Annotated in this window: 47 protein-coding genes (2 of these 47 cut by a window edge); 21 read left to right on the top strand and 26 right to left on the bottom strand. The window is 67.2% G+C overall.

All coding sequences use genetic code 11. The features are described from left to right. From AC07UK_RS24925 to AC07UK_RS24940, 4 genes are all read right to left on the bottom strand, one after another. Positions 1-1,415 carry the 5' portion of an MFS transporter gene (locus AC07UK_RS24925; RefSeq protein ID WP_436220861.1) on the bottom strand. It extends 286 nt beyond the left edge of the window, so only the first 1,415 of its 1,701 coding nucleotides appear in the window; the start codon lies at positions 1,413-1,415; its stop codon lies off the left edge, out of view. A gap of 243 nt (positions 1,416-1,658) precedes the next feature. Beyond that, positions 1,659-1,994 (bottom strand): DUF4212 domain-containing protein, encoded by a 336-nt coding sequence (locus tag AC07UK_RS24930; protein ID WP_436220862.1) that lies wholly within the window; start codon positions 1,992-1,994, stop codon positions 1,659-1,661. A 6-nt stretch (positions 1,995-2,000) separates the two neighbouring features. Beyond that, positions 2,001-3,557 (bottom strand): sensor histidine kinase, encoded by a 1,557-nt coding sequence (locus AC07UK_RS24935; RefSeq protein ID WP_436220863.1) that lies wholly within the window; start codon positions 3,555-3,557, stop codon positions 2,001-2,003. 55 nt (positions 3,558-3,612) lie between these two features. After that, entirely contained in the window at positions 3,613-4,302 is a 690-nt protein-coding gene (locus AC07UK_RS24940; protein WP_114133957.1) for a response regulator, read from the bottom strand. Between the two features lie 226 nt (positions 4,303-4,528). Here AC07UK_RS24940 and recA point away from each other — a divergent pair, with 226 nt between their 5' ends. The 8 genes from recA (at position 4,529) to AC07UK_RS24980 (ending at position 13,069) form a co-directional block, all read left to right on the top strand. Further along, on the top strand, positions 4,529-5,593 hold the full coding sequence (gene recA / locus AC07UK_RS24945; RefSeq protein ID WP_010812222.1) for a recombinase RecA: 1,065 nt from the start codon (positions 4,529-4,531) through the stop codon (positions 5,591-5,593). 100 nt (positions 5,594-5,693) lie between these two features. Further along, positions 5,694-6,161: a recombination regulator RecX gene (recX, locus tag AC07UK_RS24950; RefSeq protein ID WP_494687739.1), complete on the top strand. Its 468-nt coding sequence runs from the start codon at positions 5,694-5,696 to the stop codon at positions 6,159-6,161. Positions 6,162-6,473: 312 nt separating this feature from the next. Continuing rightward, entirely contained in the window at positions 6,474-7,169 is a 696-nt protein-coding gene (locus tag AC07UK_RS24955; RefSeq protein WP_436220865.1) for a DUF2889 domain-containing protein, read from the top strand. An 89-nt stretch (positions 7,170-7,258) separates the two neighbouring features. Then, positions 7,259-8,425, top strand: coding sequence for an ADP-forming succinate--CoA ligase subunit beta (gene sucC / locus AC07UK_RS24960; RefSeq protein WP_058698369.1), 1,167 nt, complete (start codon positions 7,259-7,261; stop codon positions 8,423-8,425). A gap of 99 nt (positions 8,426-8,524) precedes the next feature. Next, a complete protein-coding gene (sucD, locus tag AC07UK_RS24965) occupies positions 8,525-9,406 on the top strand; it encodes a succinate--CoA ligase subunit alpha (protein WP_011614568.1) in 882 nt (293 codons plus the stop codon). 237 nt (positions 9,407-9,643) lie between these two features. Further along, positions 9,644-10,339 carry a TerC family protein gene (locus AC07UK_RS24970; protein WP_013955624.1) on the top strand — a complete coding sequence of 232 codons (696 nt, stop codon included), beginning with the start codon at positions 9,644-9,646 and terminating at the stop codon, positions 10,337-10,339. A 318-nt stretch (positions 10,340-10,657) separates the two neighbouring features. Beyond that, positions 10,658-11,170 (top strand): pilin, encoded by a 513-nt coding sequence (locus tag AC07UK_RS24975; protein WP_494687738.1) that lies wholly within the window; start codon positions 10,658-10,660, stop codon positions 11,168-11,170. 96 nt (positions 11,171-11,266) lie between these two features. After that, positions 11,267-13,069: a PglL family O-oligosaccharyltransferase gene (locus AC07UK_RS24980; RefSeq protein WP_494687737.1), complete on the top strand. Its 1,803-nt coding sequence runs from the start codon at positions 11,267-11,269 to the stop codon at positions 13,067-13,069. A gap of 1 nt (position 13,070) precedes the next feature. On the opposite strand, the gene AC07UK_RS24985 is transcribed toward AC07UK_RS24980, so the two are convergent. The 4 genes from AC07UK_RS24985 to hmpA all read right to left on the bottom strand — a co-directional run bounded on the left by AC07UK_RS24985 (position 13,071) and on the right by hmpA (position 17,032). Next, complete coding sequence (locus AC07UK_RS24985; RefSeq protein WP_316153067.1) at positions 13,071-13,586, bottom strand: hypothetical protein; 516 nt, start codon at positions 13,584-13,586, stop codon at positions 13,071-13,073. A gap of 14 nt (positions 13,587-13,600) precedes the next feature. Continuing rightward, on the bottom strand, positions 13,601-14,038 hold the full coding sequence (locus tag AC07UK_RS24990; protein WP_436220867.1) for a hypothetical protein: 438 nt from the start codon (positions 14,036-14,038) through the stop codon (positions 13,601-13,603). A 295-nt stretch (positions 14,039-14,333) separates the two neighbouring features. Then, positions 14,334-15,560, bottom strand: a complete 1,227-nt coding sequence (locus AC07UK_RS24995) for an IS110 family RNA-guided transposase (RefSeq protein WP_494693893.1) — start codon at positions 15,558-15,560, stop codon at positions 14,334-14,336. Between the two features lie 260 nt (positions 15,561-15,820). Continuing rightward, complete coding sequence (gene hmpA, locus AC07UK_RS25000; RefSeq protein WP_494688216.1) at positions 15,821-17,032, bottom strand: NO-inducible flavohemoprotein; 1,212 nt, start codon at positions 17,030-17,032, stop codon at positions 15,821-15,823. A gap of 352 nt (positions 17,033-17,384) precedes the next feature. Here hmpA and AC07UK_RS25005 point away from each other — a divergent pair, with 352 nt between their 5' ends. Further along, positions 17,385-17,618, top strand: coding sequence for a hypothetical protein (locus tag AC07UK_RS25005; protein ID WP_494688217.1), 234 nt, complete (start codon positions 17,385-17,387; stop codon positions 17,616-17,618). 31 nt (positions 17,619-17,649) lie between these two features. On the opposite strand, the gene AC07UK_RS25010 is transcribed toward AC07UK_RS25005, so the two are convergent. Beyond that, positions 17,650-18,192 carry a Cache 3/Cache 2 fusion domain-containing protein gene (locus tag AC07UK_RS25010; RefSeq protein WP_436220870.1) on the bottom strand — a complete coding sequence of 181 codons (543 nt, stop codon included), beginning with the start codon at positions 18,190-18,192 and terminating at the stop codon, positions 17,650-17,652. A 281-nt stretch (positions 18,193-18,473) separates the two neighbouring features. Next, a complete protein-coding gene (gene moaC, locus AC07UK_RS25015) occupies positions 18,474-18,959 on the bottom strand; it encodes a cyclic pyranopterin monophosphate synthase MoaC (RefSeq protein WP_494688218.1) in 486 nt (161 codons plus the stop codon). A 97-nt stretch (positions 18,960-19,056) separates the two neighbouring features. Between moaC and AC07UK_RS25020 the strand changes: the two genes are divergently transcribed. Continuing rightward, complete coding sequence (locus AC07UK_RS25020) at positions 19,057-20,895, top strand: beta-barrel assembly-enhancing protease (protein ID WP_436220882.1); 1,839 nt, start codon at positions 19,057-19,059, stop codon at positions 20,893-20,895. 80 nt (positions 20,896-20,975) lie between these two features. Here AC07UK_RS25020 and AC07UK_RS25025 read toward each other — a convergent pair whose 3' ends face one another. Next, complete coding sequence (locus AC07UK_RS25025; protein WP_494688219.1) at positions 20,976-22,013, bottom strand: helix-turn-helix domain-containing protein; 1,038 nt, start codon at positions 22,011-22,013, stop codon at positions 20,976-20,978. Positions 22,014-22,257: 244 nt separating this feature from the next. Between AC07UK_RS25025 and AC07UK_RS25030 the strand changes: the two genes are divergently transcribed. Both AC07UK_RS25030 and AC07UK_RS25035 read left to right on the top strand, forming a co-directional pair. Beyond that, a complete protein-coding gene (locus AC07UK_RS25030) occupies positions 22,258-23,280 on the top strand; it encodes a serine hydrolase (protein WP_494688220.1) in 1,023 nt (340 codons plus the stop codon). 18 nt (positions 23,281-23,298) lie between these two features. Next, the gene (locus AC07UK_RS25035; protein WP_494688221.1) at positions 23,299-29,502 is read left to right on the top strand and encodes an autotransporter outer membrane beta-barrel domain-containing protein; all 6,204 of its coding nucleotides are present in this window, start codon (positions 23,299-23,301) and stop codon (positions 29,500-29,502) included. A gap of 14 nt (positions 29,503-29,516) precedes the next feature. Here the strand turns inward: AC07UK_RS25035 and AC07UK_RS25040 are convergent, their stop codons facing one another. The 7 genes from AC07UK_RS25040 to ltrA all read right to left on the bottom strand — a co-directional run bounded on the left by AC07UK_RS25040 (position 29,517) and on the right by ltrA (position 35,947). Further along, positions 29,517-30,098, bottom strand: a complete 582-nt coding sequence (locus AC07UK_RS25040; protein WP_436220886.1) for a DUF2946 family protein — start codon at positions 30,096-30,098, stop codon at positions 29,517-29,519. Positions 30,099-30,145: 47 nt separating this feature from the next. Further along, on the bottom strand, positions 30,146-31,240 hold the full coding sequence (locus AC07UK_RS25045) for a YheT family hydrolase (RefSeq protein ID WP_494688222.1): 1,095 nt from the start codon (positions 31,238-31,240) through the stop codon (positions 30,146-30,148). Between the two features lie 61 nt (positions 31,241-31,301). Beyond that, positions 31,302-31,742, bottom strand: a complete 441-nt coding sequence (locus AC07UK_RS25050; RefSeq protein ID WP_436220888.1) for a YybH family protein — start codon at positions 31,740-31,742, stop codon at positions 31,302-31,304. A 31-nt stretch (positions 31,743-31,773) separates the two neighbouring features. Continuing rightward, on the bottom strand, positions 31,774-32,796 hold the full coding sequence (gene waaF / locus AC07UK_RS25055) for a lipopolysaccharide heptosyltransferase II (protein ID WP_013955638.1): 1,023 nt from the start codon (positions 32,794-32,796) through the stop codon (positions 31,774-31,776). Between the two features lie 112 nt (positions 32,797-32,908). Continuing rightward, positions 32,909-33,103: a zinc-finger domain-containing protein gene (locus tag AC07UK_RS25060; RefSeq protein WP_013955639.1), complete on the bottom strand. Its 195-nt coding sequence runs from the start codon at positions 33,101-33,103 to the stop codon at positions 32,909-32,911. 97 nt (positions 33,104-33,200) lie between these two features. Then, positions 33,201-34,121: a branched-chain amino acid transaminase gene (locus AC07UK_RS25065; protein WP_494688223.1), complete on the bottom strand. Its 921-nt coding sequence runs from the start codon at positions 34,119-34,121 to the stop codon at positions 33,201-33,203. Between the two features lie 125 nt (positions 34,122-34,246). After that, positions 34,247-35,947 (bottom strand): group II intron reverse transcriptase/maturase, encoded by a 1,701-nt coding sequence (gene ltrA / locus AC07UK_RS25070; RefSeq protein ID WP_494688224.1) that lies wholly within the window; start codon positions 35,945-35,947, stop codon positions 34,247-34,249. Between the two features lie 1,306 nt (positions 35,948-37,253). Between ltrA and AC07UK_RS25075 the strand changes: the two genes are divergently transcribed. Next, positions 37,254-40,250 (top strand): DEAD/DEAH box helicase, encoded by a 2,997-nt coding sequence (locus AC07UK_RS25075; RefSeq protein WP_494688225.1) that lies wholly within the window; start codon positions 37,254-37,256, stop codon positions 40,248-40,250. A 140-nt stretch (positions 40,251-40,390) separates the two neighbouring features. Beyond that, a complete protein-coding gene (locus tag AC07UK_RS25080; protein WP_436220891.1) occupies positions 40,391-41,410 on the top strand; it encodes a Bug family tripartite tricarboxylate transporter substrate binding protein in 1,020 nt (339 codons plus the stop codon). Positions 41,411-41,589: 179 nt separating this feature from the next. Here the strand turns inward: AC07UK_RS25080 and AC07UK_RS25085 are convergent, their stop codons facing one another. Both AC07UK_RS25085 and AC07UK_RS25090 read right to left on the bottom strand, forming a co-directional pair. Then, positions 41,590-42,732 carry a helix-turn-helix transcriptional regulator gene (locus tag AC07UK_RS25085; RefSeq protein ID WP_436220892.1) on the bottom strand — a complete coding sequence of 381 codons (1,143 nt, stop codon included), beginning with the start codon at positions 42,730-42,732 and terminating at the stop codon, positions 41,590-41,592. Between the two features lie 104 nt (positions 42,733-42,836). Continuing rightward, on the bottom strand, positions 42,837-43,943 hold the full coding sequence (locus AC07UK_RS25090; protein ID WP_436220893.1) for a helix-turn-helix transcriptional regulator: 1,107 nt from the start codon (positions 43,941-43,943) through the stop codon (positions 42,837-42,839). A 382-nt stretch (positions 43,944-44,325) separates the two neighbouring features. On the opposite strand from AC07UK_RS25090, the gene AC07UK_RS25095 reads away from it, so the two are divergent. The 7 genes from AC07UK_RS25095 to AC07UK_RS25125 all read left to right on the top strand — a co-directional run bounded on the left by AC07UK_RS25095 (position 44,326) and on the right by AC07UK_RS25125 (position 52,095). Then, the gene (locus tag AC07UK_RS25095; RefSeq protein WP_494688007.1) at positions 44,326-45,522 is read left to right on the top strand and encodes a phosphoglycerate kinase; all 1,197 of its coding nucleotides are present in this window, start codon (positions 44,326-44,328) and stop codon (positions 45,520-45,522) included. A 54-nt stretch (positions 45,523-45,576) separates the two neighbouring features. After that, complete coding sequence (pyk, locus tag AC07UK_RS25100) at positions 45,577-47,013, top strand: pyruvate kinase (protein ID WP_436220895.1); 1,437 nt, start codon at positions 45,577-45,579, stop codon at positions 47,011-47,013. A 168-nt stretch (positions 47,014-47,181) separates the two neighbouring features. After that, positions 47,182-48,246 carry a class II fructose-bisphosphate aldolase gene (fba, locus tag AC07UK_RS25105; protein WP_494688006.1) on the top strand — a complete coding sequence of 355 codons (1,065 nt, stop codon included), beginning with the start codon at positions 47,182-47,184 and terminating at the stop codon, positions 48,244-48,246. Positions 48,247-48,350: 104 nt separating this feature from the next. Continuing rightward, on the top strand, positions 48,351-49,259 hold the full coding sequence (locus AC07UK_RS25110; RefSeq protein ID WP_436220896.1) for a phosphoribosylaminoimidazolesuccinocarboxamide synthase: 909 nt from the start codon (positions 48,351-48,353) through the stop codon (positions 49,257-49,259). Positions 49,260-49,312: 53 nt separating this feature from the next. Further along, a complete protein-coding gene (purE, locus tag AC07UK_RS25115; RefSeq protein ID WP_010812195.1) occupies positions 49,313-49,810 on the top strand; it encodes a 5-(carboxyamino)imidazole ribonucleotide mutase in 498 nt (165 codons plus the stop codon). A 28-nt stretch (positions 49,811-49,838) separates the two neighbouring features. Continuing rightward, the gene (locus AC07UK_RS25120) at positions 49,839-51,083 is read left to right on the top strand and encodes a 5-(carboxyamino)imidazole ribonucleotide synthase (protein WP_494688005.1); all 1,245 of its coding nucleotides are present in this window, start codon (positions 49,839-49,841) and stop codon (positions 51,081-51,083) included. 22 nt (positions 51,084-51,105) lie between these two features. Next, on the top strand, positions 51,106-52,095 hold the full coding sequence (locus tag AC07UK_RS25125; protein WP_436220898.1) for an L-threonylcarbamoyladenylate synthase: 990 nt from the start codon (positions 51,106-51,108) through the stop codon (positions 52,093-52,095). Positions 52,096-52,102: 7 nt separating this feature from the next. Here AC07UK_RS25125 and AC07UK_RS25130 read toward each other — a convergent pair whose 3' ends face one another. The 6 genes from AC07UK_RS25130 to AC07UK_RS25155 form a co-directional block, all read right to left on the bottom strand. Continuing rightward, a complete protein-coding gene (locus tag AC07UK_RS25130; RefSeq protein ID WP_013955653.1) occupies positions 52,103-52,429 on the bottom strand; it encodes an AzlD domain-containing protein in 327 nt (108 codons plus the stop codon). Continuing rightward, entirely contained in the window at positions 52,426-53,253 is an 828-nt protein-coding gene (locus AC07UK_RS25135) for an AzlC family ABC transporter permease (protein WP_153955647.1), read from the bottom strand. The genes AC07UK_RS25130 and AC07UK_RS25135 overlap by 4 nt, the downstream gene beginning before the upstream one ends. 189 nt (positions 53,254-53,442) lie before the next feature. After that, the gene (gene dacB / locus AC07UK_RS25140) at positions 53,443-55,026 is read right to left on the bottom strand and encodes a D-alanyl-D-alanine carboxypeptidase/D-alanyl-D-alanine endopeptidase (RefSeq protein ID WP_436220900.1); all 1,584 of its coding nucleotides are present in this window, start codon (positions 55,024-55,026) and stop codon (positions 53,443-53,445) included. A 48-nt stretch (positions 55,027-55,074) separates the two neighbouring features. Beyond that, on the bottom strand, positions 55,075-55,662 hold the full coding sequence (locus tag AC07UK_RS25145) for a MarR family winged helix-turn-helix transcriptional regulator (RefSeq protein WP_436220901.1): 588 nt from the start codon (positions 55,660-55,662) through the stop codon (positions 55,075-55,077). Then, complete coding sequence (locus tag AC07UK_RS25150; RefSeq protein WP_436220902.1) at positions 55,659-56,810, bottom strand: ABC transporter substrate-binding protein; 1,152 nt, start codon at positions 56,808-56,810, stop codon at positions 55,659-55,661. The genes AC07UK_RS25145 and AC07UK_RS25150 overlap by 4 nt, the downstream gene beginning before the upstream one ends. 51 nt (positions 56,811-56,861) lie before the next feature. Beyond that, positions 56,862-57,487, bottom strand: partial view of a flavin-dependent oxidoreductase gene (locus AC07UK_RS25155; RefSeq protein WP_153955650.1) — the final stretch only. 628 nt of this gene lie beyond the right edge of the window; 626 of the gene's 1,254 nt are visible here — the last part of the coding sequence; the start codon falls outside the window, past its right edge; the stop codon is at positions 56,862-56,864.

Raw genomic sequence — 57,487 nt, forward strand, 5'->3', positions numbered from 1 at the left:
AGCAGCACCAGCACCATGATGGTGTTCATCTGTGCCGGGTCCGCCTTGGTCGGGTAGCCGGCGGCAGCCATGGAGTCCGCCACTTGCTTCTTGAAGCTGGCAATCTGCTTCTTGCTGGCGTCGTCGAAGCTGTGGCCGGCGGGGACCAGGCTGGCGTTGAAGGAGGGGATCTCCGTGCCGCCGATCTTTACCGTGGCGGTGGTGCCGGCGGGCGCGTCGACGACTTCATAGCTGGCCGATGCCTGGGCCAGGGTGCGCTTGACGATATCGCACGAGCTGCGGAAGTCGATTTCGCGGGCGATCGGGCTGCCCTGGAAGGAGCACTGCTTCGGATCGGCGGTGACGACGATCTGTGCGCTTTGCTGGGCGCGCTCGAGCGAGGGATTGGCGTAGTGGGTCAGGCCCTTGAAGATGGGGAAGTAGGTCAGCACTGCCAGCGCGCAACCGGCCATGATGATCCACTTGCGGCCGATCTTGTCGGACAGCGAACCGAAGAAGACGAAGAAGGGGGTGCCCAGCACCAGCGCGCCGGCGATCAGCAGGTTGGCGGTCTTGGCGTCGACCTTCAGCACCTGGGTGAGGAAGAACAGCGTGTAGAACTGGCCGGTGTACCACACCACCGCCTGCCCGGCGGTCAGGCCGACCAGCGCCAGGATCACGATCTTCAGGTTGCGCCACTGGCCGAAGGATTCGGTCAGCGGGGCCTTGGAGGTCTTGCCCTCTGCCTTCATGCGCTGGAACGCCGGGGATTCGCTCATCGACAGGCGGATATACACCGACACGCCCAGCAGCAGGATCGACACCAGGAACGGGATGCGCCAGCCCCAGGTCTCGAAGTTGGGCCCGGTCATTTCGCGGCACAGCAGGATCACGATCAGCGACAGGAACAGGCCCAGCGTGGCCGTGGTCTGGATCCACGAGGTATAGGCGCCGCGCTTGCCGTGCGGTGCGTGCTCGGCCACGTAGGTGGCGGCACCGCCGTACTCGCCGCCGAGCGCCAGGCCCTGCAGCATGCGCAGTGCGATCAGGATGATCGGCGCAGCCCAGCCGATGGTGGCATAGCCCGGCAGCAGGCCGACGATGAAGGTCGACAGGCCCATGATCAGGATCGTCACCAGGAAGGTGTACTTGCGTCCGATCATGTCGCCCAGGCGGCCGAACACCAGCGCGCCGAACGGCCGCACGATAAAGCCGGCGGCGAATGCGAGCAACGCGAAGATGAAGGCCGAGGTGGGATCCAGTCCGGCGAAGAACTGCTTGGCAATGATTGCCGCCAGCGAGCCGTAGAGATAAAAGTCGTACCACTCGAACACCGTGCCCAGCGATGAGGCAAAGATCACCTTGCGCTCTTCGGCTGTCATCGGTGCGTTCTGCGTGCCCCCTCCGGGCACTGCAACGTTTTGCACGTTTGCCATATCGTCTCCTCCGTCTGGAATGGATCTCGGGTGGGCGTGGCGCGGGAAAGACCGCGCGGCTGGCCGCTATGCCTGAGTTGCAGAGGATTGTGGGTGGCGAAACTTACTGCGTTCTGACAGAACCGGGCACGGAATCGTCAAAGAATGTCGGGGTATACGCTAGCCGTGGGCGGGGGTTTGAATGCTGCGCTGCGGGGGGTGATGTGCTTGTGTGGCGCAATGGCGCGCTTTGCAGGGGTGCGGCTATGCAGCATCGGCGCCCGTGCCGCGCGAGGCGCCCTGCGAAGGCGCCGGGGCGGGCGCGGCCAGGCTGTCGGTGTCGGCTTCGCCGTCGGCGCGGTTCATGCGCCAGGCGTAGAGCGCGGCCATCAGCACGTACACCACCAGCGCGCCTTGCGCGCCGACCCAGAACGAGAACGGCCAGCCGAAGAAGTCGAAGCGCAGGTCGCGCGCAAACCATGCCACCACGAAGGTGACGGTGAACCAGATCGCGAGCAGTCCGCAGATCCAGCGCAAGTTGCGCCGCCAGGCCTGGCGCTGGCGGGCTTCGGCACTATCGGGGGCGGGGCTGTCGTTCATGCGGGTTCATGCGGGCGGGAGGTAGTCGGGCCGGCGCAGCGTCACGCGGAAATGCGCGCCGGCCAGCCGTGGCGATTGCTGGTAGACATGGTCGGAAATCTGGACGTCGCCGCCGTGCTGCTGCACGATCTCGCGCACGATGGCCAGGCCCAGGCCGCTGCCTTCGGTATTGGTACCGAGCACGCGGTAGAAGCGCTCCATCACGCGCTCGCGCTCGGCCGGCGCAATGCCCGGGCCGGTGTCTTCCACATCCAGGTAGGCGAACGGCTCGAAGGCATCGGCGCTGACGCGCACCGTGGCATGCCCGCCGCGCGGCGTGTAGCGGATGGCGTTGTCGAGCAGGTTGTTCAGCATCTCGGTCAGCATCAGGCGGTTGCCCTGCACCATCACCGGATGGTCGTCCGCATCCAGTCCCAGGTCGATGTCGCGCGCCCAGGCCTGCGGCAGCCAGTCCTTGACCACCTCGCGCGCGAGCGCCGCCAGGTCCAGCGCCGCCATGCCGCCGGTGCCCGCCAGGTTTTCCATGCGCGCCAGCGACAGCAGTTGCGTGACCAGGTGCGCGGTGCGCTCAGAGCTGCCGGCGATCTGCGCCAGCGAGCGCCGCAGCTCTTCCGGCGACTGCTCGCGCTGCGCCAGCTCGGCCTGCATGCGCAGGCCCGCCAGCGGTGTCTTCATCTGGTGCGCGGCATCGGCGATAAAGCGCTTCTGGGTCTGCACCGACTGGTCCAGGCGCGCCAGCAGGTCGTTGAACGAACCCACCAGCGGCGTGATTTCCTGCGGTGCGGCGCGTTCGTCGATCGGGCTGGTATCGCCGGGGTTGCGCGCGCGGATGCGCTGCTGGATCGCGGTCAGCGGCGCCAGCCCGCGCGACAGCCCGAACCACACCAGCACCACCGCCAGCGGCAGGATCACGAACTGCGGCAGGATCACGCCCTTGATGATCTCGTTGGCCAGGCGCGCGCGCTTGTCCAGGGTCTCGGCCACCTGCACCAGCACCGGCTGGGTGCCGCTGACCTGCTTCAGGTCGATATAGGTGTAGGCCACGCGCACGTCGTTGCCGGCCACGCGGTCATCGCGCAGGGACACCAGGCCCGCATGGCCCTGGTCTTCCTCGGACGGCAGCGGCAGGTCGTGGTCGCCGGCGATGTATTCGCCGCGCTTGCCGACCACCTGGTAGTAGATGTTGTCGGTCTCGTCGGCGCGCAGGATCTCGCGCGCCGACAGCGGCAGCTGCAGCGTGATGCGCCCGTTGACCTCGCGCACCTGCTGCGACAGCACGATGGCGCTGGCTTCCAGCGCGCGGTCGAAGGGCCCGTTGGCGATCGACTTGGCCACCAGGTAGGTCACCGCGATGCTCATCGGCCAGAGCAGCAGCAGCGGCGCCAGCATCCAGTCGAGGATCTCGCCGAACAATGAGCGCGGCGACGGATGCGCGGTGCTTTCCTCCAGGTGCGGCAGTGCGTCGGCCAGGTCCTGGTCGGCGGCGTCCGGGGCCGGGGCGGCGGAAGGAGGGGGTGGCGCGGCGCGGGGCGCGCGCCGCCAGGGCAGTCGCAGCAGGCTCATCTCGGCGGTTTGCGCTCAGGTCGGTCGCTTGGCCTGCGGTGGCGTCGGGCGGGGATCAGTGGGGCGCGGCGACCGCCGGCTGGAATTTCTCCAGGCAGTAGCCAAGCCCGCGCACGGTGGCGATGCGGATGCCGCCGACTTCGATCTTCTTGCGCAGCCGGTGCACGTAGACCTCGATGGCGTTGTTGCTGACTTCCTCGCCCCACTCGCACAGGTGGTCCACCAACTGCTCTTTCGATACCAGGCGGCCGCTGCGTGTCAGCAGGATCTCCAGCAGCCCGATCTCGCGCGCGGACAGGTCCAGCATCTGGTCGTTGAGATAGGCGATGCGCCCGACCTGGTCGTAGGCCAGCGGCCCGTGCCGCATCAGCGTGGCGCCGCCGCCGGCGCCGCGCCGCACCAGCGCGCGCACGCGCGCTTCCAGTTCGGACAGGGCAAAGGGCTTGGCCATATAGTCGTCGGCGCCCAGGTCCAGGCCCTTGACGCGCTCGTCGACGCTGTCGGCGGCGGTCAGGATCAGCACCGGCAGCATGGCGCCGCGCGCGCGCAGGCGCTTGAGCACTTCCAGCCCGGACATGCGCGGCAGGCCCAGGTCCAGGATCAGCAAATCGAACGTCTGGGTCGACAGCGCGGAATCGGCTTCCAGGCCGTTGGTGACGTGGTCGACGGCATAGCCCGAGTGGCGTAGCGAGCGCGTCAGGCCGTCGGCCAGCACGTCGTCATCTTCGGCGATCAGAATGCGCATGGTTGTCTCCACCCTGGCCGGCATAGCCGGCGCCGGCGGAATGGGGCGCGATGGGGCTTGCCAAGCATACTGTTTTTTTATACAGTACCCGCACGTTCCGCTGGGGCCGCCCGGGGAGACCCCCTGGAGAGCGGCCGCGCAGACAGCCGGGCCGGCGCTGGAGCCGGAAAATGCCGGTGCCGCGCCACATGCGGCCTATTTATACACCATTGATTCAAGGACGACCATGGACGACAAGAAGGCAGGTGCCGGCGTGAGCGCCGAGAAGCAGAAGGCGCTTGCCGCCGCGCTCTCCCAGATCGAGAAGCAGTTCGGCAAGGGCTCGATCATGCGCCTGGGCGACGGCGAGGTCGAGAAGGACATCCAGGTGGTATCCACCGGTTCGCTCGGCCTGGACATCGCGCTTGGCGTCGGCGGCCTGCCGCGCGGCCGCGTGGTCGAGATCTATGGTCCGGAATCCTCGGGCAAAACCACGCTGACGCTGCAGGTCGTGGCCGAGATGCAGAAGCTGGGCGGCACCTGCGCCTTTATCGACGCCGAGCACGCGCTGGACGTCAGCTACGCCAACAAGCTGGGCGTCAACGTCGGCGACCTGCTAATCTCGCAGCCGGACACCGGCGAACAGGCGCTGGAAATCACCGACGCGCTGGTGCGCTCGGGCTCGATCGACCTGATCGTGATCGACTCGGTGGCCGCGCTGGTGCCCAAGGCCGAAATCGAAGGCGAAATGGGCGATTCGCTGCCCGGCCTGCAGGCCCGCCTGATGAGCCAGGCGCTGCGCAAGCTGACCGGCACCATCAAGCGCACCAACTGCCTGGTGATCTTCATCAACCAGATCCGCATGAAGATCGGCGTGATGTTCGGCTCGCCGGAAACCACCACCGGCGGCAACGCGCTGAAGTTCTACGCCTCGGTGCGCCTGGATATCCGCCGCATCGGCTCGATCAAGAAGGGCGACGACGTGATCGGCAACGAGACCAAGGTCAAGGTGGTCAAGAACAAGGTGTCGCCGCCGTTCCGCGAAGCCTTCTTCGACATCCTCTACGGCCAGGGCATCTCGCGCCAGGGCGAGATCATCGACCTGGGCGTGGACGCCAAGATCGTTGAAAAATCCGGCGCCTGGTACAGCTACAACGGCGACAAGATCGGCCAGGGCAAGGACAACGCGCGCGAATACCTGCGCGAGAACCCGGACATCGCCGACGAGATTGAAAACAAGGTGCGCGCGGCGCTGGGCGTGGTGGCCATGAACCCCACGGCGGCTGCCACGCCGGTAGCGGTCGAAGACTGACCGCGCCGGCGGCCATTGCGCCATCCGGAAGGCCGGGGCATCGCCGATGCCCCGGCCTTTTTGCTTGGCGCGGGTCCCCATCCACAGAATTCGGTAACCCATGGCAACCCGTCCCCCGCTCTCGCTGAAGGCCCGCGCCGTCGGCTACCTGTCGCGCCGCGAGCACAGCCGTGCCGAGTTGGCGCGCAAGCTGGCGCCGCATGCCGAGTCGGCCGAGCAGCTGGAGCAGTTGCTGGACGCGCTGGAGCGCGAGAACTGGCTGTCGAACCAGCGCTTTGCCGACAGCCTGGTGCACCGCCGCGGCGCCCGCTACGGCACCGCGCGCGTGATGCAGGAGGCCAAGACCCACAAGCTCGGCAGCGAGCAGCTGGGTGATCTGCAGGAGCGGCTGCGCGCCACGGAAGTGGAGCGCGCCCGTGAGGTCTGGCGCAAGCGCTTCGGCGCACCGCCCGACACGCCCGAGGCGCGGGCCAAGCAGATCCGCTTCATGGTGGCGCGCGGGTTTTCGCGTTCGGTCGTCAGCAAGATCATCCAGGGTGCCGACGAAGACTACGGCGACGAGAGTTAAGTACCGGCGTATGGTGCATGCGCCATTTTTCACCCGGAGTACCTGCACTGCCATCAGGGTGTATTCGCTGCATTGCGTCATCTCCGGGCTGGATTGGAGACGATTTTGTTGCCATCGCTGAGCCCATGTTTGCTGGTGCGTTGCGGCAAGACGCCGTGCCATGCCGGGTACCATGGTCGGCCGACAATCGTCGCCGCGACAGTTGCTGCGCAAGGATGTTCCCGGCCAACGCGGCGGGGCATGTTAAACTCCCCAGGTTATTCGGTGCTCCGGCACCGCCGTTCCCCAGCCCCCCGTATTTCCAGCCTGGCCATGCCTCTGTCCCAGCCCGTCAACCGCTCCCAGCGTCACCGTCGCGCCATTACGGCCGAGGCGTACCAGAGAGAGGACGGCTTGTGGGATATCGAGGTGCGCCTGACCGACACCAAACCTCGCGACATCGAACTGGCCGGCGACCGCGTCCGGCCGGTAGGCCAGCCCCTGCACGACCTGTGGCTGCGCGTCACGATCAATGAGGAAATGACGGTGCTGGATGCCGAGGCCTGCTCGGACTGGGTGCCGTATCCGTCCCATTGCGACACGATCGGCCCGGCTTACCGCAAGCTGATCGGCCTGAACCTGCGCAAGGGCTTTCGCAAGGCCGTGCGTGAGCGCCTGGGCGGCATGCACGGTTGCTCCCACCTGACCGAGGCCGCCGGCGTGCTGCCCAGCACGGCGATCCAGGCCTTTGCCGGTGAAGTCATCAATATCCGCGACAACGGCGAGGACGACCCGAATCCGGAGCCGCCCTATCAGTTGAACGGCTGCCACGCCCTGCGTTTCGATGGCGAGGTGGTTCGTCAGTTTTACCCGCGCTGGTATGGTCACCAGCCGACGCCCAAGGTACGGGCCGAGGCAGCACCTGCCGTCGCAACCGCGCCTCAGGCGCCAGCCGCGGCCAATGGCGACCGCGGCGACCACGGCAACGACGCTGTCCCGGCCGAGCGGCCGACCGGCACCTCCGGCTGATTCTCAGGATTGGCCAGCCTGACGAGAGAGTTCGTCTTCTTTCAGATTCTTCCCTTCTACCTTTTACGCCTACCCGAAAGGAAACACGCATGAATATCCATGAGTATCAAGGCAAGGAAATCCTGCGCAAATACAATGTGCCGGTTCCGCGCGGCATCCCCGCGTTCTCGGTTGACGAGGCCCTGAAGGCCGCAGAAACGCTCGGCGGCCCGGTGTGGGTCGTCAAGGCCCAGATTCATGCGGGTGGCCGCGGCAAGGGCGGCGGCGTGAAGGTTGCCAAGAGCATCGACGACGTCAAGACTTACGCCTCGAACATCCTGGGCATGCAGCTGGTCACGCACCAGACCGGCCCGGAAGGCAAGAAGGTCAACCGCCTGCTGATCGAAGAAGGCGCCGACATCAAGAAGGAACTGTACGTTTCGCTGGTGGTGGACCGTGTTTCGCAGAAGGTCGCGCTGATGGCCTCGAGCGAAGGCGGCATGGACATCGAGGAAGTCGCTGCCCACAGCCCGGAAAAGATCCACACCCTGATCATCGAGCCGTCGGTCGGCCTGACCGACGCTGAAGCCGACGACATCGCCCGCAAGATCGGCGTGCCCGACGCGAGCGTGGCGCAGGCCCGCCAGGCCCTGCAAGGCCTGTACAAGGCGTTCTATGAAACCGACGCTTCGCTGGCTGAAATCAACCCGCTGATCCTGACCGGCGACGGCAAGGTCATCGCGCTGGACGCCAAGTTCAACTTCGACTCGAACGCGCTGTTCCGTCACCCGGAAATCGTTGCCTACCGCGACCTGGATGAAGAAGACGCCAACGAAATCGAAGCCTCGAAGTTCGACCTGGCCTACATCTCGCTGGACGGCAACATCGGCTGCCTGGTGAACGGCGCCGGCCTGGCCATGGCCACCATGGACACCATCAAGCTGTTCGGCGGCGAGCCGGCCAACTTCCTCGACGTGGGCGGCGGTGCCACCACCGAGAAGGTGACCGAAGCCTTCAAGCTGATGCTGAGCAACCCGAACGTGCAGGCCATCCTGGTCAACATCTTCGGCGGCATCATGCGTTGCGACGTGATCGCCGAAGGCGTGATCTCCGCGTCCAAGGCCGTGCACCTGACGGTGCCGCTGGTCGTGCGCATGAAGGGCACCAACGAAGACCTCGGCAAGAAGATGCTGGCCGACTCGGGCCTGCCCATCATCTCGGCCGACACGATGGAAGAAGCCGCCCAGAAGGTGGTGGCCGCTGCCGCTGGCAAGTAAGCCGTCGCACGAACGCAACCATACGCGAACGCGGGCGGTGCGCAGGCGCTTTGATGCGCCCTCGCGCGCGCCGCTCGTAGCCAAGCAAAGGATTACAGCATGTCGATTCTGATCAACAAAGACACCAAGGTCATCACCCAGGGCATCACCGGCAAGACCGGCCAGTTCCACACCCGTGGCTGCCGCGACTACGCCAACGGCAAGAACTGCTTCGTCGCGGGCGTGAACCCGAAGAAGGCCGGTGAAGACTTCGAAGGCATTCCCATCTACGCCAGCGTCAAGGACGCCAAGGCCCAGACCGGCGCCACCGTGTCGGTCATCTACGTGCCGCCCGCAGGCGCCGCTGCCGCGATCTGGGAAGCCGTTGACGCCGACCTGGACCTGGTGGTCTGCATTACCGAAGGCATCCCCGTGCGCGACATGATGGAAGTCAAGGACCGCATGCGCCGCGAGAAGAAGAAGACCCTGCTGCTGGGACCGAACTGCCCGGGCCTGATCACGCCGGACGAAATCAAGATCGGCATCATGCCGGGCCACATCCACAAGAAGGGCCGCATCGGCGTGGTGTCGCGCTCGGGCACGCTGACGTACGAAGCCGTGGGCCAGCTGACCGCGCTGGGCCTGGGCCAGTCGTCGGCTGTCGGCATTGGTGGCGACCCCATCAACGGCCTGAAGCACATCGACGTGATGAAGATGTTCAACGACGATCCGGAAACGGACGCCGTGGTCATGATCGGCGAGATCGGTGGTCCGGACGAAGCCAACGCGGCTTACTGGATCAAGGAAAACATGAAGAAGCCGGTGGTTGGCTTCATCGCTGGCGTGACCGCGCCTCCGGGCAAGCGCATGGGCCACGCCGGCGCGCTGATCTCGGGCGGTGCCGATACCGCCCAGGCCAAGCTGGAAATCATGGAAGCCTGCGGTATCAAGGTGACCAAGAACCCGTCGGAGATGGGCCGCCTGCTGAAGGCAATGCTGTAAGACGTACCTTGCCATTCCCGCCAGCGCGGGGATGGCGCACCAGGCAATGCCCCCGCCCGCGCGGGGGCATTGTCATTCTGGCGCAGCGGGGGTCAGGGATACCCCCTAGGCGAAACATGACACGATTGAAATGTAATCGAAAGGTTCGTGCGGTAAACAGTCATGTTCGTATTTTGAGACATCCGAAACCCCGTCAGATGACGGGTGTGCCACCTAAAAAAATCGAGGAGCCCTGCCGTGGAGTTGCTGTCTTCCACCACATTCTGGATTGCGTTGGGATCGATCATCCTGACCAATATCGTCCTGTCCGGCGACAACGCGGTGGTGATCGCGCTCGCCTCGCGCAACCTGCCGCCCGCCCAGCAGAAGAAGGCCATCTTCTGGGGCAGCGCCGCCGCCATCATCATGCGCGTGGTGCTGACCGTGGCCGCGGTCAAGCTGCTGAGCCTGCCGTACCTGAAGATCGTCGGCGCCGTGCTGCTGGTCTACATCGGCGTGCAGCTGCTGACCGGCGATGACGACGAGGAAGGCCACGACGGCAAGGACAATATCTGGGCCGCCATCCGTACCATCCTGATCGCCGACCTGGTGATGTCCCTCGACAACGTGGTGGCCGTGGCCGCCGCTGCGCAGAAGGGCCCCGAGGGCAGCCAGCTGATGCTGCTGATCATCGGCCTGGGCCTGTCGATTCCGCTGATCGTGTTCGGCAGCACGCTGCTGCTCAAGGTCATGGAGCGCTTCCCGGTCATCATCGTGCTGGGCGCCGCGCTGCTGGGCTACCTGGCCGGCGAAATGCTGGTCAGCGACCCGGTCGACGCCGCCTGGTTCGAAGTCCACGTGCCGCACGCCCACCTGGTATTCGGCGCCGCCGGCGCGATCCTGGTGGTGCTTATGGGCAAGCTGCTGAGCCGCCGGTCGGCACAGACCGCCTGACGAGGTTCCGCCCAGGCGAGAAGGGCGGCCAGCTGGCCGCCCTTTTTCATTGGTGCGCCGGCAAGGCGGCCGTCGGTGCCTTGGCCAACTAACTCATGTGAGTGATCGCACATTTTGTCGCTTCGTGCGGTGGTAGGGGGCGCAAGTGACAAATTTTGGCGCATACGGCATGCATCCCCCTGTCGGGTGACGAAATTTGTCGCTTTTCACCTCCTACGGATGGGGGATGCCGCTGGCACGCTTACTGCTCAATAGTCCCCGCGTCACGAAACCGAAGACGTGCAACGCTCAACTAAAATCTCTTCGAGGGGTCAAATCATGCAACGGGTACAACAACTGAAGAAGCTGGGCCGTCGTGTCCAGAAGGGCTTTACGCTGATCGAACTGATGATCGTGGTGGCGATCATTGGTATTTTGGCGGCGATTGCGATTCCGCAGTATCAGGATTACACAGTTCGGGCAAAGGCTTCCGAAGGTCTCACACTTGCCTCTGCGGTAAAGACGGCCATTGCCATGGCTGCCTCGGGTGGTGACATTAGTGCCGCGTCGAATGCGGCGCAGGCAGGTGCTGATGCCCTCGGTATTCCCCTTCCTGCAGGCTTTGCCAGCAATCTGGTAGCCACGATCGCAGTTGCCGGCACAAGCGCGGCTGGCGCGACTCCGCAAACTGCAACTATTACCATTACGTACAAGGCGGCTGCTGGGAATATTCCTCCTGCGCTGGGTGGTAAGACAGTCATCCTGCTCGGCACCTTTACCGCCGGGGCAGCGACGTGGGCAATTGACACGGCCAACTCGACTCTGGCCGCACAGTATCTGCCTAAGGTCTAATTTCAGTACGTTCCTTAAAGAAAAAGCGCCTTCGGGCGCTTTTTCTTTGCCTACGCTCCAAGCTATCATGCGCCTTTCCCCTAACCAGGCGCCTCAATGCCGCCGTCCCGGACAACTCTCCCGTCGGCCGCCCTCATCGCAGCAATCGCCATTCCGCTGCTAGTCTCCCGGCACACACTGCCGCTTGCGACGTTCTATGGCGAATGGACCGGCGCGCTCGGTGCGATCGCTGTCCTAGCCATCTATGCAGTGCGACGGTCTGCAGCATCGCCTTTCGGCTCGATTCCGTGGGTCTCGATTTTGTTTCTCTGGCTGGTCGTCGTCAGCCTTGTACTCAGCGTCACCGGCAACCCTGATATCACCGGCAGCCGCCATGTTACTGTTCTCACGCTGGTTCTTGGCGCGATGGTGACGTGTGCATCGTGGGCGTACTGCCGCGCATCGCCTGCATCCAATCTGGAGATTGCTGACACTCTCGCTATCGCGTTCCTCATCGCTGGCCTGCTTGGTGTCGTGACGCAGTGGGTGCAGCTCTTCCACCTCGAACCCCGTGCCTTTGGCCTCGTCTCCACCTACTTCTACGATAACAACCGCCGCCTCTGGGGCAACCTGAACCAACCCAACCACCAGGCCACCGTTGAAGGCCTGGCGCTGGTGGCATCAGTGTGGCTGGCCTCGCGGGGCCGCCTGCGTTTCCCGATGTGGCTCGCCGCCGTGGCCTTGCTGGAAAGCGGCATCGTGCTGTCCGGCTCGCGCACCGGCGTGCTGCATGTTGGCCTGGCTGCGGTCTATGCACTGGTCGCGGCGTGGCTGGCACGAGGCGGGCGGCGCGACTCGGATCCAATGCAGCGGCCAGTCGGTCTGCTCGTCGTAGCCGTAGCAATGGTGGCGATGCTGCTGATCCTGCAGCCCGCAATCCGCGCGGCAGGACAAGCCTTCGACTGGCGCCTGTTCGACACCATCGCGCAACTCGAAGCCGAAGACCAGATGTCCGCGCGCGGCGCGCTGTGGACCCACGCGCTGGCAATGTTCCGCTCCCACCCCTGGTTCGGCGTCGGCTGGGGCGAGTTCGGCTGGGCGCAATTCCAGCAGATGCAGCAAGTCGGCGTGAAGGTGGAGATGTCCCTGCACGCCCACAACGCGATCCTCGACCTGCTGGCGAAGACGGGCATCGTCGGCACCGCCGGCGTGGGCCTGATCCTGCTGGCGTGGCTATGGCGCGTGATTCGCGTGCGCTTGTGGCACGGCGATAACGAAGAGCGCAAGCAGACCGTGCTGGTGCTCACCTGGCTGGCGATGCTGTGCGCGCATTCGATGCTCGAATACCCGCTGCATTACCTCTATTTCTTCCTGCCGTTCTGCTTCATGCTCGGTTGGCTGGAGCCGTCAGGATTCGGGCGTTGGCGCGTGCCGATGCCAGTGGCACGGGGGCTGGCGATCGCGTTTGTCGTGGTGGCTGTGGCCGTGCTGGCCACCATGTGGCAAGACTACCGCCGCGCCGAAGCCCGCGAATACGCCAGCAGCGAAGACCGCCGCAATGCCTTGCCGATGCCGCGCTTCTGGTTCCGCCAGTACGCGCAGGCCGACGCTGCCGGCCAGGCCACCATCACGCCGGCCAATGCGGCAGAGTTGTTGCCCGCCCACATCGCCGCCGTCCACCTGCTGCCCACGCCGACCATGATCGCGCGCACCGCATGGCTGCTGGCGCTGACCGGCGATCCTGCGCAAGGCCGCCAGTGGATGGAACGGCTGCGCTGGTACTACCTTGGCGATGAAGTCGCGCAATACGCCGAGATTGCGAAGGCATGCCGCGATCTGGCACCAGACCAACGTCCGCAGGCATTCTGCGCATGGGTTGGCGACCGTTCGCGTCGGTACTCCGAGTGGCCCCGGGACTGACCTAATAGTACGGATACGGGCTGTAATAGACCGGTGGCGGGGGCGGCGGATAGTAGTACCGTGGTGCCGGCGGTGGCGCAGCGGCGACGCGTCCGGGAGCGGGCACCCGGTTGCCGCTGGCGTACATGCACTGGACATAGGCGGCATCGTATTGCTGCTGCGTGCCGTAACCGGCGTACTGGGCATTGCCCGCGCCGACTGCCGCGCCAGTCAGCAGGCCGACGCCTGCACCCACCGCCGCACCCGAACCGCCATTAAAGGCCGCGCCCGCCGCTGCGCCCAGCGCGGTACCGACCACGGCGCTGCCGACGGCAGCATTGTTGGCGGCCTGCGAGGATGAGACACCGCCCACCCGCCCGAAGGCGAACTGGCGGCAGTTGTAGTCGTCGGCGCGGAACTGGTCGAAGCTCTTGCCGGTGCCCGGCAGCACCATCACGCTGGGGCCGGCAGGCATCACGGCGCAGGCGCCGAGGGTCAGGGTGGCCACGGCCAGCGTGGCCCGGGTCAGGGCATGCATGGTGTCACCCCGCGTCAGGAGTTGGGCGGCGGTTGGGCCGGTACGCGGTGCCAGCCGCCGGGACAGGACTGCACGTACGGGTAGTAGCCTTCGGGCTGGTTGCAGTGGTACCACCAGCCCTGATCCTGCGGCACGGCGTTGTCCGGGCCGGGGGCCGGCACCGGGCCGTTCGGGCCCTGTTCGATGTACTCCTGTGGCGCCGCGGGCACGGCGACCATCGGGGCCGGGTAGTAGTAGGGGGCCGGGTAGGCGTAGGGATAGCCACCGTAGAACACGCCGGGCCCGAAATAGAGGCCCACGCCGACGCGCGTGCGCGTCTGGATAAAGGCGCCACGTGCGTCGCTATCGTGCCAAGCGGCATCGTGGAAATCGGCCCGCCCGGCAAGGGCGGCGCCGCTCGCGGCCGTTGCCGCCATTGCCAGGGCCAGCTGGCAGAGCATGCGCCCGTTCATGGTATTCACCTCATCCCCGCACACACCGCATGGCGCGCCACGGGCAGAGACGCCGGCCGCGAAATGCGCCGGCCCGCAATCGTATTGAATACCAAATTGTCACGCGCCGGCGCCGGCGCGGCGTACGTGGAAATGCGGCGTTACCTTTATTACCGGGGAACGACAGTGGCGTAAGACGGTGTGATACGGCGCAACGGGGCGCCTGGCGATCGGTGTCTTCGGGCAATGGGAAGCACTGCTGGGTGCTTGTTTGCACCCTGAATGCTCCCCACTGCCTTCCTGCTACTAGGAAGCACTAGACAGGATGAGCTATGGGATCCACATGACACCCGAGATCGGCAAGGCGTTTGAGCAGGCGGCGGATGGTCTTCTCGGCATGATGGCGGTCGAAGTAATCAGGGCCAAGGTCGGCGTACTCAACGCCATCCCGGAGCATGTGGTAGGCGGCCGTGAGCATGGAGGCAGCCACCGCAAGGATGGCCTTCTTGGCGCCGCGCCGGGCCTTAATGCGCAGGAACTGAGCACGCAAATAGCTGGTCTTGACGCGCACCGCGGCCCAAGCGGCGGTGACCAGGGCGGTCTTGAGCCAAGTGCCGCTCTTGCGCACGCGCGTGCTGCGCCGCTTGCCGGCGCTCTCGTCATTGCGCGGGCACAAGCCGGCCCAGGACACCAGATGGCCAGCATCGGGAAAGCGCGTCATGTCGACGCCGATCTCCGCCAACAGGACCCGGGCGGTCAAGTCGCTAACCCCGGGGATCGTGGTCAGCAGGCGGGCGCGCTGTTGGATCGGCGCCAGCGCTTTTCCCACGACGGCGTCGAGCTCGGCCAGCGTGTGCTCCAGAGCGCCGATGATGTCCAGGTGCAGCTTGAGCATCGTGCGGTGGTGCTCGGTAATGCGTCCGCGCAGCGCCTCGCGCAATTCGGCGCTCTTCTTTCGGGCGTTGCCTTGGGCCAGGGCGGCAAGCCGCTCGGGATCGTCCTCGCCGTTGACAATGGCCTTGAGCATGGCGCGGCCGCTGTGTCCCAGCACGTCCGAGAGTACGCTGCCCAGCTTAAGGTTGGCGTCTTCAAGCACTTTCTGGATGCGCAAGCTGTGCTGGGAGATCTCGCGCACGAGCTGCTTGCGGGTGCGGGTGAAATCGCGCAGTTCCTGAATGGCGGCCGGTGGCACGAAGCTGGAGCGGATCAAGCCGTGGGCGAGCAGATCGGCAATCCACATCGCGTCGTTGACGTCGGTCTTGCGGCCGGGCACGTTGCGGATGTGCTGGGCGTTGGCCAGCACCAACTCGAAGTTGCCCTCGAGGATGTGCCACACCGGCTTCCAGTACACGCCAGTAGCTTCCATGGCCACGTGGGTGCAGCCGTGCAGCGCCAGCCAGTCGGCCAGCGCCAGCAGTCCGGCGGTGGTGCTGTCAAAGCTGCGCACTTCCTGGTGCGCTGGCGCCGAGACGCAGCGCACGCAGGCCACGATGGTGTCCTTGTGCACGTCCAGTCCGGCGCAGCGAGGAAAGAGTACTTGCATGGAGCCTCCTGCCAGAGTCAATGGCATCGGCAGCAGCCCTCGTCGTCGAAATCTACTAGACGTGTTCCAGGGTGTTGCCACCCGTGGTCACAATTCGGGGTGCTCGCAGGGCTGCGGGTCCAACTATTCAACGGGCTCGGCACCAAGCAGGAGCCGACCTCGTTGCCGATACCTGGCGACATCTTATCCCGAGCCAATCTCGCAATGCGTCGGCCGCAAGTCCGCTTCATCCTTCGGGGTCGGGCGCGCCTGATGGACAACTATTCAGCAAACAAGTCTGGGCCAAATACTTCGTAGTGAATGCGTGCCTCATGGATGCCCAGGTTCTTGAGTGCATCATGCTGCATTCGCATAAACGGGATCGGACCGCAGATGTAATAGTCGGCATCGGGCAGGGAAACCGCTTTCTCAATCAGCTTCACATCGACCAGTCCTGGGTAGTCATAGTCGCGTCCCTGCACATCCTGAAGCAGTGGCTGGTCATAGAACACAAAAAGATCGAAGTTCTCGTTTGCCTTGGCCGCTTCACGCAGCCGGTCGCGCATGGCGTGCACTGCACTATTGCGTGCGCCGTGAACGAACACCACGTGGCGCTGTGGATCCTGTATTGCCCGCTTAAGCATGCTGACCATGGGTGTCAGCCCCACGCCGCCGCTGATCAGGACAATCGGTGTCCTGGCGTTGACATCGATATGGAAGCTTCCATACGGCGCAGCCAGCCTGACCTCATCCCCGACATTGACGTGATCATGCAGCAGGTTCGAGACATAGCCCGGTGGCTGCGTCCCGCCAGCTTCACGTTTGACGGAGATCCGATAGCTCCGCCCGTTTGGCATGTCCGACAGGCTGTACTGGCGAATTTGCTGCAACCCGAGCGCGGGCACATCCATCGCGACGCTGGTGTATTGGCCGGGTTCGAAGTTCAACACCGGACCACCATCGACCGGCTCAAGGATGAATGACGTGATCACGTCGCTTTCGGGGCGCTTCTCGCGAACCACAAAGGTGCGCCACCCCTTCCAGCCACCCGGTTGTTCCGACGAACGCTCATATAGCTCGCTCTCCATGCCCATCAGTACATCGGCCAGGTTCCCGTAGGCTTGCGCCCATGCCGAAATGATTTCCTCGTTTGCGGCGTCGCCCAGGACTTCCTTGATGGCCGCCAGCAGGTGTTCCCCAACAATCGGGTACTGTTCCGGTTTGACGCCGAGACTCGCATGCTTGTTGGCAATGTTCTGCAGCACGGCCATCAGGCTGCCCGGGTCCTCGATATTCTCCGCATACGCGTAGACCGCCCGCGCTAGCGCCTGCTGCTGCTGGCCCTGTTCCTGGTGGGCCATGTTGAACACGTTCTTCAGTTCGGGATGCGCTTCAAACATGCGTTCGTAGAAGCACTTGATGATGTCGTAGCCGTGTTCGGCCAGCACCGGTGCGGTGGCCTTTACGATGTCCTTCGTCTTCTGGGTCAACATGGTCGATCTCCTTTGCGCGGACGTGGGGGCGCCAGATCGCGCGGGGCTGGACGGTTGCCTGCCTCGTCGGTTTGATCGATGTAGTCTAGGTGAGAGGTTCCTGACGGCGCAACGCGAAGCCATGGGCAAGGCTTGAACGACGGCGCTTCCGTGGACGAGCCCGAAGCCGGTTACGCTGAAGCACTTCCGCGTCTTGCCATTACGATTTACCCCGATACGGGACGTAAGGCGGTTCCCGTAGACTGAGCCCAAGTCGGAACGAACTTAGCCAAAGGCGGCCACCCATATGGGCCGCAACCCCACGTCTACTTCGTTCCGACGCCCGACCCACCAACCCGCTTCGGCGGGTTTCTTGTTTGCGCTTCCTGGTTTTGCCGCGAGCCGGGTGATCGCCATATCCATTTCTTGGTGTCGCCCGCCACCCAGTCGCTGCAAGTTTTTTTCTGACAGAGAATTAGACGGGAAGATATATGAGGCGATCGCTGCGCAGGACTGGGGCAAGGCGCAGGACTTGGCAGTGACGCCGCGCCAGAAGCAGATGGTGATGGAGGCCGTCACATTGGGCAAAAAAACGCGCCACCGTTAGGTGACGCGAACCACTTGGGCAACTATCGTGATTACTTCGCCTTGGGGTATCCCACGTAGTAGATACCGATGACGTTTCCGCCGGCATCCCGGATGGGTTCATACCCGGTGATATAGGGCTTGCCGAGAATGTCTGCGTCACCGTAGTAGGCACCGCCGCCACGTATTGCGGCGCTGGCCTTGCCCTTGGGATCAAGAACGGTCCCAACCGCCCTCGATCCGTCATCCTTCTGCACATTCGTCGTCACACGGACGAAGTCATCGCCACTCTTGACGAACAATGTTGCTGTGCCGCCGTGTTCCTTCTTGACTTCGTCAACCACGGCGAAGTTATTGTTCATCTTGGTCGCGCCAAAGTACAACGCTGGCGCGGGTTTTCCGGCAACAGCATCTTCTCCTTTAACCCCCGGTGTGCCCAATTTGGCCGTCTTCGCCTTCAGTGACTCCATGGCCTGCTTTACGTTCTCTGGCGATTGCGCATGACTCATGGCAGGGACAAAGATCGGCAACGCGATTGCATAGATTACGAGGGCAATCCATCGCCTGATAGCACCTGCGGGACTTACCTTTGCCATTGTGTCCCCTATTTTTCTCAGCGTTGCCGACGCGGCGGGGCGGCAACGTCCCCGGGACCGGGCGGAGCACCCATTCGTCCGGTTGGAGTATAGACAGCGGCAAAACCGGTGTGCGACGTAGCAGATCGCACGCAGTCGAATCGTGTCTTCGGTACCGCCACGCATCGACGGACAGACCTCAACGACATAGCGTTCGAGAACAGCCCCAAGGGGGTCGATTCGGCTTCGCTTCGGTTGACGTAACTGCCACGGTCCATCTCCGCTTCCATGGACCGAGCCCATCACGTAGTGCCCGCCGCCACCCAATCCCCCGACTTGCCCCCATGCTTTTCCAGCAACTTCACATTGCCGATCACCATGCCGCGGTCCACTGCCTTGCACATGTCGTAGATCGTCAGCAGCGCCACCTGCACGCCGGTCAGCGCTTCCATCTCCACGCCGGTCTGGCCGCGGGTTTCGGTGCGCACGGTGCAGGCGACGGTGGCGGTGGCCTCGTCCAGCGCGAACTCGACCGCCACCTTGGTCAGGCCGATCGGGTGGCAAAGCGGGATCAGGTCGGCGGTGCGCTTGGTGGCCATGATCGCCGCCACACGGGCGATGCCGATCACGTCGCCTTTCTTTGCGCTGCCGTCGCGCACCAGCGCGAAGGTGGCGGGCTCCATGGTGATGGTGCCGGTGGCCACGGCGACGCGGTGGGTGCTGGCCTTGTCGCCGACGTCGACCATGTGGGCCTGTCCGGCGGTATCGAAATGGGTGAGCTGGGTCATGATCGTGGGCTTCAGTGCGAACTGCGTGCAGGTGGCCGCCAGCGTCCCTGGGAAGCATCCGATGGGAACGGCCACGGGAGGCCGCTATCATAGCAACATGCCAAAACACCCATCGCTTCGCAGGTCTGCCGCACGCGGCCCTGGCGCCGTGGCGGACGCTGTTCCTGCCGGTTCCGCGTCACATCGCGGCGACGACAGCCATTGCCGCGCCGGCGGCGCATGGACGCCATGGCGGCGGCCGCTGGCGGCGCTGCTGGCGCTGACGTTGGCGGCGCCGGCCTGGCCCCAGGGTACGCCGCGCACGACCACGGCGCCAGCCACGCCGGTGGCGGCCACGCCCGCGGCCAGGCCGCCGCAGCCGGTGCCCGCCATCTCGGGCGAGGCCAGCGACCAAGTCTATGACAACCTGAACCGCAGCGTGAAGGCGGGCCAGAAGTCTGAGTTCGGCCTGCGCACCAACAACGCCGTGGTGGAGGCCGGCGGCGTGCAGCTGCCGGACTTGGGCGACCCCTCCACGGCGTCGCTGTCGCCCGACATGGAAAAGCGCCTGGGCGACCGCATCATGCGCGATATCCGCCGCGATCCGCAGTACGTGCCGGATCCGCTGCTGTCCGATTACCTGAACGCGCTGGGCTACCGGCTGGTGCAGGCGGCGCGGCGCCAGAGCATCTCCGGTTCGACCGGCGCGGGCACCTTTGCCACCGGCTTCGACCTGTTCGCGGTGCGTGATCGCAGCATCAACGCGTTTGCGCTGCCGGGCGGCTATATCGGCGTGCATACCGGGCTGCTGGTGCAGTCCGATACGGAATCGGAGCTGGCCTCGGTGCTGGGCCATGAAATCGGCCACGTGATGCAGCGGCATATCGCGCGCGGCATCACCTCGCAGGACCAGTCGATGTGGATCGCGCTGGCCTCGATGGTGCTGGCGGGCCTGGCCGCCACGCGCAGCCCGGACGCCGCGGCGGCGCTGGCGATGGGCGGGCAGGGCGCGGCCATTGCCAACCAGCTGTCGTTCTCGCGCGGGGCCGAGCGCGAGGCCGACCGGGTCGGCTTCCAGATCCTGACCGCGGCGGGGTTTGACCCGCAGGGCATGCCCGATTTCTTCATGCGGCTGCAGCGCGCAGCGGGGACTGCGGAAAACTCGGTGCCGTCCTATGTGCGGACCCACCCGCTGACCTCCGAGCGGATTGCCGACATGCAGGATCGCGTCAGCCATGCCAGCAAGCGCAAGGTCGCCAATACGCCCGAATACGAGTTTGCGCGGATGCGGGCCCGCGTGATCCAGGAATCGTCGCCCAGCGACCTGCAGAACCTGCGCGCGGCGCTGCGCACGCAACTGCCGGGAGCAACGGTGCTGCGCGCTCCGGCGCTGCACTACGGCCTTGCCTTTACCGAGCAGCGGCTGGGCCGCTACCCGGCCGCCGAGCAGGAGCTGGCCGAGGCGCGCCGCCTCTACGGCAATATCCCCGGCGCCACCTCGGGCAGCCCCATGCTGGACGTGATGACGGTGGAACTGGCGCGCGCCCAGGGCCGCGTGCCCGAAGCGCTGTCCCAGGCCACTGCCTCGATGAAGGCGTTCCCGCTGTCGCACGCGGTGGCGATTGCCTATGCCGATACCCTGGTCGGCTCAGGCCGCTATGAAGAGGCCGTGCGCTTCCTGCGCGATCGCACGCGCCAGGAGACCAGCCGCAGCGATTGGTGGGAGCTGCTGGCGCGCGCCTACGCGGGCCAGGGCAAGCGCTTGCAGCAGCACCAGGCGCTGGCCGAGAAGTATGCGATGGACGGCGCCTACCAGGCCGCGATCGAGCAGCTGCAGATCGCGCGCAAGGCCGGCGACGGCGACTTCTACACGCTGTCCGAGGTCGATGCGCGCCTGCACCAGCTGGAGCGCCAGTACCGCGAGGACAAGCAGGACAGCAAGGGCATGCCTAACTGAGGCACGCTGCACTTGTCGTCACGAAGTCATCGCGAGCACCAGCGTCGTCCCCGCATGCAGCCGGGGACTCCCCCTTCCATTCATTCTGCAAGCCTGGCCGGCCCGATGGCGCCGGCCAGTGCCTGCCGCGGTGTCATGCCGAAACGCTCCCGGAACAATTTGCCGAACGCCGACGGATCGGCAAAGCCGCAGGCATGCGCGATCGCGCCGATGTGCGCGGACTGGCCGGCCCGCTCCAGGTATTCGCGGCTGCGGCGCAGGCGAATCTCGCGCAGGGCCGCCATGACGCGCAGGGGCTCTCCCTCGAACAGCCGGTACAACTGTGCGCGCGAGCAGTGCAGGAACGCGGCAATCCGGTCGGGCGTGAGGTCGTGCTCGTGCGCATGCTGCTCCATGAAGCGATACGCGGCCTGCAGTTGCAGCTTGCCGGAGCGCCACTGAGCATTCCCGGCATCCGCTCTGGCGATGTCCGGATGCGTGGCGATAAGCTGCAACGCCATGCCGACCGTGCTCTCCATGACCACGCCAAGGGCGGCGCGGTCAAGCCGGGGGCCGTGGGCGGCAAGCATGCGCAGCTGCATGGAAACAAACGGGGCAAGCGAGGACGCCGTCAGCAGCGTGGCGATACGGCCCGGATTCGCGGGATCGTGGCCAAGCGCCTGGCGCACGGTCTCGCGCGGCAGGCGCAGGTAGCAGGTGGAGGACTCGGTCCAGTCCGATGACATCGGCTGGCCGCAATCGAACATGAAGAGTTCGCCGGCGCGCACGACGGTGCGCATGCCGTCCCGCTGCTCCACCCGGTACTCGCCGCGGTCAAGCAGGCAGATGGCGATGTGCTCGTCGGTGCTGCGCACGCGCTGCGGCGTGAGCCAGGTGCGAACGGCCGAGCTGGTGCAGTGGATAAACTGGGCGCCGGCGCCATCGCAGCTCGCGACGCTGCCGTACAGCGCAACGTCCGGGTCGGGGCGCGCCTCGACCGAGCGATAGGCATTGGCCATCCAGAAGTCGAGACGGTCGGACTCGGCCAGGTCGCTGGTGGAGAAACTGCGGAACGTGGCTTGCGTGCCTGCGCGTGGCTTCGGCATGACGGCATGCGCGTCGCGGCTTGTTGTTGTCATGACCCTGCCCCCGAAACAAGAATCCACCATGGCGTGGCAACCCATGCAGCGGTGGCGCTTGCCTTGCATGCCCTTGCGACGCTTTGACCAGACTTCGAGACCCGTTGACTACTTTTGATGACTGATTCTGGCATAAACTCGCCGCACAATCAGCCAGCTTGTGCAGCGCGGCAATACCGTGCCGACACAGGCCAACTCAACGCGCCGGCGCGCCGGCCAGTCTTTTCAGTACGGGAACCTTCGCATGTCTGCCTTCCAGCCCGCCAAGCGGCGCACGCTCAAGCTCGCCGCCACGTCCCTGGCATTGCCCGCGATCGCCGCCTGCGGCGGCAGCGCCGAAGCTGCCGCGCCGCCGAACGTGGAGGCCGCGATCGCGCGCTTTGCCGCGCTGGCGCCGGAGACCGCCAACTGCCTGTTGCGCGCCGAGCCGGCTGGCGGCGGCGCCAATGCATGGTCGGCTGGCTACAATCCGGACCGCCAGCTGTTCGTCGGCAGTGCCGTCAAGACCTTCATCCTGGCGCAGTTCCTGCGCGACGCCGAAGCCGGCCGCGGCGGGTTGAGCGAGAACCTGGCCTGCGACGTCAGCGATACCTTCCGTTCCCCCGGCAGTCCGGTATTCCTGGGGCTGACCGGCAAGACGCCGTACCGCAATGCGCTGGAGGCCATGATCACGCACAGCGACAACACCGGTACCGATATCGCGCTCGCCGCCGTCGGCCCCGACCGCGTGCGCGCGCTGATCGCCGAAGCGGGCCTGGCCCAGACCCGCATCCCGGATTCGACCCGCAAGCTGTTCTCCTACCTGGCCGGGGCGGAATCCGGCGTCGACCTCGGCTGGGACGGCATGGTCAGGATGGACAACGGCGAGGATCTTGGCCTCACGTCGCGCACCAATGTCATCAACGACAAGCAGGCGATGCTGAGCACCGCGACCGAGATGGTGAACTGGTACCGGCAAGCGCTGGCGGGCAAGTTCTTCGCGCAGCCGGCGACGCTGACGGAGTTCAGGCGCATCCAGGCCATGGCCGATGCGGTGTGGATGGCCGTGCCGGCCGGTGCGCAGGGCTTCGGCAAGGGCGGCAGCATCGACTGGGAAAGCTTCCATTGCCTGTGCTTCGCCGGGCAGATGCTGGTGGGCGCGGTGCCGGTGACCTTCTGCCTGACGCTGAACTGGAACGGCGGTCCGCCGAGCACCGAACGCACCGGCGAGTTCATCCGCGCCGCGGCCGACGTGCTGGGCGAAGCGGCAAAGGCCGCCAAGGCCTGACGCACCGGCCCGCGCTTCATGAAGCCACGGATTTCCCCCCTGCCGCTCGCGTTGGCGCTCGGCGTCCCCCACCTGACGCTCGGCACGCTGGTCTTTGCGCAATCGGGACCGGTGGTGCTGGACCTGCGCGGGGCCGACGGCGGCCACTGCGCTGGCAGCAATGGCTGCGCCGGCGCAGACGGCAGAAGCGACCTGGTGCTGACCCAGTCGGGCCTGAACATCAAGGCGGCAGGCACCTCCGTGACGCTTGATGTGAGCGGTGGCAATGGTGGCGACGGCGACGATGTCGACAGCCAGAATCACTGGGGCGGCAAGGGCGGCATGGGCCGGATCATCGAGTACACGGTTCAGCGCAGCACCATGGTCAGTACCGGGGGCACCGGCATTTCCGCCATCTCCCGGGGCGGCGACGGCGGCAAGTGGGCAGACGCCGGGCGCCACCCACCCTTTGGCAGCGGCGGCGATGGCCACGCCGTGGTGCTGGCGGTCACGGGGTCGACCATCGATGCGGTCGGCTACGGCATCTCGGCGCAAACGATCGGCGGCAACGGGCAGGACAGCGCGATCCCGCAGTTTGGCGCCGCGGAGCGGGATGCCGGGGCCGGCGGCAATGCCGTCGGGCCGGTCAGTGTCACCCTGGACGGCAAGTCCACCGTCACCGTGCGGGCGGGCGGCGTTGGCGCCTTCCCGGGCGAAATGGGTGCGGGCATACGCGCCCAGGCGCTGGGCGGCCAGGGCGGCGGGGGACGCAACGACAGTGAGTTCGGCGGCCACGCCAATTCAGGCAAGGGCGGTTCCGCGAGCGACGTCACCGTGACTGCGGCGGACGGCATCATCACGACCCAGGGTGCCAGGGTGGCGGGCATCCTGGCGCGCTCGATCGGCGGCACGGCGCGGACCTGGCATGAGGTGGACGCCGACGGCCTGCCCATTCCGCTGGTAAACGTCAAAGCGGCCGACGGAGGCAATGCCGGCCATGTGACGGTGGTCAACGGCGCGGCGCTCACGACCGGCGGGGCGCGCTCGCCGGGCATTCTTGCCGCGAGCATCGGCGGGGACGGCTCGGACGGCGGGCAGGGCAGCTGGCTCGACGGGCACGATGGCGGCAAAGGGGGGGCGGCCGGCGGGGTTGCCATTACCAACACGGGTTCGATCACCACGCATGGCGCCAATGCGAATGGCATCTCGGCCATGGTGATCGGCGGCAGCGGTGGCGCTGGCGGTCCCGCCGGGACGTTCGGGCGCGGCGGCAACGGCGGCGCCGGAGCAGGTACCGGTACGATCGCCGTCCAGATTGACAACAGCGGCACCATTGCCACTGAGGGACAGGATGCCGCCGGCATCTTTGCCCATGCCGTCGGCGGCGGCGGCGGGGCCGGCACGAGCAGCCATGGCGTGTTCCGGGTCGGGGGCGGCAACGGCGGCAATGGTGGCAACGGCGGCGTGCTGGCCGCCAGCAACCAGGGCACCATCCGGACCGCCGGCGACCACAGCCAGGCCGTCTTGCTGCAGAGCATCGGCGGTGGCGGCGGCGCGGGTGGCGATGCCGACAGCGTTGGCCTCATCACGGCCATGGCCGTGGGCGGGCGCGGCGGCGCGGCCGGTGACGGCGGCAACATCTCCCTGGGCACGTCCGGCGATATCGCTACGGCGGGGGCGGCGGCGTCGGGCCTGACGTTGCAGAGCATTGGCGGTGGCGGCGGGCTGGGCGGGTCGGCACGCGCGACGTCCGCCGGCGTGCTGCTGGGGGTGTCCATGAGTGTTGGCGGCGATGGCGGGGCAGGCGGCTCGGCCGGCGCGGTGGCGGTGAACCTGGCGCAGGGTGCGCGCGTGGCGACCAGCGGCGCCCTGGCTAACGCCGTCCTCGCGCAGTCGGTTGGCGGCGGTGGCGGCAATGGCGCCTTCGCCGATTCGACCCAGGTCACCATCGCGCCGGTGCTCGGCCCCGACCTGCCCAGCGGGGCTGCCAGCATCGGGCACACGGTGGGCGGCACGGGCGGTGCCGGCGGCAGTGGCGGCACCATAGGCATCGACAGCCGCGCGCAACTGGCGACGACCGGAGCGCGGGCCGACGGCATACTGGCGCAGAGCATCGGCGGCGGCGGCGGCAACGGCGGCACCGCCGCGGCGCCGCTGCGGCCGACCACGCTCGGGGCATCGGACATCACCATCAGCTACGGCACCACGGTGGGCGGCAATGGCGGCGGGGCCGGCAACGGCTCGACGGTCACGGTCGACAACCTTTACCCAGGGAGCATCCGCACCGGCGGCGACCATGCGATCGGCATCCTGGCGCAGAGCATCGGCGGAGGCGGGGGCAGCGGCGGCAGCGTCCAGCAGGAGACCGGCCGCTCGTTCTCGACGCTGGGCTCGCCGGCGGCGCTCACTGGTGTGCTGGGCAAGGTGGTGGAATGGCTGGAGAAGGCGCCGGAGATGAAGCTTGGCGGCTTCTCGAACGCGTTCGACATGCGCATCGGCGGCCAGGGCGGCAGCGGTGGCAACGGCGGCGCGGTCACGGTTTCCAACGAGGGTTCCATCACCACCGGCGGCGGCGGTGCGCCGGCGCTGGTCGCGCAGAGCATCGGCGGCGGCGGCGGCCGGGGCGGGGCGGTTCATGCCACCGGCGCGTCGAGCCTGTTGTCCAGCCTGGACAGCATGATCGCCACCGTGAGCGGGGGCGTCAGCGGGGCGTTCGCGCTGGCGCCCGATATCGGCGTCAACCTGGCCGTGGGCGGCGGCGGTGGCTCGGGCGGCAATGGCGCGGCCGTGCACGTCGCCAACATCGGCGACCTCGCCACGGCAGGAACGGCCGCGCCTGCGATCCTGGCGCAGAGCATTGGCGGCGGCGGCGGGCGCGGCACCATCACCGAGCAGAGCCTTGAAGACCTGGTGCGCAAGCAGGCCGGCGCGGCGGCGCCGGAGATCCTGGCGCGCATCAACAAGATCCTCGGACTGTTGGCCAGCAAAGGCCTGTCCATCACCAGCAGCATTGATGTCAGCCTGGGCCGCTCGGATGGTCCCCCGGGCGTTGGCGGTGCGGTGACGGTCGATGCCTCGGGCATCGCCAGCCGCATCGAAACGGCGGGCGACAGCTCGCCCGCGATCCTGGCGCAAAGCATCGGGGGTGGCGGTGGCACGGCCGACGTCCAGAGCAGCCTGCTCGGCGCCGGCGGCCTTGCCGCGCGGGCCGGCACCGCCGCGCGCCCGCTGGCGATCCGGCTGGGCGCGACCAGCGTCTTCACCGGCGACACCGTTGCGGCCGGCAGCGGCCAGGTGACAGCGGCAAGCGGCGCCAATGTGCGCACCCTGGGCCGGAACGCGGTTGGCATCTTCGCGCAAAGCATCAGCGGCGGCGGCGGTGCCGCCTCGGTCAGCATTGCCGGCACGGATGCGGCGCGCCTGGGCCAGGGCCAGGTCCCGCAGGTCCCGGAGATCGCCCTCGGCGCGACCATGTCCGGGCTTTTCGGCTTCGGCGGGATCAGTGCCGGCGGTGTGGCGATCACGCAGAACGGCACGGTCCGGACTGCCGGCCTGCTGTCCCATGGGGTGCTGGCGCAGAGCATCAGTGGCGGTGGCGGCGCCGCGAGCCTGGCGATCAGTCCGACCGCGCTTGCGCTGACGGGCCCCGCCCGCATCACGCTGGGCGCGAGCGGCATGGCGGGGAGCGGCATCCAGATGGATGGCGGCTCGGTCAGCATCGACAGTGCGGGCACCAGCGATGGCGCAAGCACCATCGTCACCACCGGTGCACTGGCGTTCGGCATGATGGCGCAAAGCGTGGGGGCCGGTGGCGGCTATGTCGCGCTCACCAGCGGGGAGACGGCGGCGCAGCCGGTCACCCTGTCACTGAACGCGAGCGATGGCGTTGCCGGCGGCGGCGGGGCAGTCAGCCTCTCGCTCGGTGCCGGCGCCAGCATCACGACCGGCGGGCAGAATGCCGTCGGCATGCTCGGCCAGAGCATCGGCGGCGGCGGCGGCATTGCCGCGCTCGGCACCCGGCCGGGCCTGGTCACTCTGGCGGCAACGGCCTCGAACGGCAGCGGCGATGGCGGCCCGGTGCGCGCGGTGGTCCACGGCGGCCTCCAGACCACCGGCAGCGGCGGGGTGGGCGTGCTCGCGCAAAGCGTTGGCGGGGGCGGCGGGCTGGCCGGCGACCTGTCGGCGGTCAGCTACGGCCTGGGCCTGGTCCTGAGCGCCGGCATCGCGGGCGGCTCGGGCAGGGGCGGCCCGGTCACGGTCGAGGTGGGCGGGCAAGGCATGGTCTACACCACCGGGGACAACGCCCCGGGCATCCTGGCGATGAGCCTTGGCGGCGGCGCCGTGTTCAAGGACGGCGGCGTCTACATGAAGGACGGCCAGACGTCGTCCAATGCGGCCGGCGGCCCGGTGTCGGTCCGTCTTGCCGCGAACGGAGCGGTCAGCACGCAGGGGGCGAATTCACCCGCCATCGCCGCGGTCAGCTGGGGCGCGGCCACGGGCGACAGCGCCGCCACGGTCGACATCGCCGTCGACAAGGGCGCCAGCGTGAGCGCGAACGGCCGCTCTGGCACCGGCGTGCTGGCATACGCCCAGTCCATGACCTCGATCCGCAACGCCGGCCTGATTGACGCCGACACGGCGATCAGCGCAAAGCGGCAGGCCGTGGTCGAGAACACCGGCACCATCCGCGGCAATGTCGACATCGGCCGCGATTCCGGCCTGGCCAGCACGTTCAACAACCATGCCGGCGCCACCTTCTACAGCGGCAACGCGCTGTACATCAACAATGGCACGCTGAACAATGCCGGCACCCTCAACCCCGGCGGCCCGGGTGTCATGACGACCACGCGGTTGAACTTCGGCAGCTTCAACCAGCTGGCCTCGGGCACCTTCGCCGCCGATCTCGATTTCGCCGGCAAGGCCAGCGACCAGCTTTCGAATGCCGGCGGGTCCCGCTTCGCGGGCACCGTCACGCCCCTCACCAGGTATCCGGTCCGCGGCACGGCGCTCGCGATCATCCATTCGGACCAGCCGCTGGCTGACGATGCGGTGCAGCTCGGGGTCGCCAGCGCGTCGCCCGTCTTTGCCTATGCCCTGCGCCAGAGCGACGACAAGCGCAATGTGCTGATCTCGGTCGATGCCCACTTCCAGTCCCCGGGTGCCGCGCTCAACCGCGACCAGGCGGGTGTGGCGAACCATCTGCAGGCCTTGTGGAACACGGCCGATGCCAAGGCCGCGGCCGTGTTCGACCCGCTCGCCGCCATCGCCGATCCGTCCGCTTATGCGCGCGCCCTCAACACCATCGCCTCCGACGTGGCGCTGGCCCGCGCGAGCAGCCGCCGCCATGAAAACTACGCCTTCCTGAACCGCCTGATGAGCTGCCCCTACTTCAGCGAGGGCGATGCCCGCCAGGCGGAGGGCGAGTGTGCGTGGGGCCGTGCGATTGGCGGCAGTGTCGAGCGCACCGCCACCAGTGAGGATGCGGGCTATCGCAGCACGCAGGGCGGCGTCCAGTTTGGCGTGCAGAAGGCGATCGCGCCCGATTGGTACCTGGGCGGCTCGTTCAGCTATGCGCACACCAGCACCCGCTCTGCCGATGGCGCCATGCGGGCCTCGAGCGACGGCGGCCAGGCCGGCCTGACGCTCAAGCGGCAGCTTGGCAACTGGCTGTTCGCCGGGGCGCTGTTCGGCGGCTATGAAGCGTCGACGCAGCGGCGGGACATCGCGCTGCCACGCATGTTCGCCACCGCGAACAGCAAGCCCGACACGTACTTCCTCGGGGCCCGCGCCCGCGCGTCATACCAGGTGCCGTTCCAGGCGTGGTACCTCAAGCCGTTCGCCGATCTCGATGTCACCTACGATCACACGCCCGCCTATCGCGAGTCCGGGGCCGGTGTCTTCAACCTGGCCTACGGCGCGCGCGGGCGCACCGCGTGGATGGTGACGCCGGGTCTCGAGGTGGGCGGCCGGGTTGAGCTTGCAGGGGCGACCCTGCGTCCCTACTTGGCCGTGGGCGCCAGCGCCTTTCTGAGCGGCGACGCCACTGCCAGTGTCAGTCTGGCGGAGTTCTCGGCGGCACCGTTCCAGATCACGACGCGCATGCCGAAATGGTACGGCGACGCGACGGCCGGTTTCGAGCTGCTGACCCAGGGCGGATGGGCCGTGCGGGCCGAGTACCGCTTGCGCGGCGCCAGGGACTACGTGGACCAGAGCGGCATGCTCAGGGTGGCCAGGTACTTCTGACGGGGGCAGTTGCGTCAGGCCGCCGGCTGGCGCACGAAGCCAAAGCGCTTGGGCACTTCGCTCTCGGCAATCGGCTCGATCGGGATGTCGCGGCCATCGTGGTGGAATACGCCCAGGTCCGTGCCGCAGGCTTCGCCATGCCAGGTGCTGGCGCCGCTGAACAGTTCCAGGTCGTGGTCGTGCAGCAGGGCGGCCTGCTGTGCCGGCGGGCTGCCCTGCGCCATGCCTTCGACCGTGCCGGCCAGCACCACATTGCCGTGTTCGTCGGCGTAGCAGGCCTGCAGCGTGAAGGGCTGCTGCGTGGTCGTGCGCAACGCGCCTTCATGCAGCCGCACGACCCACGGTGCATAGCCCAGCGATACGAACACCCGCTGCGGACCGTTCTGGAAGTACCAGGCGCCGCGCTCGTCGCACAGGTAGTTGCGTTCGATAAAGCCGATCAGTGCTTCATGGCGGATGGGGTCGCCCGACAGCCCGTTTTGCTGGGCGTATTCATTGCGCAGGCGCCACTGGCCGCGGCGGTCCAGCGCGAGCCAGCCGTAGGCATTGGGCACGTTCGGCCAGCGTGCCATGGCTTGCCTGACGATCTCGTCCATGTCTGTCTCCTCGGCGGGCCGGTGGCTTATCGTACCGCTGCGCCCGCCTACATCATGCTGTCAAAAAATCTCAGGATCCGTGCCGGCAGCCATTCGATATCGCCGCTGAAGCGCCCGTCGGGCAGCAGCGGCAGGTGCCGGCGCCAGCCCTCGGGCGGGGTCATGAAGCCGACATGGCCGCCGTGCTCGGGCTGTTCCAGCCATACCTGCGGGCTGGCGTCGGCCGGGCCGGGCAGGTACCCGGCCGGCAGGAAGGGATCGTTGCGCGCATTGAGCACCAGCGTGGGCACGGCGATGTCGCGCAGCACGGGTTTGCTGGCGGCGCGGCGCCAGTAGTCGTCGGTATCGACAAAGCCGTGCAGCGGCGCGGTGACGACGTTGTCGAAGGCGTACAGGTCGCGGCTGGCCAGCATCGTGTCGCGGTCGAACAGCCCCGGGAACTGTCCCAGCTTGGCCAGCGACTTGCGCTTGAGCGTCTGCAGGAACATGCGCGTGTAGACCAGGTTGAAGCCGGCCGACAGCGCCGCGCCGCCGGCAGCCAGGTCCAGCGGCGCGGAGATCGCCGCGGCCGCATGCACGTGGCCGGCGCTGGCGCCGTCTTCGCCCAGGAAGCGCAGCAACGCGTTGCCGCCCAGCGAGATCCCCACCACCAGCAGCTTGCGCCCGCTGGCGCAGTGGCGCTGGCGCATGCGCTCCAGCACCCAGCGGATCTCGGCCGAATCGCCCGAGTGGTAGAAGCGCGGCGCGAGGTTGAGCTCGCCCGAGCAGCCGCGGAAATGCGGGACCACACCCTGCCAGCCGCGCAGGGACAGCGCATGCATCAGCGCCTGCGCGTAATGGCTGCCGGAATCGCCCTCCAGGCCGTGGAACATCACCACCAGCGGCGTGTCCGGGCGCACCGGGTGGGTGGTCCAGTCGAGGTCGATGAAGTCCTGGTCGGGAGTGTCCCAGCGCTCGCGGCGAAAGCTCACGCGCGGCGGGCGGCGCGTGAAGCGCGCGGGGATGATGGTCTGGGCATGGCCGCCGCGCAGCCACCAGGGCATCGGCACGCCTTCGCCGTAGCCATGGCCGGGTGCCGTGGCGGGATCAGCCTGGGCGGCGTTGACGACCTGGGGAAGGCGGTGGTGCGGAAGCTGCGTCATGCCGGCGTGGTGTTGCAGCAGGCCGCGGCGCGGCCGTGCGGGTTTAGAACCAGACGGGTTCCTAATGCAGCGCCTGCCCCGGCGCGGCGGCCACGGCGGCAACCTGCACCGCGTTGGCCGGGCTGCAGTGGACATGTGCCAGGCGCCAGCCTTCGTGGTTCTGCATCAGCACATAGGTGGTGTGCACGTACAGGTCGGCCTCGACGCGGTCGCCGCCGAAGCGCAGTGCCTCGGTCACGTCGAAGATCGACACGGCCATCGACGAATGACTGCTGGTCTCGATCGCATCGACCAGCACCGGCTGTTCTTCCAGCAGTTGCAGGAAGGCCTGGCGCAGCTGTTCGTGGCCGATCAGGCGCTGGCCGTCGGGCAGCACGCAGGTGATCGAGTCTTCGTCCAGCCACAGGCGCAGCGCGCCGTCGGCGTCGCGCAGCTTCAGTGCTTCGCGAAAGGCTTCGACGATGTCTTCGGCGGAATCGAACAGGCGGGCAAAGCGAGGCATGGTGGCAGTAGAAGTGGCGAGGGCGGTGAAATCAGGGCCGGTGCAGCAGCTTGCGCAGCTCGACGAACACCATTTCAGGTTCGATCTCTTTCAGGCAGCGCAGGTGGCCCAGCGGGCACTCGCGCTTGAAGCAGGGACTGCACTCCAGCTGCAGCCACATGATACTCGCTGCCTGTGACAACGGCGGCGTGTGGCGCGGGTCGCTCGAGCCGAACACCGCCACCTGGGGCCGGTTCAGCGCCGCGGTGACGTGCATCAGGCCGGAATCGTTGCAGACCGCGGCTTCGGACAGCGCCAGCAGGTCCACGGCGTCATCCAGCGAGGTCTGGCCGCACAGGTTGCGCACGAACGGTGCCTCGCTGACGATCTCGGCGGCGATCTCGGCGTCCTTGGCCGAGCCCAGCGTGATCATCTGCGCATACGGGTAGGAGCGCCGCAGCATCTGCGCGAGCCTGGCGAAATGCCCGGCCGGCCAGCGCTTGGCCGGGCCGAACTCGGCACCCGGGCAGAACGCGATCACGCGCGTGTGCGGGGCGATGCCAAAGCGCTCGGCGGTGGCCGCCATGCGCGTCGGGTCGACGCGCAGACGCGGCTCTGGCAGGTCTTCGGGCAGGCGCGCGCCGGGCCTGAGCGCCAGGCGGGCGTAGTGCTCCACCATCGGCGGGCGCTTGTCGCGCGGCGGGTTGGCGTGGCGCACGTTGAGCAGGCCGAAGCGGGCTTCGCCGCGGTAGCCGATGCGCAGCGGGATGCCGGCCAGCCAGGGGACCAGTGCCGACTTGAGCGAGTTCGGCAGCACGTAGGCGAGGTCGTAGCCTTCGTTCTTGAGCTGCTGCGCGAACATCAGCCGTGCCGACAGCTGCAGCTTGCCGTGCGCGAGGTCGGACGGGAACACGCGGCCGATCTCCGGCATGCGCGCGAGCACGGGCGCGACCCACTTGGGCGCGAGTGCGTCGATGACCAGGCGCGGATGGCGCGCCTTGAGCAGCGCAAAGAGCGGCTGCGCCATCAGGGCGTCGCCGATCCAGTTGGGGGCGATGACGAGGGCTTTCTTCATGGGCGGGGCGCTTGGAGCCGGCACGCCGGCGCGGGCGCCGGCAACGCCGACGCTCCGGGGCGCCTGCAAGCGGCCCGGAGCGTCAGGATCGTGCGAATGCGGGCGGCTCGGGTCAGTGGTGGCCCTTCAGCACGGTGCCCGGCTTGAGCTTGTAGACGGTGCCGCAGTAGGGGCACTTGGCTTCGCCGGTGTCTGCCACGTCGAGGAACACGCGCGGATGGTAGTTCCATGCCGGGGTGCTGGCGGTCGGGCAGTGCAGCGGAATGTCTTCAGCGCCGATTTCGATGATGGTGGCGGTTTGCGTCATGGTGTTGCAGGGAGTGATGCTTATTGTTCGATGAAAACAGCGGGTGTGCCGCGCCCGGCAGTACCGGGCGCGCGCAGAAGGGGCTGGCAGCCGGTGCTCAGACCAGCGTCAGCCACTTGTTGTACTTTTCGTTGGTGCCGCCCACGGCGGCAAAGAACGTGTCCTGGATCTGCTTGGTCACCGGGCCGCGGCGGCCTTCGCCGATGACGCGGTCGTCCAGTTCGCGGATCGGCGTGACTTCGGCGGCGGTGCCGGTGAAGAAGGCTTCATCGGCGCAGTACATCTCGTCGCGGGTGATGCGCTTTTCACGCACCTCGATGCCCAGGTCGCGGGCGATGGTCAGGGTGGCGTCGCGGGTGATGCCGTCCAGGCACGAGGCCAGGTCCGGCGTGTAGATCACGCCGTTGCGCACGATGAAGACGTTCTCGCCCGAGCCTTCGCTGACGTAGCCCTCGGTGTCCAGCAGCAGCGCTTCGTCGTAGCCCAGGCCGGTGGCTTCCTGGTTGGCCAGGATCGAGTTGATGTAGTAGCCGCTGGCCTTGGCGCGCACCAGCGACACGTTGACGTGGTGGCGCGTGAACGACGAGGTCTTCACGCGGATGCCGCGCTCCATGCCTTCCTCGCCCAGGTAGGCGCCCCACGGCCAGGCCGCGATCGCCACGTGGATGGTGTTGCCCTTGGCCGAGACGCCCAGTTTCTCGTCGCCGACCCACACGATCGGGCGGATGTAGCAGGATTCCAGCTTGTTGGCGCGCACCACTTCGCGCTGCGCCGCTTCCAGCGTGGCCTCGTCGAAGGGCATGGCCATCTGGAAGATCTTGGCCGAGTTGAACAGGCGCCGGGTGTGCTCGTGCAGGCGGAAGATGGCGGTGCCTTCGGGCGTCTTGTAGGCGCGCACGCCTTCGAACACGCCCATGCCGTAGTGCAGCGTATGCGTCAGCACATGGATCTTGGCGTCGCGCCATTCGATCAGCTTGCCGTCCATCCAAATCTTGCCGTCGCGATCAGCCATCGACATGTCTTTTCTCCCAGCGCCGTCAAATTAGGTAGGGTAGGAGAAAGCCATTGCTGGACAGTCTCCCCCCTAAGAACCGTACGTGCGAGTTTCCCCGCATACGGCTCAAGCCTCTCAAAGTAAATGAATCAATCAAGTACCGGCTTCACAGCGGCTCTGCCGTAGTGATGAACTTGAACGTGACAGTCTGGGTGTACCAGTACTCGATTCTCTAGAGCATCGGATCCGCCTAGAATGCGCGGAACGATGTGATGGTCATTCCACCCCGTCTCTTTGGTTATCTTGCACTGACACACCGCACACAAGCCCCGCTGGGACATATACAGCTTGATCCATTGCTTCCGGTGTGACATGTCTTCCGACATGCGTTCCTGTCGCAATCTCTCGCCATACAACTCCTGCGCTGGGTCAAAGGGATGATAGTCCCCCCGAACCTTCTTGTGCCTTCTGATCGGTGTACCCGCGAGCGAATACAACTCCAACCAGAAGGGTTTGCCCTTCTTGTCCACTGCCGTGGTCCCAAACACCCAGTTCCGTTCACCGATGCGGGCGAAATACTTCTTTCGCACCCATTCGGCGTTCTTTCCTCGGTGCCGCCGTCTTGCCCACCGCCACAGAGCCCAGAAAAGCTTGTGCTCTACTTTGGTGAACGTCGCCTTCGCTACCACCGGGCTGTGATACTGCGCCCAGCCTCTCAGCATTGGATTTAGCAGCTTGATCAGATCTTCCTGCTTCGCTGCCTTCCCGACACTGATGACCTCCTTCACCTTGCGATAGAACGTTTGCACATTCTTCTTGCTCGGTGTGATGAGCAGCGTTCCCGAGTACTTTCGGAAATTCCACCCGAGGAAGTCAAAGCCTTCGGCGATATTGACGATTTGCGTTTTCTCCGTCGATAGCGACAGTCCCCGTACAGCGAGAAACTGTTCCACCCACGGCTTCACCTCGTTCTCTAGTACCTCCGGTGTACTACCGGTGATCACGAAGTCGTCCGCATAGCGCACAACATTGACCTTAAGCTTCCGCGTCGTCATGACCCCGAGCTTGGCTTCAAGCGCCTTGCCCAGTGATCGTTCCAACCCGTTTAGTGCCACATTTGCCAGAGTCGGGGAAATGATGCCTCCCTGTGGTGTCCCGGCTTCGGTCGCCTGAAACTGGCCCTGAAATACCACGCCAGCCTTCAGCCACTTCCGGAGAATCGTCCTGTCCATCGGGACATTGCGCTCCAGCCAGTCGTGACTGATATGGTCAAAGCACCCCTTGATATCCGCTTCCAAAATCCATTGGGCCGAGGCCTTCCTGGACAGGTTGAGGAATAGCTGAGACATGGCGTCCGCTGTGGAGCGATTGATCCGGAACCCATACGAGTTCGGATCGCTCGTCCCTTCGGACACCGGTTCCAGCGCCAGCAGATACAACGCTTGCATGGCTCGGTCGTGTAGGGTCGGAATGCCCAAAGGGCGTTTCTTCCCATTCGACTTGGGGATGTAGACCCTCCGTAAAGGCAGTGGCCTGTACCCCCGACGCTTCAACCTCCCGATGGCTTCCCACCGGGCTTCAGACGTTTCCCACTTTACGCGATCGACTCCCGCCGTCCGCGCACCTTGGTTCATCGCCACTCGCCGCACCGCCGATGCCTTGGCGGCCCACGAGCGGGTCAGGGACCTCTGCAAGGCTTTCACCCTGCGCCAATCCCCTTCCTGTGTTGCCTTCGCAATTCGAATCTGCATTACCCGAACGTTCCGTTCCACGCGGCGCCAATCAATGTCGCCCCATCTTTGCGGTACGCCGGAAGGCGCAGATTCATCCTTGCGGATGAATGCTTCCATGCTGCCCTCCTATCTTGAGGATCTTCCCCAACATCGAAAGACAACACGCCCCTTGAGGGACGGTTGCCCCCCAAGGGAAGAAAAAAATTAACAAGCGAGTTTAGTCAGCCGTCTTGCGACGATCAACCAGTTGGAAGTCTGCCCGCTTTCGCGTGGGATGATGTTCCAATCCCTATCCGGACCATTACAGCCCGGCATTCGCTTTTTCCAACCTCCCATACCCGCACAGCCAACAGCGTTCCTTGCGGTCCGCCTGCCTGAGCCGTACAGCGCTCCGGCAGCCATACGGGCTTACCACGTTCCCTGCGCGTTACAAGACTGGGTTAGGGCCTGCCTCTCCGCCGATGGTCATATGACGACGTATCCCGACTTTTGAGCGGGATAACCGACCACTCACCTTTTGGTTAGTGCCTATCAGCAGCTTTGGCACCGCAATGTTCACGACGTTTATCAGCAGTTCACATATGTTGCCCATGCCAGCCAGCCTAGCGCCTTGACCTCATTGCTGCTGGGAGTCTCTGTATCCCTACCTCACGGCAGAGATACACCCTTTCGGGGGCTACGTTGTCAGAAGAGCTTCACACCCCACCGTTACCAGTGACGCATGTCTTCTTAGGCTACTGCTAGTCGCATAGCAGGTTCTCTATCAAGACACCCTCACGGGCGGGCTCGACCGAACCATAACGCGCAGAGCTTTCGCTCCGGGACCTCACTTCTTACTAACTAACGTGCTCCCGTACAGGCGAGCGCTTGACGGTGGCAGGCTCTTCCGAGCCTCAGCCGCCGTCCCAAAGGACGTAGCGCCGATCCATCCGGACCGGTTAAGAGCTATGTGGCACTTCCGCAACAAAACTACCGTTGCAGATGCGCCCGCACCCTCCGTAGAGGAGGCGTTTACAGAGAAACTCGCCCAAAGGCGAGTGTCCCCGCCCTTGGGCAATGGCTGGAAATCCATCCAGCAAAAGCAAGCTGCAGGTCGGCCAGTGCTCCGGCTTTCCTACAACATTGGACTAGCCCGGCCTCGCGGCTAGGTTCATCAAAGCAAGTCATGGTCGAGATGGGATGGTTCGGGCCGAGGCCCTGCCCTTGTCTCGACAAAAGGTCACTACTCCTTACGTTGGAGCTACCCGGACACGAGAGTGCGTGTCGCACCAAAAACGACATTGTAAGCCGCGGGGGCATGGGTCACAACGCGATGCAGGCGTTGCGGCGGTCTAGAATCCTCTTTTCCGGGCGTTTGCCGAATTTCGGACGCCATTTCCTGCTGTTCCCCCGTTGTTGCACGTTTCCCTATCCCAGAACCGCCGTGCCTTTGACCACACATCCCGGCCATGACGACCTGCCTGAGCCCGGCGAGGACGGCGCCAGCCCCGCGCCGGGCCCGGACTGGCAGCAGGCGCTGGCAGCACTGCGTGCACTGGCCGGCGCCGAACCCGCCGCCGGCGCCGAGGCCCGGCGCCTGCTGTGGGCGCTGACGCTGGACGCCGACGGCGTGCCGGGCACGATCGAGCCGCTCGAGCAGGTGCGCGGCGCGCGCGGCTGGGGCAAGCCGAAGCCGGTGCCACTGGCCCGGGTCGCCGAGGACGACCGGCTCGAGCCGTGGGATGCCCGCGTGGCGCGCGCCATCCGCCGCGACCAGTCGCACAACCGGCGCTGCGTGCTGGACCGCGCCGCCGCGGTGATGGCGTTGGTGGGCCACCCGGGCGTGGTGCTGGCGCATGCGCCATCGCAGACGCTGGAGGTGGTCGAGGACGCCCCCGCGCTGGAAGCGGTCCACAGCGCCGGCCGTTATGTGCTGCGCATCTTCCCGCCGGTGCGCGAGGCGCCGGCGATGGAGGCCTTGCTGCCCGCCGCCGCACGCCAGGAGGCCGAGGCGCTGCGCCAGCTCACGGTGGTGCGCGACGGCCCGCACCGGCTGCGGGTGATCCGCTACACCCCGGCGCAGTTCGATGCCGCGCGGCTGGTCGGCGACGGTCTGGCGATCCCGGAGGACGGCCAGGCGCAGCTCGACCAGACCCTGCGCGCGCTGGCTGGCCACTTCCAGGTCCATGCCGACCAGGCCGTCGGCACACGCGCGGTGGAGGCCGAGACACGGCTGCGCGCCGAGGTAGCGCCGGTGGCCCGCGGCATCTCGCTGCGGCTGGTGGTGACGCCGCTGGGCCCGCTCGGGCCGCGGCTGGCGCCCGGCGCCGGGCGCGAGCGCCTGATGGCCGCGGTGCGCGGCGAGACCCTGGCCACGCAGCGCGACCTGGATGCCGAGCTGGCCAGCGTGGCCGAGGTCTTCGCGGCATTGCCGCAGCTGGTGGCGCTGTCGCCGCCGGGCGGCGAGTACACCTGGACGCTGGACGATCCGGAGGACGCGCTCGCCGTGGTCGAGGCGCTGCCCGGACTGCCCGCCGTGCAGGCCGTGGAATGGCCGCGCGGCAAGGAGATTCGCGTGCTGCCGGCCGACCTGCCACAGTTGGGCGTGCAGATCGAGAGCCGCGGCGCGTGGTACCGGCTGGCCGGCGAGCTGCGCGTGGCTGAGGGGCTGGTGCTGGAGCTGGGCAAGCTGATCGACTGGGCCGGCAGCCACGCCGGGCGCTTCGTGCCGATGGGGCAGGGCGTCTACGTGGCGCTGACGCGCACGCTGCGCGGCCGGCTGCGCGACCTGGCCGGCGTCGGTGAGCATCTGCCCGACGGCATTCGCGTCCCGCAGATGGCCACGCCGTGGCTGGACGACGTGCTGGCCGGCGCGGGCGTCGATCCCGACGCGCATTTCCGCCAGCGCATCGCCCGGCTGCGCGCCGCGCGCGAGGCGGACATCGCTCTGCCTGCCACGCTGGCGGCTGAGCTGCGGCCCTACCAGGAGGCCGGCTACCGCTGGGCCATGACGCTGGCGGCCTCGGGCCTGGGCGCCTGCCTGGCCGACGACATGGGCCTGGGCAAGACCCTGCAGGCGCTGGCGGTGCTGGTGGCGCGCGCCGGCGGCGGCGCCGCGCTGGTGATCGCGCCGACCTCGGTGTGCGGCAACTGGGCGGCCGAGGCGCGGCGCTTCGCGCCCACGCTCAACGTCCATGTCTATGCCGAGGGCGATCGTGAGACGGTGCTGGCGCAGGCCGGGCCGCATGACCTGGTGATCGTCTCCTACACGCTGCTGCAGCAGGCCAGCAAGGCGTTCTGCGCGCGCGAATGGCATACCGTGGTCGCGGACGAGGCGCAGGCCTTCAAGAACGCGGTCACGCGGCGCGCGCAGGCGATGTTCGCGCTGCCGTCGGGCTTCCGCATGGCGCTGACCGGCACGCCGGTGGAGAACCGGCTGGCGGAACTCTGGTCGGTGATGCGGTTCTGCAATCCGGGTTTGCTGGGCTCACTGGCCCGCTTCAACGAACACTTTGCCAACCCGATCGAGCGCGGCGGCGTGCGCGAGGCGCGCCAGCGGCTGCGCCGCATGATCGCGCCGTTCGTGCTGCGCCGGACCAAGGCGCAGGTGCTGGATGAACTGCCGCCGCGCACGGAGCTGGTGATCCGGGTCGAGCCCGAGCCGGTCGAAGCCGCGCACTACGAGGCCCTGCGCCGCCAGGCCCAGACCGAGGCCGAGGCCGCGCTGGCGCGCGTGGAAGCGGCACGCAAGGCCACCAAAGGCGCGCCGGCAGGGGCCCGTGCGCGCGCCCTGGCGCAGGCCCAGCACCAGGCGCAGGCGCGCATCCACGTGCTGGCGCAGCTGATGCGGCTGCGGCGCGCCGCGTGCGATCCGCGCCTGGTCACGCCGGAACTCAGCGGGCAGCTGTCCGAAGGCGCCAAGGTGCGCGCCTTTGTCGAGCTGGCCAGCGAGCTTGCCGCGAGCGGCCACAAGACCCTGGTGTTCAGCCAGTTTGTCGATTTCCTGCAGCTGCTGCGCCAGGGGCTGGAGCGCGCCGGGCTGGCGCTGCAGTACCTGGACGGCGCCACCCCCGCGGCCGAGCGCACCCGCCGCGTGGCCGCCTTCCAGGCGGGCGAGGGCGATGTCTTCCTGATCAGCCTGAAGGCCGGCGGCTTCGGCCTGAACCTGACCGCGGCCGACTACGTGATCATTGCCGACCCCTGGTGGAACCCCGCCGCCGAAGACCAGGCCATGGGCCGCGCGCACCGCATCGGCCAGCAGCGCCCCGTGACGGTGTACCGGCTGATCAATGCGGGCACCATCGAAGAGCGCATCGTCGACCTGCACCGCGACAAGCGCGCGCTGGCCGACGGGCTGCTGGAGGCCGACGACGACAGCACCGCGGGAACCGGCGCGCCGCTGCCGGACGTGGATGAACTGGTGGGCCTGCTGCGGCGCTGAGCGGCACCGGGCAGCACCATATGCCCGCATGGCATACCTTCAAACCAACTCGGTCGTTTGGTTTTGGCAGGAACCTTGCTATCGTGTGGCGCTGGCCCGGGGCTCAGATCCCGGTCATTGAACTTACCGACGGTGCCCCCATGCCTACTTCGTCCCGCCTGCTTCCGCGCTTGTCCTTCCGTCCCGCTACCGGCCTGGCCGTGCTGTGCGCCGCCGCTGCCATCAGCACGGTCAGCATGCCCGCCCGCGCGCAAGGGGAGTGGCCGACGCAGCCGGTGACGATCCTGATGGGCTTCACCGCCGGCTCCGGCGTCGACATCGTCGGCCGCACGCTGCAGGAGTCGCTGCAGAAGTCGCTGAAGACCACCATCATCTACGACTACCGGCCGGGCGCCGGCGGCAACGTCGCCTCTGAAGCGGTCGCGCATGCCAGGCCGGATGGCTACACGCTGCTGCTGGGCACCGCCGCCACGCACGGCATCAACCCGGCGCTGTACAAAAGCCTGCCGTTCGACGCCGAGGCCGATTTCACCCCGATCGCGCCGTTGGTCGAGGTCTCCAACGTGCTGACCGTCAACCCGGCGGTGATCGACGTGAAGTCGGTCAAGGAGTTTATCGAGAAGGTCAAGGCCAACCCGGGCAAGTACAACTTCGCGTCCACCGGCAATGGCACCGGCACGCACCTGGCCTTTGCCGAGTTCAACGCGCGCGCCGGCCTCGACATGGTCCACGTGCCCTACAAGGGCGGCCCCGACGCATTGCAGGCGGTGGTGAAGGGCGAGGTCTGCTGCATCTTCAACCAGGTGCAGAGCGTGCTGCCGCAGTACCGCGCCGGCAAGGTGCGCCTGCTGGGCGTGACCACCAGGCAGCACGTGCAAGTGATTCCCGACGTGCCGACCATTGCCGAGAGCGGCCTGCCCGGCTTCAACAGCACCATCTGGTTCGGCTTCTTCGGGCCGAAGGGGCTGGATCCGAAGATCGCGCGCAAGGTCAACGATGCGGTGAAGGTGGCGCTGGAAACGCCGGCGATCCGGCAGAAGCTGATCGATGCAGGCAACACGCCGCGGGTCGAGACCGTGGATCAGTTCAAGGCTACGGTGAAGGGGGATCGGCAGAAGTGGGCGGGGGTGGTTAAGACTGTGGGGGCTTCGGTGGATTGAGGGTGGTTTGGGGATGGTTGGCCATGCGGTCGGTTGTCGCTCTTGGCGGGCGTGGGCTGTTTCGCCGGCTACGCCGGCGAAACAGCCCACGCTAGTCAAGAACGACAACCAACCGCATATCGCAGAGCAAAAGCGGCCTGCATCCCCGAGAAGCGGCAAGCGCCCCCCAAGCCCCGCCCCTAAGCCCTAACCCCCAACCTAGTCAACAAATGCGCCAACTGCGCCTGCGTCCCCGTAGCCGTCTTGGTAAAAATAGCCTTCAACTGCGTGCGCCCGGTCTCGCGCCGGATGCCGATCAGCTCGCACGCCTCGGGCAGGCCGATGCCCGATGACAGCTGCAAGGCCAGCCGGGTCTCGGCCGGCGTGAGGCCGTAGAGGTCGCGCAGAACCGCCGGCAGGGTCATCGGCGCGGTGCCGGGCTCATGGATCGCCACCAGCACGCTGGGGCGCTGCCAGTCCATCGCCAGATGGTGCGCGGGCGGCAGCGGCAGCAGGACGACCTGGGCCTGGCGGCCGGCGCTGTCGGCCGCGCGCAGCGCCTGTGCCGGCTGCGGGTTGGCGGGATTGCACGCCGCCCGCAGCGCTTCGGCAAACGGGCGCGACAGCTGCCAGTCGGCTTCCTCGCGCACGGCCGCGGCAGGCGGCGCCACGGCGCTGGTTTCGATCGACGCCGCCGGCAGCAGCCGGCGCACCCAGGCCTCGCCGATGCTGTTGGCCAGCAGCGGCTTGCCGTCATCGCGGAACACGATCACGCCGAACGGCAGCCGCTCCATCAGCTGCGCCGACGCATGCGCCAGTGCCGACACCTGGTGGGTGCGGTCGCGCAGCGCCATCGCTTGGCGCACGTGCGGGATGGCCCAGTCGAGCGCGCGCGCGTCTTCGGGCGAATAGTGGTCGTGGCCGTGCGGGCGCTGCAGCGACAGGAACACGTCGTAGTGCGGCTGGCGCTCGATCAGGCAGGCCATCACCGACGACTGCTCGAATTGCCGCAGGAACTCGCCGTAGAAGGGCGACCTGCGCATCGCCGGCACGCCCAGCTCGCGTGAATCGATATACCAGTTGCCCACCGACATGCGCCTGGCGAACGGCAGGGCCGGGTCGATGGCCACGTATTGTTCGCTGTAGGCGGCCACTGCCTCCGGCATGGGGTTGACCTCCTGGTTCACCAGCACGCGCTCGTTGACCGTGTCGAGCACCAGCAGATGGGCATGCGTGCTGCCGCTGGCCTGGCACAGCGCGCCCAGGCTGCGCTGCCAGGCGTCGGCATCGAAGATCCCCTCGTACAGCGCGCGAATGGTGTCGTGCATCTGTGTGTCGCTCATGGCTTCCCTTCTTCTTTTTACTTCTTGTACTTTTAGCACTTTCTTCGCGGGGGCAACGGGTGGGCCGCAGGCCGGCGCCGGCCCGATGCCGGGCGCGGTGGTGTTCAGGCCTCGTCCAGCGCCGCGCCGAGGCGCGAGAGCAGATGCGTCAGCTGCGCCTGGCTGTTGCAGCCGGTCTTGTGGAACACGGCCTTGAGCTGGGTGCGCGCGGTTTCGTGGCGGATGTTCAGCTGCTGGCTGGCTTCGGGCAGGCCCTGGCCGGTGGCCAGCTGGTTGGTCAGCCGGGTCTCCGCCGGGGTTAGTCCGTACAGGTCGCGCAGCACCGGCGCCAGCAACAACGGCGCGCTGTCCTGCTCATGCACGATCACCAGCGCCGCCGGTTCCTGCCATTGCGCGGCAAAGGCGTGCGAGGGCGGCAGCGGCAGCACGATCACCTGCGCGCCGGCGCCGCTGCCGTCGGTGGCGCGGGCGGCCTGCGCCGCGACCGCGCGCTGCGGGTCGCAGGCGGCCTGCACCATGTCGGCGAACGGGCGCGACAGGGTCCAGTCCGATACCTTGCCGGCCGGGTCCAGGCGCCGCGCCCAGCGCTCGCCGGCGCGGTTGCTCAGCAGCACCTGGCGCTGCGGCGAGAACACCAGCAGCGCAAAATTGAGCCGCTCCACCAGCTGCGTCGACAGCCGCGCCAGCACCGTCAGCCCCAGCGTGCGGTCGCGCATGGCCATGGCGCTGCGCATATGCGGGATGATCCAGTCCATGCCGCGGGTGTCGTCGGGCGAGAACAGCGGCTGCGTGCGCGCGCGCTGCATCGAGAAATAGACTTCGTAGTGGGGCTGGCGCTCGACCAGGCAGGCCACGTAGGAGCGCAGATCGTAGCGGTGGAAGAAGTCGCGGTAGAACGGATGGCGGGCCATGGTGCCTTCGCCCAGTTCGCGCGCGTCGATATACCAGTCGCCCGGCCGCAGGCGCGGCGCGAACTGCTTGGCCGGATCGATGGCCTGGTAGTCCGATTCGTACTCGGAAAACAGTTCCACCACCGGATTGACGATCTCATTGACGGTGACCTGGTCGCGGACGGTGTCCCAGACCATCATCGAGGCATGTGCTGTGCCCGCCAGTTCCGTCAGGGTGCGCAGGCTCTGCTGCCAGGCACCGGGATCGAGAATGCCCTCGTACAAGCCACGGATCGCTCCGTGCATGTCGGCTTCTTTCATCTGACTCACCCCCTGCATTCGCGACAAGGAAATGCGCGGCGCCGGCGGTGCGTCTGATCGCACACCGGCTGCATTCTTTTTGGCTGCTTGTTATTTTGGCCGCCTGCTGTCATGGCCGTTTCAAGACCGGCTCTGGCGCTTTTTGCGTGTCTGTTGTAGCAGACGTTGCATACATTACCGCACTCGGGGGTCAAGAGGGGCATGGAGCTGACCCTTCTTTCGTGGGGAGATATGTCACCAGCTCCCCGTGGGGTTGCCCTGAATGTGATGCAAGGGCCATATCACAAGTGCGTAACGGTCCGGAATCGGCAAAGCGTTGACCACGATCAGGTAAAATGCCCGTTTCCCCGAATTCCAGCGAAATCTCGCGCCATCCATCGCCATGACCTCTGTCCTGCGTCTTTCCGACCTGATTTCCCAAGGCAAAATCTCCGGCAAGCGGGTGTTTATCCGCGCCGACCTGAACGTGCCGCAGGACGACGCCGGCAACATCACCGAGGACACGCGCATCCGCGCCTCGGTGCCGGCCATCGAGGCCTGCCTGGCTGGCGGCGCCGCGGTGATGGTCACCTCCCACCTGGGCCGCCCGACCGAGGGCGAGTTCAAGCCCGAGGACTCGCTGGCGCCGATCGCCACGCGCCTGTCCGAGCTGCTGGGCAAGCCGGTCAAGCTGGTGCAGAACTGGGTCGATGGCGTCGAGGTGGCGCCGGGCCAGGTGGTGCTGCTGGAAAACTGCCGCGTGAACAAGGGCGAAAAGAAGAACAGCGACGAACTGGCCCAGAAGATGGCCAAGCTGTGTGACGTCTACGTGAACGATGCCTTCGGCACCGCCCACCGTGCCGAAGCCACCACGCATGGCATCGCCAAGTACGCCCCGATCGCCTGCGCCGGCCCGCTGCTGGCCGCCGAGATCGACGCGCTGGGCAAGGCGCTGGGCCAGCCGGCGCGTCCGCTGGTGGCAATCGTGGCCGGCTCCAAGGTCTCGACCAAGCTGACCATCCTGAAGTCGCTGGCCGACAAGGTCGACAACCTGATCGTCGGCGGTGGCATTGCCAATACCTTCATGCTGGCCGCCGGCCTGAAGATCGGCAAGTCGCTGGCCGAAGCCGACCTGGTCGGCGACGCCAAGACCATCATCGACATCATGGCCGCCCGCGGCGCCTCGGTGCCGATCCCGGTCGATGTGGTGTGCGCCAAGGAATTCAGCGCCACCGCCGCGGCCACCGTCAAGGACGTCAAGGACGTGGCCGACGACGACATGATCCTGGACATCGGCCCCAAGACCGCCGCGATGCTGGCCGAGCAGCTCAAGGCCGCCGGCACCATCGTCTGGAACGGCCCAGTGGGCGTGTTCGAATTCGACCAGTTCGGCAACGGCACCAAGGTGCTGGCCCAGGCCATCGCTGAATCGAAGGCGTTTTCGATCGCCGGCGGTGGCGACACGCTGGCGGCCATTGCCAAGTACGGCATCGCCGACCGCGTGGGCTATATCTCCACGGGCGGCGGCGCGTTCCTGGAATTCCTGGAAGGCAAGAAGCTGCCCGCATTCGAAGTGCTGGAGCAGCGCGCCGCAGGCTGACGCATCCGCCGGGCCCGGCGGTGTTGCCGGGGCCCTGAACCAGGAAATCCGCGCATGACTCGTTCCACCAAGATCGTCGCCACCATCGGCCCCGCCTCCAGCTCGCTGGAAATCCTGACCCGCATGATCGCGGCGGGGGTCGACGTGGTGCGGCTGAATTTTTCGCACGGCACGGCCCAGGACCATCTCGACCGCGCCCGCCTGGTGCGCGAAGCCGCGCAGGCATGCGGGCGCGAGGTCGCCATCATGGCCGACCTGCAGGGCCCCAAGATCCGCGTCGGCAAGTTCGAGCACGGCAAGATCACCCTCAAGCCGGGCGATCCGTTCATCCTGGATTCGAGCTGCCAGCTCGGCAATGAGCAGCGCGCCGGCCTGGACTACCAGGACCTGCCGCGCGACGTCGGCCCGGGCGACCTGCTGCTGCTCAACGACGGCCTGATCGTGCTGGTGGTGGACCGCGTGTTCGGCACTGAGATCTTCACCACCGTGCGCGTGGGCGGCGAGCTGTCCAACAACAAGGGCATCAACCGCCAGGGCGGCGGGCTGTCGGCGCCGGCGCTGACCGCCAAGGACATGGACGATATCAAGACCGCCATGGCCCTGGGCGCCGACTACGTCGCCGTCAGCTTCCCCAAGAACGCCACCGACATGGAAATGGCGCGCCAGCTGACCGCCGTGGCCGGCCAGCCGCACGGCCACAAGGCCCGCATGATTGCCAAGATCGAGCGCGCCGAGGCGATCCGCCCGGGCGTGCTGGAAGAGATCCTGCAGGCGTCAGACGGCATCATGGTGGCGCGCGGCGACCTGGCCGTGGAAGTGGGCAACGCCGCCGTGCCGGCGCTGCAGAAGCGCATGATCAAGCTGGCGCGCGAGGCCAACAAGCTGACCATCACCGCCACCCAGATGATGGAGAGCATGATCGTCAACCCGGTGCCCACGCGCGCCGAGGTCTCGGACGTGGCCAACGCCGTGCTGGACGGCACCGACGCGGTGATGCTGTCGGCCGAAACCGCCGCCGGCCGCTACCCCGTGGAGACGGTCGAGGCCATGGCCGCAGTCTGCGTCGAAGCCGAGAAGTCCGAGGTGGTGCAGCTCGACACCGATTTCCTGAACCAGACCTTTTCGCGCATCGACCAGTCGGTGGCGATGGGTGCGCTGTTCACGGCCTATCATTTGCAGGTGAAGGCGATTGCCGCGCTGACCGATTCCGGCGCCACCGCCTTGTGGATGAGCCGTCACCGCATCCATGTGCCGATCTATGCGATGACGCCCAACCTGGCCTCGCAGCGCAAGATGCAGCTGTACCGCAACGTGGTGCCGCTGCCGCTGCAGTCCAGCGCCGACCGCGACACCGCGCTGGAGCAGGCAGAAGAGCTGCTGCTGGCGCAGGGCGTGGTGCAGCGCGGCGATTTCATCGTGCTGACCATTGGCGAGCCGATGGGCCAGCCGGGCGGCACCAACACCCTGAAGATCGTCAGGGTGGGCAGCTGAAAGTGAGATGAGGCAATGCGTGCCATGCCGGACGGAGCGCCAGCGCGGAATGCGCAAGGCTGACGGCGCCGGCAGGCACGGGCGATGCGCTACGTAAGTCGATGCACTGCGTAAGCGCCGACTAGAAGAATACGCGGAAGACACCCCATTTTTTATTAGGAGTTAGACATGCCACTCGTATCGATGCGCCAGCTGCTGGACCACGCGGCCGAGAACAGCTACGGCCTGCCGGCCTTCAACGTCAACAACCTCGAGCAAGTGCAGGCCATCATGCAGGCTGCCGACGAGGTCAACGCCCCGGTGATCATGCAAGCCTCGGCCGGCGCGCGCAAATACGCCGGTGAGCATTTCCTGCGCCACCTGATCGAAGCCGCGGTCGAGGCTTATCCCCATATTCCGATCGTGATGCACCAGGACCATGGCCAGTCGCCGGCAATCTGCCAGGGCGCGATCGACCTGGGCTTCTCGTCGGTGATGATGGACGGCTCGCTGCGCGAAGACGGCAAGACCCCGGCCGAGTACGACTACAACATTGACGTCACCCGCAAGGTGGTGCAGCTGGCCCACGCCGTCGGCGTGACCGTGGAAGGCGAACTGGGCTGCCTGGGCTCGCTGGAAACCGGTGAAGCCGGCGAAGAAGACGGCATCGGCGCCGTCGGCGTGCTGGACCACTCCATGCTGCTGACCGATCCGGAGCAGGCCGCCGACTTCGTCAAGGCCACCCAGCTGGACGCCCTGGCCATCGCCATCGGCACCTCGCACGGCGCCTACAAGTTCACGCGCAAGCCCACCGGCGACATCCTGGCGATCAGCCGCATCAAGGAAATCCACGCCCGCATCCCCAACACCCACCTGGTGATGCACGGCTCGTCGTCGGTGCCGCAGGAACTGCTGGAAGAGATCCGCAAGTTCGGCGGCGACATGAAGGAAACCTACGGCGTGCCGGTCGAGGAAATCCAGGAAGCGATCAAGTACGGTGTGCGCAAGATCAACATCGACACCGATATCCGCCTGGCCATGACCGGCGCGATCCGCCGCTTCTTCGCCGAGAACCCGAGCAAGTTCGACCCGCGCGAATACCTGAAGCCGGCCCGCGAAGCCGCCAAGCAGGTGTGCAAGGCGCGCTACATCGCCTTCGGCTGCGAAGGCCAGGCCGGCAAGATCAAGCCGATCGGCCTGACCGACATCGCGCAGCAGTACAAGGCGGGCAAGCTGTCGCAGGTCGTGCAGTAAATGTCCCTAGTCCGCCTTCCGCGCAAGGGGAAGGCGGATTGCAGTTCCGGCCGCCGCGGCACGCATCCAGCGCCCGGCGGCTTCGCCGTTTTATCGGAACCATCATGTCCAACGCTCTCTACCAGTCCTCCATCAACTCGCTGCCGCTGCTGGGCCACGGCAAAGTGCGCGACAACTATGCCGTCGGCAACGACAAGCTGCTGATCGTCACCACCGACCGCCTGTCGGCGTTCGACGTCATCATGGGCGAGCCGATCCCTGACAAGGGCCGCGTGCTGAACCAGATGGCGAACTTCTGGTTCCGCAAACTCGCGCACATCGTGCCGAACCACGAGACCGGCATCGCGCCCGAAACCGTGGTCGCGCCGGAGGAAGTGGAGCAGGTCAAGGGCCGCGCCGTGGTGGTCAAGCGCCTGCAGCCGATCCTGGTCGAAGCCGTGGTGCGCGGCTACCTCGCCGGCAGCGGCTGGAAGGATTACCAGGCCACCGGCAAGGTGTGCGGGATCGAACTGCCCGCCGGCCTGCAGAACGCGCAGAAGCTGCCCGAGCCGATCTTCACCCCGGCCGCCAAGGCCGAGATGGGCGAGCACGACGAGAACATCTCGTTCGGCGAGGTCGAGGCCCGCATCGGCATCGCGCTGGCGCGCCAGATGCGCGAGATCTCGATCCGCCTGTACAAGGAAGCGGCCGAGTTTGCCGCCACGCGCGGCATCATCATCGCCGATACCAAGTTCGAGTTCGGCCTGGACGACAACGGCGTGCTGACGCTGATGGACGAAGTGCTGACCGCCGATTCGTCGCGCTTCTGGCCGGCCGATTCGTACCAGGTGGGCACCAACCCGCCGTCGTTCGACAAGCAGTTTGTGCGCGACTGGCTGGAAGCCGTGCGCATCGACGGCAAGCCCTGGCCCAAGACCGCGCCGGCGCCGCAACTGCCGGACGACGTGATCGAAAAGACCGCCGCCAAGTACCGTGAAGCGCTGACGCGCCTGACGGGCGAAGAACTGCAGTAATGCAGGGCGCCGTTCCCGCGCGTGCGGGAACGGCCAACGAAGGAACAGACAAAGTGAGCAAGCAAGACAAGCCGCTGGTCGGCGTGGTGATGGGCAGCAGTTCCGACTGGGACGTGATGCAGCACGCAGTGGCCATGCTGAAGGATTTCGGCGTGCCGTTCGAAGCCCAGGTGGTGTCCGCGCACCGCATGGCGGACGACATGTTCCGCTATGCCGAGAGCGCGCGCAGCCGTGGCATCCGTGCCATCATCGCCGGTGCCGGCGGGGCCGCGCACCTGCCCGGCATGATCGCCGCCAAGACCATCGTGCCGGTGTTCGGCGTGCCGGTGCCGTCCAAGTACCTGCGCGGCGAGGATTCGCTGCTGTCGATCGTGCAGATGCCCAAGGGCGTGCCGGTGGCCACCTTTGCCATCGGCGAGGCCGGTGCCGCCAATGCCGCGCTGCATGCGATCGCCACGCTGGCCACCACCGACGAGGCGCTGGCCGGCGCGCTGGAAGCGTTCCGCGCGAAGCAGACCGAAGCCGCGCGCGCGATGACGCTGCCGCTGTAATCATCCGGACATCCCACGGAACCTAGCAATGCCTACCGATATCCATCCCTACCTCTCCGAAGCCCACACGCCGGAATCGCGCGCCGAGTTCGGCGTCGACCGTCCCGACGCGCCCATCCTGCCCGGCGCGTGGCTCGGCATGCTGGGCGGCGGCCAGCTCGGCCGCATGTTCACGCATGCGGCGCAGGCGATGGGCTATCGCGTATGCGTGCTCGATCCGGACCAGGACAGCCCGGCCGGCTCGGTCGCGGACAAGCATATCTGTGCGCAATACACCGACGAGGCCGCGCTCGCCGAGATGGGCAAGCTGTGCCAGGCGGTAAGCACCGAGTTCGAGAACGTGCCGTCGCTGTCGCTGGACCGGCTCGAGCAGCTGGGCGCCTTTGTCGCGCCGCGCGGCTACTGCGTGTCGATTGCGCAGAACCGCATCGGCGAGAAAAAATTCTTTGCCGCGTGCGCCGAGCGCACCGGCGTGTCGCCGGCCCCGCACTGGGTGATCCAACACGATGCCGATGTCGACCAGCTGCCCGACCATGTGCTGCCCGGCATCCTCAAGACCGCGCGCATGGGCTACGACGGCAAGGGCCAGGCGCGGGTGAAGACGCGCGATGACGTGCGCGCCGCCTGGAACGCCATGCAGCACGTGCCGTGCGTGCTGGAGCAGATGCTGCCGCTGGCCTATGAGGTCTCGGTGCTGGCCGCGCGTGCCGCGGACGGCTCCACCGCCACCTGGCCGCTGGCCGAGAACGTGCACCGCGACGGTATCCTGTTCTCGACGGAAATGCCGTCGACCAGCGTGTCGCCTGACATTGCCGACCGCGCGCGTGCCGCAGCCGCTGCCATTGCCACGGAAATGGGCTACGTCGGCGTGCTGTGCATCGAGTTCTTCGTGCTGACCGACGGCTCGCTGGTCGCCAACGAGATGGCGCCGCGCCCGCACAACTCCGGCCATATCACCATGGATGCGTGCGAGACCAGCCAGTTCGAACAGCAGGTGCGCGCCATGGCGCGGCTGCCTTTGGGCCGCACGCGCCAGCACTCGGCCGGCAAGATGCTGAACCTGCTGGGCGACGTGTGGTTCGAGTTCGGCCTGGAACGCACGCCGTCCTGGGACGAGGTGGTGGCGCAACCCGGTGCCAAGCTGCACCTGTACGGCAAGGGCGATGCGCGCCCGTCGCGCAAGATGGGCCACGTCAATTGCGTGGGCGAGCATGCCGAAGCGGCCGCCGCCGCCTTTGCCGCCGCCGCGCAGGCGTTGCATATCCCGCTCTGAAGCCATAGCTCCAAGGAACACGATGTCGCCGCGCATGCCCACGGCCGCTGAACTGGACGAAGCCGTCCGCCTGCTCGAGGCCGGGCAACTGGTCGCCTTTCCCACCGAAACCGTCTACGGGCTCGGTGCGGACGCCGAGAACCCCGAGGCGGTCGCCCGCATCTTCGCGCTGAAGGGCCGGCCGTCGAACCATCCGGTGATCGTCCACGTGGTGGACGGCGCCGATATCGGCTACTGGACCGACGAGGTCCCCGAGGCCGCGCAGCAGCTGATCGACGCCTTCTGGCCCGGCCCGCTGACGCTGATCCTGAAGCGCGCCGCGCATATCCATGCGGCCGTCGCCGGCGGCCAGGACAGCATCGGCGTGCGTTGCCCCTCTCACCCCGTGGCGCAGGCGCTGCTGGCGCGCTTCAAGCGCGGCCGCGGCGGCATTGCCGCGCCGTCGGCCAACAAGTTCGGCCAGGTCAGCCCGACCACCGCGCAGCATGTGCGCGATGAATTCGGCGATGCGGTCTATGTGCTGGAAGGCGATGGCGTGGAGGTCGGTATCGAATCGACCATCGTCGACCTGTCGCGGCTGGACCAGGGCATCGGGCCGGTGCTGTTGCGGCCGGGGGCGATCACCGCGGCGATGATGGCGCAGGTATTGGGCGCGGCCCCGCTGCCGCCCGATGCGGCCGCGCCGCGGGCCTCAGGCACGCTCAAGGCCCACTACGCGCCGCACACACCGCTGCTGCTGGCCGATGCGCAAGCGGCTTCGGCGCTGCTGGTCGCGCTGCCGGACGATGCACGCGTGGCGTGGGTTGGCCGGGCGCCGCTGGTGGACCAGCGTTGTACCTGGGTGCAGGCGCCTGCGGATGCGGCGGCCTATGCGCGTGAGCTTTACCGCTTGCTGCGCAAGCTCGACAAGCAGGGCTATACGCAGCTGATGTTCGAGGTGCTGCCTGTAGGGCAGGATTGGGCCGGGGTGCGGGACCGGCTGGAGCGGGCGGCGGCGGCGTTCGAGGGGTGAGGGTCCCTTACCCCCCCAGCAACCGCAACGCCGTATACACCGCCATCCCCACCATAATCATCCCCACCATCTTCCGGGTCAGCAGGTAGAACAACGTGGCGGCAATCCCCGCCATCAGCTTGTCGTTGGAAAACGCCACCGTGAAATGCCCCTGCCAGGTCATCAGGTCCGGCAGGATGATCGCCGCCAGCGCCGCGGCCGGCGCATAGCGCAGCGCCCGCGCGATGCGGTCCGGCACGGTGACATGCTCGCCGGCCATCAGGAACAGCGCCCGCGTGACGATGGTGACGACCGCCATGCCAAGGATGGCAATCCAGATTTCAAGATGGCTCATGCGCGGTCTCCCGGCGGCGTTTCCGGCGCGGCGGCGTTGGTGACCTCGGGGACCTTGGGCTTGCGCCGGCGGATGCCGCGCAGCGCCGCGCGTGCGGCCAGGTCGTCGCTGGCCATGCCGGCTGCGATCGCGCCCACCACCGCCACCACCAGGCTGAGGCGGTACGGCAGGTCAAAGCAAAGCAGTGCCAGCACCGCCGACACCACCACCGCCAGCAGCGTCGAGCGCGAGTTGATGGTGGCGATCATCACCGGGATCAGCGCCATGGTGCCCGCCAGCCCCAGCCCCCAGCTGTCGGGGAACAGGCTGGCCAGCACGATGCCGATGATCGACGACAGCTGCCACATGCAGAAGTTGGTCAGCGCCATGCCCCAGAAATAGCCTTCCTTGCCGGGCTCGTAGCCGGGCGTGCTGTACTTCTGCAGGAAGTAGACGAAGTGCAGGTCGCCGTTGAAAGAACCCAGGATGGTGCGCCGCCATAGCGGCATGTAGCTGAAGTGCGGCTGCATGCCGGCGCTGAAGATCACGAAGCGCAGGTTGACCACGGCCGCGGTCAGCCAGATGGTCCACAGCGGCAGGCCCGCGGCAAACAGCGGCAACACCGCCAGCTGCGCCGAGCCGGCGTAGACCAGCAGCGACATGCCGATGGCTTCGGGCACGGTCATCACGGATTTGCTCATCGCCACGCCGGTCACCAGGCCCCAGGAGAAGACCGCGGGCAGGGACGGGGCAAAGTAGCGCGCGCCGTCGATAAAGCCGGCGCGTTCGGCGGGTGCGAAGCGATGCCAGAGGCGCAACCACACCGGGGGTTGTCGGGAAGTCATGTCAGAGGGCGAGGGGGCAATGCAGGCCCGGGGCCGAGGGCCGGCCCGGAAGGCTGCCGCCGCAGGACGCGGCCGGCACCCTGGCATTATAGGGGTGGATCGGGCGCTGGTAAGTGTCCGCTTAACAAAATGCGGCCGCGGCGTTGGCGCCAGGCCACGGCGCCGCGCCGCAGCCTGCCCGGCGCGGACTCAGGGTGCGCCGCGGTACACCCATTGCAGCAAGGCGTCGTGTGCTTCCAGCGCCTGCGCGGCATTGGGGTGGTTGATCATGCTGACCACCACGTAGCGGCCGCCGTCGGCAGCATCCACATAGCCGGCCAGCGCGCGCACGTCGGCCAGCGTGCCGGTCTTCAGGTAGCCGTTGCCGGCCGCGTTGGCGCGCGTCAGGCGGTTGCGCAGCGTGCCGTCGACGCCCAGCACCGGCAGCGAATCGATCAGCACCGGTCCCACGTTGCTGGCCGCGGCCTGCTGCAGCAGGCGCGCCATGTCATAGGCGCTGATGCGTTCCTCGCGCGACAGGCCCGAGCCGTTGTCCAGCACCAGGCCGGGCATGTCCAGCCCCTGGCGCGCCAGCCAGCGCTGCACCACGCGGGTCGAGCGTGCCGTGCTGGCCGGGCCGCCGCGGTCCATTTCGGCGCCGATGGTCAGGAACAGCTGGCGTGCCATCACGTTGTTCGAGAACTTGTTGATGTCGCGCACGATGTCTGCCAGCGGCAGGCCGTAGTGGCGCGCCAGCAGCACCGCGCCGCGCGGCACCTTGCCGCTGCGCAGCCCGGGCAAGTGGGCAAAGCGCCCGCCGGCGCGCTGCCACTCGGCGACGAAGCCGCCCCAGGTGAATTCCGCGTGCGACAGCGTGGCGATATTGAGCACGTGCTCGCCGCAGTCGCTGGCATAGTTGCCCGAGAACGACGCCAGCACGGTGCCGTCCGCCTGCGGCAGCACGCTCGGGCTGGCGCTGGACTGCCAGTCGCCGCAGCGGCCGTTGGTCAGCGTCAGCCGGTTGTCCAGTTTGAGCTGCGCCAGCTCGGGCGTGACGCTGACTGCCACGGTCTGGCTGGCCGGGTCCGGCGTCAGCGTGAATGACAGCGTCTTGAACGCATAGAGCAGCGCGTCCGGGCCGACGTTGTAGGCGCGCTGCACCTCGCCGTCGATGGTGCCGTTGCTGTCCAGGCCATCGGCAAAGTAGCTGCGGTCCAGCACCAGGTCGCCGTTGATGCCGGTGGTGCCCGCGGCGCGCGCCTTCGCCACCAGCTTGGCCATTTCCTCGGGCACCAGCTTGGGGTCGCCGTGGCCGCGCAGGTAGACATTGCCGTTGACGGTGCCGTCGAAGCCGGGCTGGGCATCGGCGTAGAGCGAGGTCTGCCAGCGGTAGTCGGGCCCCAGCAGCTGCAGCCCGGCAAAGGTGGTGACCAGCTTCATGGTCGAGGCCGGGTTCATGGGCTGCTGCGCATTCCAGCTGGCGCGGGCGGTGCCCGCGCCCAGCCTGACCACGTAGAAGCTGGCGGCCGAGGCCGGCACGCCGGCGCGGCGCAGCGCCGCGGCCACCGGGGCCGGCACGCCGGCGCTCACCAGTGCGCGATCGGCGGCGGATTTTGCGGCGGTGGCAGCCTTGGCTGCCTTGGCGGGTGCTTTGGCTTGCGCCGGGGTGAGTGCGGGACCGCCGGCCAGCAGCACGGCGGCAAGGATGGGCGAGAGCAGTGGCGACAGGCGGCGCAGCAGGGCGCCGGGTCGCGATGCAGTAGGCGCGGCGATTGTTCTTGGCATGGCGGCCATGTTAACGCATGGCCGCGGGCCGGAGGATGACTGTCTTGCCGGCTGCCCTCAGCCGGCGCGCGGCGGCGCCAGCCGTGCCAGCAGCGACTTCAGCGTGGCCTGCTCGGCCCCGGTCAGCTCCGAGCCGACGTGCGCGTCGTGCGCCACCACCGCCTGCGTGGCGGCTTCCAGCGTGCGGCGGCCGGCTGCCGTCAGCACCAGGCTGTAGGCGCGGCGATCCCCGGCTGCCGGGCGGCGCGCCACCAGGTTCATCTCTTCCAGCGCGTCGACCAGCAGCACCGCCCCCGAGCGGGCGATGCCGAGGATCTGCGCCAGCTCGGTCAGCTTCAGGTGCGGGTTGCGCGAGATGATGATCAGCGCCGAAAAGCGCGGCGGCGTGATCTGCCACTGCGCCAGCGACAGCACGAAGTCTTCATAGATGCGGATCTGCGCGCGGCGGATGGCGTAGCCGATCAGGTTGTCGAGCACGCCATAGTCGATATTCGGCACATGCGGGTCGAAACCGGCATCGGCACCGGCGCTTGCGGCCGGATCCGGCGCGAGCGGGTCCCGCGCCTTGCGCCGCGCGGACGCGGTGGTGGTGCTGCCCGGGCGCGGGGGCGCGGCGGGCGGTGTGCCGGATGCGTCGGGATTCACTTAAGCAGCTTCCAGTTGCCGTTGTCGATGGTCAGCATAACCCGCCCGCGCTGGTCGAAGCCATAGTGGTCTTGCCCACTGTAATTCAGCACGCCGTGCGAGACCACGATGTCGCGCTCGGTCTCCAGTGCCTGCCGCAGCGCCTGGCGGAACGCAGGCGTCCCCGGCTTGGCGTGCCTGAGCGCCACCGGCACGATGCGCTCCAGTACCAGCCCGGCGTCGTAGGCATGGGCGCCGAACTGGGTGCGGCTGTCGGCCCCATACTGCTTTTCATACCGGGTGACGTAGTCCAGCCCCGGCTTGCGCACCGGGTCGCCCGCGGGCAACTGCTCCGGCACGATCACCGGTCCGGCCGGCAGGATCGCGCCATTGACCATGCGCCCGCCGATGCGGATCAGGTCCTTGGTGGCCGCGCCGTGGGTGTGGTAGATGGTGCCGCCGTAGCCGCGCTCGCGCAGCGTGGTGTGCGGCAGCGCGGCGCCGGTGCCGGCGCCGGCGATCAGGATGGCGTCGGGTTTGGCGGCAATCAGCTTGATGGCCTGCGCGGTCACGCTGGTATCGGCGCGGCCGTAGCGCTCGGTGGCGATCAGGCGGATGCCGTTGGCACTGGCGGCGGCGGTAAAGTCCTTCAGCCAGGTCTCGCCGTAGGCATCGGCAAAGCCGATAAAGCCGATGGTCTTGACGCCGTTGGTCTTGGCGGTGGCGGCCACGGCATTGGCCATCAGCCGCACCGGCTGCGCCAGCCGGAAGGTCCAGGCGCCGCGCCCGGGTTTGAGTTCGATCGGCGAGAACGCCAGCTGCACGGTCTGGGCTTCATCGGCCACCTCGGCAATGGCGATCGACGGCGCCACCGCGGACGAGCCCAGGATGATGTCGACCTTGTCCTCGGAGACAAAGCGGCGCGCCACCTTGGCGCCCTGCGTTGGGTCCGAGGCATCGTCCAGCACGATGTAGCGTACCGCCTCGCCGCCGATCTTCTGCGGCAGGTAGGCCAGCGAGTTCTTTTGCGGGATGCCCAGCGACGCCGACGGGCCGGTGGTGGACAGGCTGACGCCGACGGTGATGTCGGCCAGCGCGCTGCCGGCGCTGAAGGCGAGGGCCGCGGCCAGCGCGAGGCGGGCCAGCTTGGTGGTGGTCAGGGGCGCCATGGTGTCTCCTCTCTCGATGGTCTTGTTCTGCATTGTCAAACCTGCCGGATCCTACCGGTTGCCTTGCATCGACTGCCGGTCGAATCCCGCCAGCTGCTTGTACCGCAGCGAAATCGCCTCCAGTTCCGCGCGCGGGATCACCTGGTCGATGTCGGCAAAGCCCTGCGGCGCGCGTTCCTCGGCCAGCTGCATCACTTGCTCGGGCCCGTTCATGCGGTTGCGCAGCACGATGCCGGCGGTGCGCGGCAGGCGCTCGGCTTCGTATTCGCGCAGCGCATAGCCGGTGTCGGGCGTGCCGAGCAGGCTGTCGACCAGGTAGCGTGCGTCCAGGATGGCCTGGGCGCTGCCGTTCGAGCCGATCGGGTACATCGGGTGCGCGGCGTCGCCCAGCAGCGTGACGCGGTCGAAGGTCCAGCGCGGCAGCGGGTCCTTGTCGACCATCGGGAATTCGTAGATCGCCTGGGCACCGTCGATCAGCGCGGGGATGTCGATCCAATCCCACTTCCAGTCGGCAAACGCGGCGCAGAACACGGATTTGTCGACCTGCTTGTTCCAGTCGCTGCGCGGCGGGGTGTCGGGAACGCTGTCGGGCACGCGCAGTTCGGCAATCCAGTTGACCAGCGAGCGGCCCTGGCGGCGCAGCGGTTCCGAGATCGGATAGGCCACGAACTTCTGGT

The sequence above is a fragment of the Cupriavidus sp. GW821-FHT07C08 genome (assembly GCF_059419025.1).

What these genes read in the sequence shown, in the direction of transcription:
- AC07UK_RS24930 (WP_436220862.1), bottom strand. Translation starts at nt 1,994, where the DNA reads ATGAACGACAGCCCCGCCCCCGATAGTGCCGAAGCCCGCCAGCGCCAG.
- AC07UK_RS24935 (WP_436220863.1), bottom strand. Translation starts at nt 3,557, where the DNA reads ATGAGCCTGCTGCGACTGCCCTGGCGGCGCGCGCCCCGCGCCGCGCCA.
- AC07UK_RS24940 (WP_114133957.1), bottom strand. Translation starts at nt 4,302, where the DNA reads ATGCGCATTCTGATCGCCGAAGATGACGACGTGCTGGCCGACGGCCTG.
- recA (WP_010812222.1), top strand. Translation starts at nt 4,529, where the DNA reads ATGGACGACAAGAAGGCAGGTGCCGGCGTGAGCGCCGAGAAGCAGAAG.
- recX (WP_494687739.1), top strand. Translation starts at nt 5,694, where the DNA reads ATGGCAACCCGTCCCCCGCTCTCGCTGAAGGCCCGCGCCGTCGGCTAC.
- AC07UK_RS24955 (WP_436220865.1), top strand. Translation starts at nt 6,474, where the DNA reads ATGCCTCTGTCCCAGCCCGTCAACCGCTCCCAGCGTCACCGTCGCGCC.
- sucC (WP_058698369.1), top strand. Translation starts at nt 7,259, where the DNA reads ATGAATATCCATGAGTATCAAGGCAAGGAAATCCTGCGCAAATACAAT.
- sucD (WP_011614568.1), top strand. Translation starts at nt 8,525, where the DNA reads ATGTCGATTCTGATCAACAAAGACACCAAGGTCATCACCCAGGGCATC.
- AC07UK_RS24975 (WP_494687738.1), top strand. Translation starts at nt 10,658, where the DNA reads ATGCAACGGGTACAACAACTGAAGAAGCTGGGCCGTCGTGTCCAGAAG.
- AC07UK_RS24980 (WP_494687737.1), top strand. Translation starts at nt 11,267, where the DNA reads ATGCCGCCGTCCCGGACAACTCTCCCGTCGGCCGCCCTCATCGCAGCA.
- AC07UK_RS24985 (WP_316153067.1), bottom strand. Translation starts at nt 13,586, where the DNA reads ATGCATGCCCTGACCCGGGCCACGCTGGCCGTGGCCACCCTGACCCTC.
- AC07UK_RS24990 (WP_436220867.1), bottom strand. Translation starts at nt 14,038, where the DNA reads ATGAACGGGCGCATGCTCTGCCAGCTGGCCCTGGCAATGGCGGCAACG.
- AC07UK_RS24995 (WP_494693893.1), bottom strand. Translation starts at nt 15,560, where the DNA reads ATGCAAGTACTCTTTCCTCGCTGCGCCGGACTGGACGTGCACAAGGAC.
- hmpA (WP_494688216.1), bottom strand. Translation starts at nt 17,032, where the DNA reads ATGTTGACCCAGAAGACGAAGGACATCGTAAAGGCCACCGCACCGGTG.
- AC07UK_RS25010 (WP_436220870.1), bottom strand. Translation starts at nt 18,192, where the DNA reads ATGGCAAAGGTAAGTCCCGCAGGTGCTATCAGGCGATGGATTGCCCTC.
- moaC (WP_494688218.1), bottom strand. Translation starts at nt 18,959, where the DNA reads ATGACCCAGCTCACCCATTTCGATACCGCCGGACAGGCCCACATGGTC.
- AC07UK_RS25020 (WP_436220882.1), top strand. Translation starts at nt 19,057, where the DNA reads ATGCCAAAACACCCATCGCTTCGCAGGTCTGCCGCACGCGGCCCTGGC.
- AC07UK_RS25025 (WP_494688219.1), bottom strand. Translation starts at nt 22,013, where the DNA reads ATGACAACAACAAGCCGCGACGCGCATGCCGTCATGCCGAAGCCACGC.
- AC07UK_RS25030 (WP_494688220.1), top strand. Translation starts at nt 22,258, where the DNA reads ATGTCTGCCTTCCAGCCCGCCAAGCGGCGCACGCTCAAGCTCGCCGCC.
- AC07UK_RS25035 (WP_494688221.1), top strand. Translation starts at nt 23,299, where the DNA reads ATGAAGCCACGGATTTCCCCCCTGCCGCTCGCGTTGGCGCTCGGCGTC.
- AC07UK_RS25040 (WP_436220886.1), bottom strand. Translation starts at nt 30,098, where the DNA reads ATGGACGAGATCGTCAGGCAAGCCATGGCACGCTGGCCGAACGTGCCC.
- AC07UK_RS25045 (WP_494688222.1), bottom strand. Translation starts at nt 31,240, where the DNA reads ATGACGCAGCTTCCGCACCACCGCCTTCCCCAGGTCGTCAACGCCGCC.
- AC07UK_RS25050 (WP_436220888.1), bottom strand. Translation starts at nt 31,742, where the DNA reads ATGCCTCGCTTTGCCCGCCTGTTCGATTCCGCCGAAGACATCGTCGAA.
- waaF (WP_013955638.1), bottom strand. Translation starts at nt 32,796, where the DNA reads ATGAAGAAAGCCCTCGTCATCGCCCCCAACTGGATCGGCGACGCCCTG.
- AC07UK_RS25060 (WP_013955639.1), bottom strand. Translation starts at nt 33,103, where the DNA reads ATGACGCAAACCGCCACCATCATCGAAATCGGCGCTGAAGACATTCCG.
- AC07UK_RS25065 (WP_494688223.1), bottom strand. Translation starts at nt 34,121, where the DNA reads ATGTCGATGGCTGATCGCGACGGCAAGATTTGGATGGACGGCAAGCTG.
- ltrA (WP_494688224.1), bottom strand. Translation starts at nt 35,947, where the DNA reads ATGGAAGCATTCATCCGCAAGGATGAATCTGCGCCTTCCGGCGTACCG.
- AC07UK_RS25080 (WP_436220891.1), top strand. Translation starts at nt 40,391, where the DNA reads ATGCCTACTTCGTCCCGCCTGCTTCCGCGCTTGTCCTTCCGTCCCGCT.
- AC07UK_RS25085 (WP_436220892.1), bottom strand. Translation starts at nt 42,732, where the DNA reads ATGAGCGACACACAGATGCACGACACCATTCGCGCGCTGTACGAGGGG.
- AC07UK_RS25090 (WP_436220893.1), bottom strand. Translation starts at nt 43,943, where the DNA reads ATGAAAGAAGCCGACATGCACGGAGCGATCCGTGGCTTGTACGAGGGC.
- AC07UK_RS25095 (WP_494688007.1), top strand. Translation starts at nt 44,326, where the DNA reads ATGACCTCTGTCCTGCGTCTTTCCGACCTGATTTCCCAAGGCAAAATC.
- pyk (WP_436220895.1), top strand. Translation starts at nt 45,577, where the DNA reads ATGACTCGTTCCACCAAGATCGTCGCCACCATCGGCCCCGCCTCCAGC.
- fba (WP_494688006.1), top strand. Translation starts at nt 47,182, where the DNA reads ATGCCACTCGTATCGATGCGCCAGCTGCTGGACCACGCGGCCGAGAAC.
- AC07UK_RS25110 (WP_436220896.1), top strand. Translation starts at nt 48,351, where the DNA reads ATGTCCAACGCTCTCTACCAGTCCTCCATCAACTCGCTGCCGCTGCTG.
- AC07UK_RS25120 (WP_494688005.1), top strand. Translation starts at nt 49,839, where the DNA reads ATGCCTACCGATATCCATCCCTACCTCTCCGAAGCCCACACGCCGGAA.
- AC07UK_RS25125 (WP_436220898.1), top strand. Translation starts at nt 51,106, where the DNA reads ATGTCGCCGCGCATGCCCACGGCCGCTGAACTGGACGAAGCCGTCCGC.
- AC07UK_RS25130 (WP_013955653.1), bottom strand. Translation starts at nt 52,429, where the DNA reads ATGAGCCATCTTGAAATCTGGATTGCCATCCTTGGCATGGCGGTCGTC.
- AC07UK_RS25135 (WP_153955647.1), bottom strand. Translation starts at nt 53,253, where the DNA reads ATGACTTCCCGACAACCCCCGGTGTGGTTGCGCCTCTGGCATCGCTTC.
- dacB (WP_436220900.1), bottom strand. Translation starts at nt 55,026, where the DNA reads ATGGCCGCCATGCCAAGAACAATCGCCGCGCCTACTGCATCGCGACCC.
- AC07UK_RS25150 (WP_436220902.1), bottom strand. Translation starts at nt 56,810, where the DNA reads ATGGCGCCCCTGACCACCACCAAGCTGGCCCGCCTCGCGCTGGCCGCG.